The 57,223-nt window shown below is 58.2% G+C and carries 55 protein-coding genes (1 of these 55 cut by a window edge); 37 read left to right on the forward strand and 18 right to left on the reverse strand.

All coding sequences use genetic code 11. From position 1 onward, the window contains the following. Nucleotides 1-18: 18 nt before the first annotated feature. A complete protein-coding gene (locus ACIROY_RS00005) occupies nt 19-669 on the forward strand; it encodes a CoA transferase subunit B (RefSeq protein ID WP_402338818.1) in 651 nt (216 codons plus the stop codon). 94 nt (nt 670-763) lie between these two features. Beyond that, the gene (locus ACIROY_RS00010; protein ID WP_402272404.1) at nt 764-1,216 is read left to right on the forward strand and encodes a MaoC family dehydratase; all 453 of its coding nucleotides are present in this window, start codon (nt 764-766) and stop codon (nt 1,214-1,216) included. Between the two features lie 10 nt (nt 1,217-1,226). Here the strand turns inward: ACIROY_RS00010 and ACIROY_RS00015 are convergent, their stop codons facing one another. The 9 genes from ACIROY_RS00015 to ACIROY_RS00055 form a co-directional block, all read right to left on the reverse strand. After that, nucleotides 1,227-1,793 carry a cupin domain-containing protein gene (locus ACIROY_RS00015; RefSeq protein WP_402338820.1) on the reverse strand — a complete coding sequence of 189 codons (567 nt, stop codon included), beginning with the start codon at nt 1,791-1,793 and terminating at the stop codon, nt 1,227-1,229. Further along, complete coding sequence (locus ACIROY_RS00020; protein ID WP_402338822.1) at nt 1,790-2,533, reverse strand: NAD-dependent epimerase/dehydratase family protein; 744 nt, start codon at nt 2,531-2,533, stop codon at nt 1,790-1,792. The genes ACIROY_RS00015 and ACIROY_RS00020 overlap by 4 nt, the downstream gene beginning before the upstream one ends. Nucleotides 2,534-2,708: 175 nt before the next feature. Further along, the gene (locus ACIROY_RS00025) at nt 2,709-3,401 is read right to left on the reverse strand and encodes a glutathione binding-like protein (protein ID WP_402272397.1); all 693 of its coding nucleotides are present in this window, start codon (nt 3,399-3,401) and stop codon (nt 2,709-2,711) included. Nucleotides 3,402-3,552: 151 nt separating this feature from the next. Further along, a complete protein-coding gene (locus ACIROY_RS00030) occupies nt 3,553-4,722 on the reverse strand; it encodes a GNAT family N-acetyltransferase (protein WP_402338823.1) in 1,170 nt (389 codons plus the stop codon). A gap of 125 nt (nt 4,723-4,847) precedes the next feature. Then, entirely contained in the window at nt 4,848-5,555 is a 708-nt protein-coding gene (locus tag ACIROY_RS00035) for an enoyl-CoA hydratase-related protein (protein WP_402272394.1), read from the reverse strand. Nucleotides 5,556-5,583: 28 nt separating this feature from the next. Then, on the reverse strand, nt 5,584-6,744 hold the full coding sequence (locus ACIROY_RS00040) for a pyridoxal phosphate-dependent aminotransferase (RefSeq protein WP_402272392.1): 1,161 nt from the start codon (nt 6,742-6,744) through the stop codon (nt 5,584-5,586). Between the two features lie 115 nt (nt 6,745-6,859). After that, nucleotides 6,860-7,381, reverse strand: a complete 522-nt coding sequence (locus ACIROY_RS00045; RefSeq protein WP_402338825.1) for a putative toxin-antitoxin system toxin component, PIN family — start codon at nt 7,379-7,381, stop codon at nt 6,860-6,862. Further along, nucleotides 7,371-7,658, reverse strand: coding sequence for a hypothetical protein (locus ACIROY_RS00050; protein ID WP_402272387.1), 288 nt, complete (start codon nt 7,656-7,658; stop codon nt 7,371-7,373). The genes ACIROY_RS00045 and ACIROY_RS00050 overlap by 11 nt, the downstream gene beginning before the upstream one ends. 287 nt (nt 7,659-7,945) lie before the next feature. Beyond that, a complete protein-coding gene (locus ACIROY_RS00055; protein WP_402338827.1) occupies nt 7,946-9,661 on the reverse strand; it encodes a methyl-accepting chemotaxis protein in 1,716 nt (571 codons plus the stop codon). 330 nt (nt 9,662-9,991) lie between these two features. On the opposite strand from ACIROY_RS00055, the gene yaaA reads away from it, so the two are divergent. After that, on the forward strand, nt 9,992-10,768 hold the full coding sequence (gene yaaA / locus ACIROY_RS00060; RefSeq protein ID WP_402338829.1) for a peroxide stress protein YaaA: 777 nt from the start codon (nt 9,992-9,994) through the stop codon (nt 10,766-10,768). Nucleotides 10,769-10,838: 70 nt separating this feature from the next. Here the strand turns inward: yaaA and ACIROY_RS00065 are convergent, their stop codons facing one another. Together ACIROY_RS00065 and ACIROY_RS00070 are read right to left on the reverse strand one after the other, a co-directional pair. Beyond that, entirely contained in the window at nt 10,839-12,473 is a 1,635-nt protein-coding gene (locus ACIROY_RS00065; protein ID WP_402338831.1) for a methyl-accepting chemotaxis protein, read from the reverse strand. A gap of 238 nt (nt 12,474-12,711) precedes the next feature. Further along, nucleotides 12,712-13,512 (reverse strand): outer membrane protein assembly factor BamD, encoded by an 801-nt coding sequence (locus tag ACIROY_RS00070; RefSeq protein ID WP_402338833.1) that lies wholly within the window; start codon nt 13,510-13,512, stop codon nt 12,712-12,714. Nucleotides 13,513-13,575: 63 nt separating this feature from the next. Between ACIROY_RS00070 and ACIROY_RS00075 the strand changes: the two genes are divergently transcribed. Continuing rightward, the gene (locus ACIROY_RS00075; RefSeq protein WP_402272379.1) at nt 13,576-14,634 is read left to right on the forward strand and encodes an RluA family pseudouridine synthase; all 1,059 of its coding nucleotides are present in this window, start codon (nt 13,576-13,578) and stop codon (nt 14,632-14,634) included. Between the two features lie 5 nt (nt 14,635-14,639). Continuing rightward, complete coding sequence (gene pgeF, locus ACIROY_RS00080; protein WP_402338834.1) at nt 14,640-15,389, forward strand: peptidoglycan editing factor PgeF; 750 nt, start codon at nt 14,640-14,642, stop codon at nt 15,387-15,389. A gap of 20 nt (nt 15,390-15,409) precedes the next feature. On the opposite strand, the gene ACIROY_RS00085 is transcribed toward pgeF, so the two are convergent. After that, the gene (locus tag ACIROY_RS00085; protein ID WP_402338836.1) at nt 15,410-16,321 is read right to left on the reverse strand and encodes a LysR family transcriptional regulator; all 912 of its coding nucleotides are present in this window, start codon (nt 16,319-16,321) and stop codon (nt 15,410-15,412) included. Between the two features lie 137 nt (nt 16,322-16,458). Here ACIROY_RS00085 and ACIROY_RS00090 point away from each other — a divergent pair, with 137 nt between their 5' ends. Both ACIROY_RS00090 and ACIROY_RS00095 read left to right on the forward strand, forming a co-directional pair. Continuing rightward, a complete protein-coding gene (locus ACIROY_RS00090) occupies nt 16,459-17,226 on the forward strand; it encodes a sulfite exporter TauE/SafE family protein (RefSeq protein ID WP_402338838.1) in 768 nt (255 codons plus the stop codon). Next, nucleotides 17,223-17,474 (forward strand): hypothetical protein, encoded by a 252-nt coding sequence (locus ACIROY_RS00095; RefSeq protein WP_402338840.1) that lies wholly within the window; start codon nt 17,223-17,225, stop codon nt 17,472-17,474. Before ACIROY_RS00090 ends, ACIROY_RS00095 begins: the two co-directional genes overlap by 4 nt. Before the next feature lie 100 nt (nt 17,475-17,574). Here ACIROY_RS00095 and ACIROY_RS00100 read toward each other — a convergent pair whose 3' ends face one another. Continuing rightward, complete coding sequence (locus tag ACIROY_RS00100; RefSeq protein WP_402338842.1) at nt 17,575-17,820, reverse strand: hypothetical protein; 246 nt, start codon at nt 17,818-17,820, stop codon at nt 17,575-17,577. 66 nt (nt 17,821-17,886) lie between these two features. Between ACIROY_RS00100 and ACIROY_RS00105 the strand changes: the two genes are divergently transcribed. The 15 genes from ACIROY_RS00105 (at nt 17,887) to ACIROY_RS00175 (ending at nt 32,661) form a co-directional block, all read left to right on the forward strand. Continuing rightward, a complete protein-coding gene (locus ACIROY_RS00105) occupies nt 17,887-19,626 on the forward strand; it encodes a PHA/PHB synthase family protein (protein WP_402338844.1) in 1,740 nt (579 codons plus the stop codon). 188 nt (nt 19,627-19,814) lie between these two features. Continuing rightward, nucleotides 19,815-20,555: a 3-ketoacyl-ACP reductase gene (locus ACIROY_RS00110; RefSeq protein ID WP_402272364.1), complete on the forward strand. Its 741-nt coding sequence runs from the start codon at nt 19,815-19,817 to the stop codon at nt 20,553-20,555. A gap of 172 nt (nt 20,556-20,727) precedes the next feature. Next, on the forward strand, nt 20,728-21,285 hold the full coding sequence (gene phaR, locus ACIROY_RS00115; protein ID WP_402272361.1) for a polyhydroxyalkanoate synthesis repressor PhaR: 558 nt from the start codon (nt 20,728-20,730) through the stop codon (nt 21,283-21,285). A 108-nt stretch (nt 21,286-21,393) separates the two neighbouring features. Continuing rightward, a complete protein-coding gene (gene rimO, locus ACIROY_RS00120; RefSeq protein ID WP_402272359.1) occupies nt 21,394-22,770 on the forward strand; it encodes a 30S ribosomal protein S12 methylthiotransferase RimO in 1,377 nt (458 codons plus the stop codon). Next, on the forward strand, nt 22,767-23,222 hold the full coding sequence (locus ACIROY_RS00125) for a hypothetical protein (RefSeq protein ID WP_402338846.1): 456 nt from the start codon (nt 22,767-22,769) through the stop codon (nt 23,220-23,222). Before rimO ends, ACIROY_RS00125 begins: the two co-directional genes overlap by 4 nt. 73 nt (nt 23,223-23,295) lie before the next feature. Continuing rightward, nucleotides 23,296-24,474, forward strand: coding sequence for a cystathionine beta-lyase (locus ACIROY_RS00130; protein WP_402338848.1), 1,179 nt, complete (start codon nt 23,296-23,298; stop codon nt 24,472-24,474). A 471-nt stretch (nt 24,475-24,945) separates the two neighbouring features. Continuing rightward, a complete protein-coding gene (gene flhD / locus ACIROY_RS00135) occupies nt 24,946-25,263 on the forward strand; it encodes a flagellar transcriptional regulator FlhD (protein ID WP_007876449.1) in 318 nt (105 codons plus the stop codon). A 127-nt stretch (nt 25,264-25,390) separates the two neighbouring features. Continuing rightward, nucleotides 25,391-25,993 carry a flagellar transcriptional regulator FlhC gene (gene flhC, locus ACIROY_RS00140; RefSeq protein ID WP_402272352.1) on the forward strand — a complete coding sequence of 201 codons (603 nt, stop codon included), beginning with the start codon at nt 25,391-25,393 and terminating at the stop codon, nt 25,991-25,993. Between the two features lie 65 nt (nt 25,994-26,058). Beyond that, the gene (locus tag ACIROY_RS00145; protein WP_402338850.1) at nt 26,059-26,835 is read left to right on the forward strand and encodes a class I SAM-dependent methyltransferase; all 777 of its coding nucleotides are present in this window, start codon (nt 26,059-26,061) and stop codon (nt 26,833-26,835) included. Between the two features lie 175 nt (nt 26,836-27,010). Then, on the forward strand, nt 27,011-27,871 hold the full coding sequence (motA, locus tag ACIROY_RS00150) for a flagellar motor stator protein MotA (protein WP_050477258.1): 861 nt from the start codon (nt 27,011-27,013) through the stop codon (nt 27,869-27,871). Between the two features lie 33 nt (nt 27,872-27,904). After that, entirely contained in the window at nt 27,905-28,834 is a 930-nt protein-coding gene (gene motB, locus ACIROY_RS00155; protein ID WP_402272347.1) for a flagellar motor protein MotB, read from the forward strand. Nucleotides 28,835-28,877: 43 nt separating this feature from the next. Then, on the forward strand, nt 28,878-29,432 hold the full coding sequence (locus ACIROY_RS00160) for a chemotaxis protein (protein WP_402272345.1): 555 nt from the start codon (nt 28,878-28,880) through the stop codon (nt 29,430-29,432). A gap of 150 nt (nt 29,433-29,582) precedes the next feature. Continuing rightward, nucleotides 29,583-29,948: a response regulator gene (locus ACIROY_RS00165; protein WP_183378214.1), complete on the forward strand. Its 366-nt coding sequence runs from the start codon at nt 29,583-29,585 to the stop codon at nt 29,946-29,948. A 55-nt stretch (nt 29,949-30,003) separates the two neighbouring features. Beyond that, complete coding sequence (gene cheA, locus ACIROY_RS00170) at nt 30,004-32,133, forward strand: chemotaxis protein CheA (RefSeq protein ID WP_402338851.1); 2,130 nt, start codon at nt 30,004-30,006, stop codon at nt 32,131-32,133. A gap of 21 nt (nt 32,134-32,154) precedes the next feature. Further along, nucleotides 32,155-32,661 carry a chemotaxis protein CheW gene (locus ACIROY_RS00175; RefSeq protein ID WP_016832990.1) on the forward strand — a complete coding sequence of 169 codons (507 nt, stop codon included), beginning with the start codon at nt 32,155-32,157 and terminating at the stop codon, nt 32,659-32,661. Nucleotides 32,662-32,816: 155 nt separating this feature from the next. On the opposite strand, the gene ACIROY_RS00180 is transcribed toward ACIROY_RS00175, so the two are convergent. The 5 genes from ACIROY_RS00180 to ACIROY_RS00200 all read right to left on the reverse strand — a co-directional run bounded on the left by ACIROY_RS00180 (nt 32,817) and on the right by ACIROY_RS00200 (nt 39,666). Then, complete coding sequence (locus ACIROY_RS00180; RefSeq protein WP_402272341.1) at nt 32,817-34,043, reverse strand: DUF2863 family protein; 1,227 nt, start codon at nt 34,041-34,043, stop codon at nt 32,817-32,819. A 179-nt stretch (nt 34,044-34,222) separates the two neighbouring features. Then, a complete protein-coding gene (acnA, locus tag ACIROY_RS00185; protein WP_402272338.1) occupies nt 34,223-36,916 on the reverse strand; it encodes an aconitate hydratase AcnA in 2,694 nt (897 codons plus the stop codon). Nucleotides 36,917-37,052: 136 nt separating this feature from the next. Further along, a complete protein-coding gene (locus ACIROY_RS00190; protein WP_402272336.1) occupies nt 37,053-37,571 on the reverse strand; it encodes a hypothetical protein in 519 nt (172 codons plus the stop codon). A 17-nt stretch (nt 37,572-37,588) separates the two neighbouring features. Next, nucleotides 37,589-38,608: an HpcH/HpaI aldolase/citrate lyase family protein gene (locus ACIROY_RS00195; protein ID WP_402338853.1), complete on the reverse strand. Its 1,020-nt coding sequence runs from the start codon at nt 38,606-38,608 to the stop codon at nt 37,589-37,591. 68 nt (nt 38,609-38,676) lie between these two features. Continuing rightward, nucleotides 38,677-39,666 carry a malate dehydrogenase gene (locus ACIROY_RS00200; RefSeq protein ID WP_050477250.1) on the reverse strand — a complete coding sequence of 330 codons (990 nt, stop codon included), beginning with the start codon at nt 39,664-39,666 and terminating at the stop codon, nt 38,677-38,679. A gap of 417 nt (nt 39,667-40,083) precedes the next feature. On the opposite strand from ACIROY_RS00200, the gene ACIROY_RS00205 reads away from it, so the two are divergent. From ACIROY_RS00205 to ACIROY_RS00275, 15 genes are all read left to right on the forward strand, one after another. Beyond that, nucleotides 40,084-40,869, forward strand: a complete 786-nt coding sequence (locus tag ACIROY_RS00205; protein WP_402338855.1) for a GntR family transcriptional regulator — start codon at nt 40,084-40,086, stop codon at nt 40,867-40,869. 142 nt (nt 40,870-41,011) lie between these two features. Next, nucleotides 41,012-41,422 (forward strand): succinate dehydrogenase, cytochrome b556 subunit, encoded by a 411-nt coding sequence (sdhC, locus tag ACIROY_RS00210; protein WP_116435631.1) that lies wholly within the window; start codon nt 41,012-41,014, stop codon nt 41,420-41,422. 2 nt (nt 41,423-41,424) lie between these two features. Beyond that, a complete protein-coding gene (gene sdhD, locus ACIROY_RS00215) occupies nt 41,425-41,790 on the forward strand; it encodes a succinate dehydrogenase, hydrophobic membrane anchor protein (protein WP_029363159.1) in 366 nt (121 codons plus the stop codon). Between the two features lie 2 nt (nt 41,791-41,792). After that, nucleotides 41,793-43,571 carry a succinate dehydrogenase flavoprotein subunit gene (sdhA, locus tag ACIROY_RS00220; protein ID WP_402272328.1) on the forward strand — a complete coding sequence of 593 codons (1,779 nt, stop codon included), beginning with the start codon at nt 41,793-41,795 and terminating at the stop codon, nt 43,569-43,571. 11 nt (nt 43,572-43,582) lie between these two features. Further along, nucleotides 43,583-44,293, forward strand: a complete 711-nt coding sequence (locus tag ACIROY_RS00225) for a succinate dehydrogenase iron-sulfur subunit (protein ID WP_016833000.1) — start codon at nt 43,583-43,585, stop codon at nt 44,291-44,293. A gap of 149 nt (nt 44,294-44,442) precedes the next feature. Beyond that, nucleotides 44,443-44,712, forward strand: a complete 270-nt coding sequence (locus ACIROY_RS00230; RefSeq protein WP_402272325.1) for a succinate dehydrogenase assembly factor 2 — start codon at nt 44,443-44,445, stop codon at nt 44,710-44,712. A gap of 199 nt (nt 44,713-44,911) precedes the next feature. Then, nucleotides 44,912-46,216 (forward strand): citrate synthase, encoded by a 1,305-nt coding sequence (gene gltA, locus ACIROY_RS00235; RefSeq protein ID WP_116435633.1) that lies wholly within the window; start codon nt 44,912-44,914, stop codon nt 46,214-46,216. A 319-nt stretch (nt 46,217-46,535) separates the two neighbouring features. Beyond that, nucleotides 46,536-49,400, forward strand: coding sequence for a 2-oxoglutarate dehydrogenase E1 component (locus tag ACIROY_RS00240; protein ID WP_265213028.1), 2,865 nt, complete (start codon nt 46,536-46,538; stop codon nt 49,398-49,400). A gap of 77 nt (nt 49,401-49,477) precedes the next feature. Next, a complete protein-coding gene (odhB, locus tag ACIROY_RS00245) occupies nt 49,478-50,725 on the forward strand; it encodes a 2-oxoglutarate dehydrogenase complex dihydrolipoyllysine-residue succinyltransferase (RefSeq protein ID WP_402338856.1) in 1,248 nt (415 codons plus the stop codon). A gap of 143 nt (nt 50,726-50,868) precedes the next feature. After that, nucleotides 50,869-52,296: a dihydrolipoyl dehydrogenase gene (gene lpdA / locus ACIROY_RS00250; RefSeq protein ID WP_402272320.1), complete on the forward strand. Its 1,428-nt coding sequence runs from the start codon at nt 50,869-50,871 to the stop codon at nt 52,294-52,296. A gap of 149 nt (nt 52,297-52,445) precedes the next feature. After that, entirely contained in the window at nt 52,446-53,543 is a 1,098-nt protein-coding gene (gene zapE / locus ACIROY_RS00255; RefSeq protein ID WP_402338858.1) for a cell division protein ZapE, read from the forward strand. Between the two features lie 17 nt (nt 53,544-53,560). Then, a complete protein-coding gene (locus ACIROY_RS00260; RefSeq protein WP_402338860.1) occupies nt 53,561-54,340 on the forward strand; it encodes a hypothetical protein in 780 nt (259 codons plus the stop codon). A gap of 165 nt (nt 54,341-54,505) precedes the next feature. Next, complete coding sequence (locus ACIROY_RS00265) at nt 54,506-54,712, forward strand: YdcH family protein (protein ID WP_081768826.1); 207 nt, start codon at nt 54,506-54,508, stop codon at nt 54,710-54,712. Between the two features lie 150 nt (nt 54,713-54,862). Next, nucleotides 54,863-56,887 (forward strand): ATP-dependent DNA helicase, encoded by a 2,025-nt coding sequence (locus ACIROY_RS00270; protein ID WP_402272313.1) that lies wholly within the window; start codon nt 54,863-54,865, stop codon nt 56,885-56,887. A gap of 2 nt (nt 56,888-56,889) precedes the next feature. Beyond that, on the forward strand, nt 56,890-57,223 hold the start of the coding sequence (locus ACIROY_RS00275; protein WP_402338862.1) for a flagellar brake protein. 617 nt of this gene lie beyond the right edge of the window; the window shows 334 of its 951 coding nt (coding positions 1-334); it begins with the start codon at nt 56,890-56,892; its stop codon lies beyond the right edge, outside the window.

Consider the following 57,223-nt stretch of genomic DNA (forward strand, 5'->3'; position numbering starts at 1 on the left):
AAATAAGGAGAAATAATCATGGCATGGACCAGAGACGAAATGGCTGCACGCGCAGCCAAGGAATTGCAGGACGGTTTTTACGTCAACCTCGGCATCGGCTTGCCGACCCTGGTGGCGAACCACGTTCCCAAGGATATTGAAGTCTGGCTGCAATCGGAAAACGGCCTGCTCGGCATCGGCCCGTTCCCGACCGAAGACAAGGTCGACGCCGACCTGATCAACGCCGGCAAGCAAACCGTGACGACCATTCCCGGCTCGTCGTTCTTCGCCTCGGCGGATTCTTTCGGCATGATCCGCGGCGGCAAGATCAACATCGCCATTTTGGGTGCGATGCAGGTCTCGCAGCAGGGCGACCTGGCCAACTGGATGATCCCGGGCAAGATGGTCAAGGGCATGGGCGGCGCGATGGATCTGGTGGCCGGTGTCGGTCGTGTGGTGGTGCTGATGGAGCACGTGGCCAAGGGCAAGGACGGCAGCATCTCGCAAAAGATCCTGAAGCAATGCAATCTGCCGCTGACCGGCGTGGGTGTGGTCAATCGCATCATCACCGATCTGGGTGTCATTGACGTGACGCCGGGCGGCCTGAAGCTGATCGAGCTGGCCACGGGCGTGACCAAGGAAGACGTGATCGCCGCCACTGAAGCCGAACTCGACGTCAGCGCGGTATAACGAAAGAGGAAGCAAAGACGGCGCCGGTTGAGCAATCATCCGGCGCTTTTTTACGATCCATCATCAATCAGACAACGAATCATCAAGGACAGGTATGCGCGAGATTGCGAGCATTGAAGCACTGCATGAACTGGCCGGCCAGGAAGTGGCGGTCAGCGACTGGATCGAAGTCACTCAAGAACAGGTCAATCTGTTCGCCGACGCCACCGGCGATCATCAGTGGATCCACGTCGACGTCGAGCGCAGCAAGCGCGAATTGCCGTTCGGCGGCACGGTCGCGCACGGTTTCCTGACGTTGGGGCTGCTGCCGAAAATCATGGGTCAGAGCATTTCCATGGGCAACGTCAAGATGCTGCTCAACTATGGCCTCAACCGCGTGCGCTTCCCGTCGCCGCTGCCGGTCGGCAGCAAGGTGCGCGGACGCATCGTGCTGCAGTCGGTGGAAGAGATTCCCGGCGGCGCGCAAGTGGTGTGGGAAATCACCATGGAACGCGAAGACGCCGACAAGCCGGTGTGCGTTGCCGAGTTCATCGTGCGCCGCTACTGATCGCAGCGAGTCAGTTCTTCAACGCTGGTTCGGGAATCACCAGCGGGCCGCAATTGCTGTCGGTCACGAAGATCGCCAGCAGTTGCGCCGGTTTGGCCGGATCGGGATTGCCGGCCATCGCGTGCAGCGCGTACGGCGCCTCCATCCAGGTCTGGCCCTTCTGATAATTGACGACGGGTCCGCCTTCCATCTGCGAACGCACGGTTCCTTCTATCACGATCGCCGTCACGGATCCCGGATGCCGATGCGGCGCGGAATAGGCTAGCGGCGGAAAATCCACCATCATCGTCGTGATCGATTTGCCGGGTGCGTTGGGCAGCGGTTCGCAGGAAATCACTTTGACGCTGGTCGCCGCGGCCGTCCCGGGAGTTGTCACACCGCCACCACCGGTCGCTGCCAGTGGTGCACTGGAAAACGGCAGGACATCCGCGCCGGCGCCGATGCAGATATCGGCGATCCAGCGGCCGGCAGCTTGGGGAACCGGCGATTGCGTCATCAGCAATGCGCCGACGGCGCCGAGCAAGACGAGGCGATAGCCATGGCGGCGCGTTGGCAGAGAAGGCAGCGGCAAGTTCACGATTGGACACCATACGGTGAGCGGAAGGCAGGATTCCATTCGAGCACACGGCGCGCTTTCTGATTGCTTGCCTCGGTGTTGTCTTCCGTGATGTTGAACACGCCGGACGCATTGCTTTGCAGGGCCAGCAACGCAGCCTGCGCGGCGGCGGCGACATGGACCGGGCTGGAGCCTTGCGGTTCGGCCGACCAGGTGCCGGGACCGTAGAGTTGGCCATAGCGCAGCACGGTTCCCTTCAATCCGGCCGTTTGCAAGACTTGTGCTTCCAGCGTCACTACGCCGCCGACGCTGACACGGCGCAGTCCTTCCGCATCAACGTCCAGCGGATGTTCTTCCCGATAGGGTTTGTCGCCGGGGGCGTAGGCCCAGGCGATGCTTTGCGCGATCAGGCGCGTGGCGCCGGAGGCCAGCGCGGCGGCGATCAGGTTGCGGGTGCCTTCAGCGCGGATGCGGGCGTTCCCTGCGGCAGCTTGCGCCATTGCCTGCGGATCGGGCAGGCGGGGCAGGTCGGTCAGTTGATGAATCACCACGGACGGCGCGATGCGGATCAATTCCGACTTGAGAGCGTCGGCGTCGAATACGTCGATCATCACGGGAATCGCGCCCAGTTCGCGCAAGGCATTGGCGCGGGCCTGGCGACGCGTGCCGCCGTGGACGGTGTAACCCGCGTCGCGCAACAAAGGGATCAGCACGGTGCCGATGGCGCCGGTCGCACCGGCCAGGAATATCGTTTCGCTCATCATCTTTCCTTGTGATAGATGTCACAAGTGTATGAGTGCGGTCGTCCGGTAAAAAGGGCCAAAAACGTCTGAAAGAACTGGGCCAAGATCGGGCGCACAACGATGAAGCGGGAGAGGCGGAGGAGTAGGGAATGCCGGGCAGTGCGAGAGACTGCCCGGCGGGGCAACGGATCGATCAGCGCTTCTTGTATTGCGAATTGCCGAACAGGATGTCGCGCGCCTTGTCGTCGGTCAGCGCCTTGCGTTTGTCGGCCAGCACGGTGACGCCGCGTTGCACGGCTGGACGTTCGCTGATGGCGTCGAACCAGCGTTGCACGTTGGGGTAGTCGCTCAATTCGATGCCTTGGTTCTTCCACGAGCGGGTCCAGGGGAAGCTGGCGATGTCGGCGATGGTGTATTCGTCGCCGGCCAGGTAGGCGGTCTTGGACAATTGCTTGTCGAGCACGCCATACAGGCGCTTGGCTTCATTGGAGTAGCGATTGACGGCGTACTCGATCTTTTCCGGCGCATAGATGCGGAAATGGTGGGCCTGGCCGAGCATGGGGCCGAGGCCGCCCATCTGGAACATCACCCATTGCAGCACATTGTATTTTTCACGGTCGGTGGAACCGAGCAGCTTGCCGGTTTTGCCGGCCAGGTAAATCAGGATCGCGCCCGATTCGAACAGCGAAATCGGTTTGCCGTCGGGACCGTCCGAATCGAGGATCGCGGGGATTTTGTTGTTCGGCGAAATCTTCAGAAACTCATCGGTGAACTGATCGCCGGCGCCGATATCGATGGCGTGTGCGCGATAGTCCAGGCCGAGTTCTTCCAACATGATGTGGACCTTGTGGCCGTTGGGTGTGGCCCAGCTGTATACGTCAATCATGGTCTTCCTTATGAGGCGAAATGGTGATGAAAAACAATCGTAAACGGAGAGCGGTTCTCCTCTGAAGTCGTCAGGAGAAGTGCCGGGCTAGTGTAGCCCAAGCGTTGCAAACGCGCAGGGGGAGAGGCATTTTTACGGCCGTTCCGGAGAACTACTTTTTGCGCGAAAAACGCTGCAGAAGCGGGTAGCTGCGCAGCCTGGTGTAAGCACGGAACAGCACGACGGAGCGGGCGCGCGGCGAGATCTGGATGGCGTTGTGGAGGATTTTTTCCTGCGGTTGCCAGCGCAGCTTGGACTGATCGCGTCCGGTCGACAAATTGACGCCGCTGAAACCTTGCGCGATGGCCCAGCGCATGGTTTCAATTACCAGCGTGGTCATGAGGCTGTAGGAGCGCCAGCGCGGATCGTAGCCTGAATAATAAAGATACAGCTGGTCGCCCATGGCGAAGCCAATGCGCGTGGCGGCAACCTTGCCGTCGATGCGCAAGCGGAACACGCGCAGCCGGTTTTCGCGCGCCAGCATCATGGCGTGATCCGAGAGAAAGCTGCGGCTCTTGCGATCGCGGAAGGCGTCGGCATGCGGCACACCTTCAGCGCTGCGCGCACGCAAGGCGTGCAGGCGATAGAAATCGGCCAGCGCCGGCGCCACATCGACAGGCCGTTCGACTACTTCGAAGGTGTGTTGCAAGCCGTCGCGACGCAGCGAGTTGAAACATTTACGGATCGCTTCCTTCATGTTGCGCGACAGGCTGGCTTTGAGGGTATCCCAGTCGGGCGGCAAGGTCCGGTAGCACATTACGCGCGCTTTCGGCTGATCAATGCCGGCAGAGGATAGTTGCTGCGCCTGCTGCGGCGACAGTCCTTGCCATTCGATCCAGTCCCACAAATGCCGGTGCGCGAGCAGATAGGCTTGCAGCGTGGCGAGCACGGCGTCGCTGTCGTCGGGGTGGCAGATCAGGCCACGGACTTCGGTAATGTTGGGATCAGCGCCGAAGAATTGCAGCACCTTGACGCCAAATGCGCCGAGGCCGGGACGCACGCTGATCATCATCGGCGCCACCGCCACCAGCTTGCCGTGAGCGTCGCGCAGTGCGAAGGCGTGCAGGCGGTCGTGGATAAGCAGGCGGCGGGCGCGCAGATGACGCCACCAGTGGAGGTTCCAGTCGGGTTCTGCAAACGGATGCTGCAGCGGCAGGGTGGCGCACAAGGCATTCCATTCGGGCGTCAGCGCCGCCAGCTCGGTGTCGGTGTGTATGGTCGTGAGCGTGCGCGCCGTCGTGGCGATGTCGTTGCGACGTGTGTCCGTTTGGTTGCCTTGCATGTTCTCCTGACCCGATGAAGACAATGCAGCCATAGCGAAAGAAGGATGGGAGGAATTACGGGCAGTCACACTGCGCTTCCACCCTGGTTGCAGGTACTGCTATTGCTGTTGCTATCGCGGTCGGATCAGATTGCGCCGGGACGCTTGGTTAGCAACGCATGTCTTTCCAGCGAGAAATATTCCGCCAGTGTAGTGCCGGAAGCGCTGGCGAGCAATATTTTGAGTTGTTCAAACGCAGCCGGTGTCGTTGCGGCCAACTGTTCGCCCCATGCCAGCGCCTTGTCCAGCGCGTCGCCGTCGGAGGTCAGGCGGTTAACGATGCCGGCGGCATGCAGTCGCGCGGCCGGTAACGGAGCGGCGTCCAGCAGGATCTCGGCCACCCATTGCGGCGGCAGGGTTTTGGGCAGGAACCAGCCGGCGCCGCCGACCGCCCAGGTGCCGACCTGCGAGGGTGAAATGCCGAATGCGGCATTCTGTCCCGCCACGATCAGGTCACAGCCCAGCGCCAGCGAAAAGCCGGCGTCGAGCGCAGCGCCTTCGACTGCGGCAATCACCGGCTTGGGAAAGCTGCGCAGCATCTCGATGAGGTTCTGCAGGGCTTCCAGGGCCGCGATCTGCGTCGCCAGATCCTTGCCAGCTTCAACGCCGCCGCAGAAGTCTTGCTCGGCGCCGGTCAGCACCAGCGTGCGCACGGAGTCGTCTCGCTCGGCCTTTGACAGCGTCTCGATCGCCGCCGCCAGGACATTGCTGTCCACGGCGTTGCGCTGGCCGGGATTGGCGAAGGTGAGGATCAGGGTGGCGTCGTTGCGGCTTGCTTTGAGTTCGGCTGTCATGGATGGGCGTTGTTATTGTTGCGACGGTTTACAGCTTGGCCAGGCGATCCAGCGCCAGGCGCAGCGTCTCGTCCTTCTTGGCGAAACAGAAGCGCACGATGCCGGATTCCTTGGGCGTGTTGTAGAACGCCGAGACGGGAATCGCGGCGACGCCGATTTCCGTGGTCAGCCATTTGGAGAATTCCGCCTCCGACAAATCCGAGATCGCGCCGTACTCGACGCACTGGAAGTAAGTGCCGTCCGACGGCAGCAGCTTGAAGCGGGTGTTCTTCAGGCCGTCGCGGAACAGGTCGCGCTTGCGCTGGTAGAAGGCAGGCAGTTCGACGTAAGGCGCCGGATTCTTCATGTACTCGGCGATGCCGTATTGCACCGGCGTGTTGACGGTGAAGACGTTGAACTGGTGCACCTTGCGGAACTCGGCGGTCAGCGCGGCGGGTGCGGCGACGAAACCGATCTTCCAGCCGGTGACGTGGTAAGTCTTGCCGAAGCTGGAGTTGATGAAGGTGCGCGGCGCCAGCTCCGGATGGCGGCACAGCGATTCATGCGCCTGGCCGTCGTAGACCATGTGCTCGTAGACTTCGTCGGACAGGATCAGGATGTCGGTGCCGCGCACGATGTCGGCCAGCGCATTGATGTCGGTCTTCTTGAGAATGGAACCGGTCGGGTTGTGCGGCGTGTTGACCATGATCAGGCGCGTCTTGCTGGTGACGGCGGCGGCGACCTTGTCCCACGGCACGCTGTAGCCGTCGCTGCTGACCGTCATCTGGACGAACACCGGGATGCCGCCGGCCAGCTCGATCGCAGGTACATAGCAGTCGTAGGCCGGTTCGATCACGATCACTTCGTCGCCGGCATGCACGGCGCACAGGATCGAGGTCAGGATGCCTTGCGTGGCGCCGGCGGTGACGGTGATTTCGTTCAGCGCGTCATAGGTGTGGCCGTGCAGCGTCTTGATCTTTTGCGCAATCGCCTCGCGCAACAGCGGCACGCCGGCCATCGGCGGGTATTGATTCAGGCCGGTTTTCATGGCGTTCGTGACGGCGTCGACCAGGGCCGGATCGCAATCGAAATCGGGAAATCCCTGGCCCAGATTGACCGCGCCTTTTTCGCTTGCAAGCGCAGACATGACGGTGAAAATGGTGGTGCCGACGCGGGGCAGTTTGGAGACGAGATTGGCTGGCTGGCTCATGGAAATGAATCTGGAAGAAAGCGGAAAGAAAGCATTTTAGCCGGATTTCCGGCGGCGGCACTGGCTTGGTGCAAATCGACGGCGACGATGCGTCAGCCCGGCGGTTGGCGTGGCGCTATGTCGCGATTTCTTCCGCCATGGCGGCATGCCAGCCTTGCGGCGTCATGATGGCGAACATGTTTTTGCGCGCTGTCTTTTTGGCTAGTTTGAGCAAGGCCTTGTCTTTGGTGATTAGCACGCCGGCTTGCGATTGGAGTGCCAGCTCGAGGAATTTCTGGTCGTCCGGATCAGTGCAGACCGGCAGGCCGAACGTATTGACGGCGGCAGTGGGCAGGCAGGTGATCAGGTCATCGAACGCGGCGCGGACGGTCGGCTTGTCTTCTTCCGTGAGCGGCAGGTGCGGGTAGTTCAGCACCACCAGCCATTCCATGCGGCAGTCTTCGCGCGTGACGGCTTCGACACGGCGTTCACGCATGGCTTGCAACAACAACGCCCAGCGCGGATCGCGGAAGACGAACAGGTCCAGGCAGACGTTGGTATCGAGAACAATTCGAACGATAGGGCGCGGACTGACGGCAGCAGCAATGGCAACGGCAGACGGTGCGCCGCTGGAGGAGGTGATGGCGCTAATTGTCAAAACCGCGGGCTTTCCTGGTGGCGTCCGCAGGTGCGTCGCCGAGGTTGCCACCGCTTTCGACGACGTCGTAACCCTGGTCGGTGAGGCGCCAGAATTGATGGATGTCGACCGCGACAAGGCCGCGATCATGCAGCAGCCGCAGATGATGCTGGATCAGCTCGGGCGGGGTGTTCTGCGTGGTGAGATTGGTTTGAATCTTCTCAATGTCGCCGTAGCTGGTGCCAAAGGTGGACAGTGTGGTGAGGATATCAGTCATCAGAGCTTTGTCGCGTTTCATATCTCCTCCTGGTAGGTGTCGAATCGTGCAGGGGCGGTCCCGTCCTTGGCGTCGCCGGCAGCAGTTGCTGTTGTCGCGGCCGGGCATGGACGATGTCGTCATCCTGCGTTGTTCCATACCCCAGATACTAATCCATGTAGGCCTTATCTGCTCGTCGGGCAATGTTGGTCGCGCAGCTTTTTTGCCTCGTGTTGTACAGCTTGCAAGTTGGCCGCGACGGCAAAAAAAGCCGCGTCGTCATGACGCGGCGATGCCGGCGGTTACTCGTGTTCGCGTGACGGCGCGGTTCAGAACTGCTCCCATGAGTTGCCGTCATCGGCGGTGTTCTGCTTGATCTGGCGCGGCGCCGGAGCGGAGGTTTTTTGCAGGGGCAGCCGGGCGGATGCCGCCGGCCTGGAAATCACCGGGGGCGCCCGGCGTGCGGGAGCTGCGGCGGGAACGACTCGGGCTTGCGCGCTATCGAGCTTGAAAACACTGACTACTTCGGCAAGTTTCGCAGCCTGGTCTTGCAGCGATTGTGCGGCAGCAGCAGCTTCTTCGACCAGCGCGGCGTTTTGCTGGGTGACTTCGTCCATCTGCGTGATGGCCTGGTTGACTTCTTCGATGCCGGCGCTTTGTTCCTGGCTGGCGGCGGTGATTTCGCCGACGATGTCGGTGACGCGTTTGACGCTGCTGACCACTTCGGTCATGGTTGCGCCGGCTTGCGCGACGAGCTTGCTGCCGGTGTCGACTTTTTCAACCGAGTCGTCGATGAGCGCCTTGATCTCCTTGGCCGCCGAGGCAGAGCGCTGCGCCAGGCTGCGCACTTCGCTGGCCACGACTGCAAAGCCGCGACCTTGCTCGCCGGCGCGTGCGGCTTCCACGGCAGCGTTGAGCGCCAGGATATTGGTCTGGAACGCAATCCCGTCAATAACGCTGATGATGTCGACGATTTTCTTTGATGAGTCGTTGATCGAACCCATGGTGTCGACCACTTGTTCCACCACGCTGCCGCCCTGGATCGCCACTTCCGATGCCGACACCGCCAATTGATTTGCCTGGCGCGCGTTGTCGGCGTTTTGCTTGACGGTCGAGGTGAGTTCTTCCATGGACGAGGCGGTTTCTTCCAGCGAGCTTGCCTGCTGTTCGGTACGGCTGGACAGGTCGAGATTGCCGACCGCGATTTCGTTGGACGCGGTGGCGATGGTGTCGGTGCCCTGGCGCACCTGGCTGACGATCTTGAGCAGGCTGTCGTTCATGGCCTTGAGCGAGGACATCAACTGTCCGGTTTCATCCTTGCTGGACGGCCGGATGTCGGCGGTCAGGTCGCCGTCGGCGACGCGCTGCGCCACATTGACCGCAAGGCGCAGCGGGTTGGAGACGATGCGCGCGACCCACACCGCCATCAGCATGCCGAGCACGATGCAGGCCGCCAGCATGGCGACGATCATGATGCGTGAAGAGTTGTAGGTGGTTTCGGCCGATGTGTCCGCGAGGTCGGCGCCTTCCTGGTTGGCGGCGACGAGCTTGTCGGCATTGGCGAACATCGCCAGGTAGATCGGCGTGGCTTCCTTCATGATGACTTCGCGCGCTTCCTCATTCTTGTTCTGGCGCGAGAGATCGAGGATCTTCTTTTGCAACGCCAGGAAGGCATCGAAGTTTTTCACCAGCTGGGGATAGACGGCTTTTTCGATGTCAGTGTCGATCAGCTTTTCGTAGTCGGCGAGTTTCTTCTTCATGGCTGGCACCATGTCGTCGAGCAGCTTTTCATTGGCGACGAAATCAGCTTCGGTGGAAGAAAGGACATGTTGAAGCTGGACCGAGCGGATGCGCACCAGAAGGACTTTCAATTCAAGCGAGGTCCTGACGCTGGGCAGCCAGTTGGTGGCGATGTCGGTCGATGCCTGGTTGACCTTGCCGAGCTGGACGATGGCGAAAGCGCCGAGCGCGCTGGTCAACGCCAGCACAAGGATGAAGGAAATCAGCAGCTTTTTGGAAATTTGCAAATCATAGAACCATTTCATAGAGCCTCCCTGTCGGTGGATGTGACGGCCGATGTCGATCGTGCCGCGGCAATGCATCTTCACTGCTTGTTCTCGGTGCAAATTCCGTATCCATGGGGGCTTGGATTGTTCTCGTTGGATGCCCCATACCGCGTATGACATGAACGTCCATTCTATGAAGAAGTTCAGGGCGCGGGAAAATTTACTTTTTGGTTTGGCGTATTAGCAACACCCCGCAGAGAGGGCGCAACGCGTACTTGTCTGTGCGTCAATGAATGCCAAGGAATGGCCCGTCCCCAGACGGGTGCCGGCGCTTTCGGTATGATGTCGAAAAAATTAACAGGACCCTCTATGCTGATTGTTTTATCGCCCGCCAAATCCCTCGACTACGACACACCCGCAACGACCGACATCCACACCAAGCCCGATTTTGTTGCACGTTCCGCAGAACTGATTGAAGTCCTGAAACAGAAGTCGCCGGCGCAGATCGCCACGCTGATGGGAATTTCGGACCAGCTGGCGACCCTCAATGCGGATCGTTTCGCTTCGTGGTCGCGCAAGTTCACCAGCAAGAACAGCAAGCAGGCCGTGCTTGCCTTCAACGGCGACGTCTATGAAGGCCTTGATGCGGCTTCACTTTCCGCCAGGCAACTGGATTACGTGCAGTCGCATGTGCGCATCCTGTCCGGCCTGTACGGCGCGCTGCGTCCGCTGGATCTGATGCAGCCGTATCGCCTGGAAATGGGCACCAGGCTGCCGAATCCGCATGGCAAGGATTTGTACGCGTTCTGGGGCGAAGACGTCACCAAGGCGCTCAACGGCGAGCTGGCGGGGCACAAGTCCAAAGTGCTGGTGAACCTGGCGTCGGAAGAGTATTTCAAGGTGGTCAAGCCCAAGGTGCTTGAGGCCAAGGTGATTTCGCCGGTGTTCGAAGACTGGAAGGGCGGCAAGTACAAGATCATTTCCTTCTACGCCAAGCGCGCGCGCGGACTGATGGCGCGCTATGCGGCACTGAAGGGCGTGAACCAGCCGGAGAAACTCAAGAACTTCGATCTCGACGGTTATGCGTTCGATGAGTCCGTCTCCAGCGAAACTTCATGGGTGTTCCGCCGGCGTGTGGAAGCGTAACTTTTCGTTCTGACGAAAATATTTCCGATTTGCAAAGGGGGAGGCGCCTCTCCAGCGCGTGACGGTGCCGTTAAACCATTGGCAAGCGCTCGCGACGCATTATCGCCAGTCGCGGTGCTTGCGACGTTTGCGTTGTTGTGCTTGCCGAGGTGTCGGCCATGTTGAGTCTGAACACGCCGACCACTTGCGCGAGTTTGGCGGCCTGATCTTGCAGTGATTGGGCGGCGGCTGCCGCTTGTTCCACCAAGGCTGCATTTTGCTGTGTCACCTCATCCATTTGCAGGATGCTTTGATTCACTTGTTCGATACGAGTGCTTTGCGTCTGACTCGAACTGGAGATTTCACCGACGATATCGGTCACGCGTTTCACGCTGCTGACGATGTTGCGCATGGTCGCCCCGGCATGCTCCACCAGCTTGCTGCCGGTATCGACCTTGGTCACCGAATCGTCGATCAGCGATTTGATATCTTTGGCCGCACTGGCCGAACGTTGAGCCAGGCTGCGGACTTCCGACGCCACCACGGCAAAACCCCGACCTTGTTCCCCCGCGCGCGCTGCTTCGACTGCAGCATTCAATGCCAGGATATTGGTCTGGAATGCGATGCCGTCGATGACACCGATAATGTCGGAGATTTTCTTTGACGAAGTATTGATGGACTGCATGGTCTCGACTACCTGAGTCACCACTTCGCCTCCCTCCGTGGCGATTTTTGCTGCCGATACGGCCAGTTGATTGGCATGATTCGCACTATCGGCATTCTGCTTGACTGCGATGGTCAAGTCGTTGACTGAGGATGACGTTTCCTGCAAGGAGGAGGCCTGCTGCTCGGTGCGGGAAGACAGGTCCAGGTTGCCGGTGGCAATCTGAGTCGAGGCGGTCGCAATGCAGTCCGTGCCCAGCCTCACCTCGTTGACGATTTTGGAAAGACTGTCGGTCATTGCCTTGAGCGCTAGCATCAATTGTCCGGTCTCGTCCTTGCTGACTGGATTGATTGATGTCGTCAGATCGCCGTCGGCGACACGCTGGGCGACCATGACAGCTTGTTGCAAGGGTTTGACTACCAGCCGGGATACCCATATCGCCATCGCGATCCCTAGGCATGTCGAGGCCAGGAGCAAGCTGAGAATCAGGATGCGCGACGACTGGAACGTATCATGTGCCACCTCATCCGCCTCTTTGCTTCCGCTCAGGTTGACGGAGGCGAGGGTGTCGGCATCGCCCAGGATACGAAAATAGAGGGGGGTGAACTCTGCCATGTGAAGCGCGTGCGCCTCGGCCGTTTTGTTCAAGCGCGATATCGCCAGCACTTTTTTCTGGACTGAAAGTATCTCGTTGAACTCACGCGCGAGCTTGGCGATGATGGCTTTTTCGACGTCCGTGTTTGCCAGCGGCCCAAAATCAATGATCTTTTGCCTGATTACACGGTTTTGTTGCTCGAGTTCTTTTTCGTTCTGAACGAATTCTTGCTCCTTGGACGACAGGATGTGCTGGAGCTGGATGGCGCGTACGCGCGACAGGGCGACTTTGAGATCCAGGGCGACCGAAATGCTGGGCAGCCAGTTGGTGGCAATTTCGACGGAAGCTTGATTGACCTTGGCCAGCTGTAAAACCGAAAAGGCACCAAGCGAGCAGGTCAGGCTGAGGATGATGCAAAAGGAAATGAGTAATTTCCGCGAAATTCGCAAATTGTAGAACCATGCCATGATGCGTCTCCAGAAGGTCTGCATTGATGCAGTGCAACGCTGTGCTGCGGGCACAACGGGGTGGCCTTCGGAGAAGCGAGGAGAATGTTGCGACGACGTTTGATGATGACGTTCTGTTATCAAGCATATGTTGGTCGCCGTTTTTTTTCTACTTAAATAACGTTACGAGCCAAAGAAACAGGGGCGTTGACGTAAAAAAACCTCGCATGGCGAGGTTTTTCTCATTGACGCAGGTGGCTTACCAGATCTTCCACCAAGGCTTGTCCTTGGCCTTGGGGCCGCCTGTGTAGTAAGAGCTGTTCGGGTAAGTTGCCTGAATCACGCGCTCGGTGTCGTCGCGCAGTTGTTTCTGGCCCATCGCTTCGTACGCACGCATCATGATGAACAGGGCCTCTTCGACGGCCGGTGCATCCGGATATTCCTTCACCGCAGCCTGGGCGCGGTTGACGGCGGATACATAGGCGCCGCGGCGGAGGTAGTAGTTGGCAACGTGGACGTCGTATTGCGCCATCGAATTGACCAGGTATTTCATGCGCAGCAGGGCGTCCGGGGTGTAAGTGCTGTCCGGGAAACGCTCGGCCAGCAACTTGAACGAATCGAAGGCATCGCGTACGGCCTTGGGATCGCGCTCGGTATTGTCCTGGTCGGTGAAGGTGTCGAAGATGCTGGTGCGATCATTGAAATTGATCAGCCCGCGCAGGTAGTACATGTAGTCGACATTGGGATGATTCGGGTGCAGCTTGATGAAACGGTCAACCGCCGCCAGGCCTTGCGGCTGGTCGTTCAGACGGTAGTACGCGTAGGCGATATCCATCTGCGCCTGTTGCGCATAGGTCCCGAACGGATAACGCGATTCGAGCTTTTCAAAATACTTGATCGACTTCTCGTAACCGCCTGCGGTCAGCTCGTCCTTGGCTTCCGAGTATAATTTGGACGCAGACCAGCCAATCGTCTCGTCTTTTTGTTCCGGTAGCAAGCCACAAGCCGACAATGAAAGGATGAATGCGACGGTAAGCAACTTCAATAAGATTTTTTGCATGACGTATGAGCAGTTTGAGCGGGTGCAAAGAAACAAGAAATTTCAATCCACTGATTATAGCTGATGTCACGTACCACTCCCCCTAAGGTTGTTAAAGCATTTGCAACCGAACCTGTTGAAATACCCGAGGGAGATGATTCGCTCGATGAAGTCGTCGAGGAATTTACCGATGGTGCAGAACCCATAACCCTGAAACTGACCGACGACGCTTGCGGCGTCCGGCTCGACAAAGTCTTGTCGGGACTGGTGCCGCAATATTCGCGCAGCCGCATCCAGCAATGGATAGAAGGTGGTCACGTAACAGTCGACGGCAATCCCGCCCGCACCAAAATGACGGTGTTGGGCGACGAACTGGTCATCATCACGCCCCAGGCCGCGCCGGAAGACAACGCCTTCCAGCCTGAGCCGATGGACTTGCGTATTGTCTACGAAGACAAGGCCATCATGGTGATCGACAAACCGGCGGGACTGGTGGTCCATCCGGCCGCCGGCAACTGGTCGGGCACGCTTCTTAACGGTTTATTACATCACTGCCCGGCGCTGGCCGGTGTACCGCGCGCGGGCATCGTCCATCGCCTGGACAAGGACACCAGCGGCCTCATGGTGGTGGCCAAGACGCTGGCGGCGCAGACCGACCTGGTGCGCCAGTTGCAGGCACGCACCGTCAAGCGCCAATACCTGGCGCTGGTGTGGGGCATGCCGCAGTTGTCCGGAACGATCGATGCGGCGATGGCGCGCCATCCGCGCGACCGCATCAAGATGGCGGTGTCTGAAAGCATGACGGCCAAGCCGGCGGTCACGCACTATCGCCGCGCTGCCGTGGGAGCGCTCGATGGCCGCGCCGTCAGTCTGATGCGTTGCCAGCTGGAAACCGGGCGCACGCATCAGATTCGCGTCCATATGCAATCTCTCGGTTTCGCCTTGGTTGGCGACGCCTTGTACGGCAAGTCGCACCTGATGCCGTTTTTCCCGCGCCAGGCCTTGCAGGCCTGGAAGCTGGGTCTGATCCATCCGGCCACCGGCAAGCAGGTGGAATGGGAAGTCGGCTTGCCGGCGGATTTCACCGAATTGCTGGAACGCGCCGGCATCGACGTGAAAGTCCTTGCTGCGCTCGAGGACTAGCCCGCATGGAACTGCTGATTCCCGACTGGATCGGTATCCCCGCCAACGTCGGCGCCTTGTCGACAATGCGCGGCGGCGGCGTCAGCCGTGGGCCGTATGACGACGGACACGGCGGCGGCGGTCTGAATCTGGGCGCGCATGTACAGGACGAGCCTGCGAACGTGCAGCGTAATCGCAGCTTGCTGCGAAGTATCCTGCCTGCCGAACCATTCTGGCTGACCCAGGTGCACGGCGTCAACGTCGCTGATGCAGCCAAGGTGCTGGGTACGCCTGACGCCGACGCTTGCATTGCCAGTGAGCCCGGAGCGGTGTGCGTCATGATGACCGCGGATTGCCTGCCGGTATTGTTGTGCGATGCTGCCGGCAGCGTGGTCGGCGCCGCACATGCGGGCTGGCGCGGATTGGCCGGCGGCGTGCTGGAAAACACCGTGTCCGCCATGCGCGACCGCGGTGCCGATGAAATCAATGCCTGGCTGGGGCCGGCGATCGGTCCGCAGCAATTTGAAGTCGGCCAGGACGTGCTGGATGCATTTGCCGCGCACGACGCCGCAAGCCGCTCGGCCTTCGTGGCTATCGCTGGACGCGAAGGCAAATATTTCGCGGATATCTACCAGCTGGCGCGTCAGCGACTGGCGCAGGTCGGCGTGCAACGGGTTGCGGGCGGCGGCTTCTGTACCGTCAGCGACAAGCGATTCTATTCTTATCGGCGTGACAAACAGACCGGTCGTATGGCGTCCCTGATCTGGCTCAGGTAGCCCGCGCCGGCCGGTGTCGGCTATTTCAATTCGGGAAATTCGGGCAATTCAATCAATTGTTCCAGTAACTGCCGGGTGTGTCCCGGCAACTCCTCGTGGCTTCTCACGCATATCAGCAACTGTCGTTTCGCCCATGCATCGCTGAGCGGTATGCAATTGATCTCCATGGTTTTCTTGCAGCGCAGAGCCGCTGTTTCGGGAATCACGGCGATGCCCACTTCGCGTTCCACCATCCGGCAGATGCCGTCAAAGCTGCGCAGCCTGACGCGATATTGCAGGCGTTTGCCGGCCCGCAGGGCGTGACCGGCCAGATGTTCCTGCAGCGCGCTGCCATTGCTCAATCCAATGAAATTCTTATCCATGAGTTCCGCGAACTGCAACGCCTTGCGGCGCGTCAAGGCGTGTTTGCGCGGCAGCACTGCGACCAGCCGGTCCTGCCGAAAGGGGATGGTCTGCAACGGGCCGGTCGGCACTGAATCGGCGACGATGCCGATGTCGGCGACGCCGTCGACGATGGCCTGCACGATTTCGTGGCTGAGTCGTTCTTCAAGATCAATGTCGATATACGGGTTGTGCGACAGGAATGTCCCCAGCGCATCCGGCAGGAATTCGCTGATGGCGGCGGTATTGCCGAGCAGGCGGATGTGGCCTTTGAGGCCGTGCGCATACTCGCTGAGCTCGTCGCGCATCCGGTCCATTTGCTGGTGTACGGTGCGGGCGTGATGCAGCAGGGCGCGTCCGGCTTCGGTCAGTTGCACGCCGCGTCGTTCACGCAGCAGCAAGGCTACGCCGAGTGCGTCTTCCATGCTGCGGATGCGCGCGCTGGCAGACGCCAGCGCGAGATGCGAACGGTCGGCGCCGGCGGTAATGCTACCGGTTTCCGCGACATGCAGAAATAGCCGCAAGTCGCTCAGGTCAAGACGTGTGCTCATGATGACGGATCTACAGGGGGAATTGGCGGGTCAGCCTTCGGCGGCACCGAAGGCTGACTCAGTGTATTCCAGATTTTCTCGCATGACGATAGCTGGCAGACTTGGCGCATTGTTGATTGAATTGAGAGGGAGCCGCCGTGCCGACCAGCTTGTCTTTTGATGTCGCCCATTTCGCGTTACTGTCGGCCGTTACCGCCATCTTTCTGCTGGCGGGTTTCGTCAAAGGCGTGGTCGGGCTCGGCCTGCCTACCGTAGCCGTAGGCTTGTTGGGTTTGTTCATGCCGCCGTTGCAGGCGGCGGCACTTCTGATCGTGCCTTCGCTGGTGACCAATGTCTGGCAATTGCTGGCAGGGGGACGCTTCATGTGGCTGTTGCGCCGGCTGTGGTTGATGTTGCTGGGGATCTTTGCCGGTACACTGCTCGGCGTGAATTTTTTGGCGATCGATACAGGCGGGCGCGCGACCGCTTTTCTCGGCGTGGCGCTGGTCGTGTATGCCGTGTTGGGACTGGCAGCCGTGAAGTTTTCGGTCAGTGCCGCCAGGGAAAAATATCTGTCGCCGTTGATCGGTCTGGCCACCGGACTGGTCACCGCTGCGACAGCGGTATTCGTGATTCCTGCGGTGCCGTATTTGCAGGCGCTCAACGTGGAAAAAGACGAACTCATCCAGGCGCTGGGTTTGTCGTTCACGGTGTCGACGATTGCGATGGCCGCCGGACTTGCGCAGGGCGGCGCGCTGCAGATGGAAGGCGCGGCGATTTCGTTGATGGCGCTGGCGCCGGCGCTGGGCGGTATGTTCATCGGGCAGTGGTTGCGCGGGAAGATTTCGGCAGTCTTGTTTCGCCGCTGCTTCTTTATCGGTTTGCTGCTGTTGGGACTGCACCTGAGTTCACATCTGTGGCGATGAAGGGGCTGCGGTTCGACATCGAAACACGCGCGCGCGGTCTGCGCATTTACGCCAGGCTGGAACATGACATCATCGGTGCGCTCGACGTGGAAGATGGTGAGGTGTATAAGAACGGCCGGACCAATGCGATCGTCATCTACGTTGTGCCGCGCTGGCGCGGTAATGGCATCGAGGAGTCTCTGCGAGCGCACCTCGCGCGGCACCTCTTGGAAGCGCCATGCAGTTCCGCACCGCTCCCGGATGCGTGAGCACGGTTTTCAACTTTCGTAATTCTTCTATTGGCGGTTTGACGCCGCTGTGTAATTCTCGCCCCTCATGCCGACATGAGGGCGCATCTTTCATCGTCTGTCAGGGCTCGTTTTTCTGATGTGGCGCTGCCTCGTTTGGCGGCCTTTGTTCTGCCTCATGCAGCGCTTTCGATTTTTCCCGGATTTGACGATTCCGCTTGCGCTGCGGTGTACCCATCAGGTATAAAACAATTGTCAAGGGAAATACGCCGTACAGGAAAAACGTCATGATTCCTGCCGTAACGGACTGTTCGGTAATCGACATCATGAAGACGACATATAACCATGCGATTGCGACGATGTACATTGTGGTTTCTGGTTTTACAGACTGAGCGACAAACCGTAACAATACGCGAAAATTGTAGAAGCGAGCATGAATACGCAGAACCCGCAGAGCGTCCCTCCCGTTGTTTCAGCATGGCTAAGCCAGTTATCTGATCCCAAGACGTGGCAATCGTGGCAGACATGGCAATCGCCCGCTGTCGGCCAGTTTGACGTGCAGTCGATCCAGAAGCAGCTCGGCGCCCTCGGCGCCTCGCTTGATCCTGCCGACGTCGTCCGATTGCAGCAAGACTATGCCGACCAGTTCGCGAACCTGTGGAAGACCGCTGCAAATTCCCAGATTCCCGCCGTCACCGACCGCCGCATGTCTGCGCCGGCATGGCAGTCAAATCCTTTTTTTGCCTTTCATGCTGCGGCCTACCAGCTCAATGCGCGCTTTCTGACTTCCATGGTCGACGCGGTCCAATCGACCGATAAGGTCAAGCAGAAACTTCGTTTTGCAGTGCAGCAAATGATCGATGCATTGTCGCCAGCGAACTTCCTTGCGACCAATCCCGAAGCGCAGCAAAAAATCATCGACACGCATGGTGAAAGCTTGACGCGCGGGATTGCGCAACTGTTCACGGACCTGCAAAAAGGCCGGGTCTCGCAAACCGATGAAACCGCCTTTGAAGTCGGCAAGGATGTCGCCACCACAGCAGGTTCTGTGGTGTTCGAGAACGAATTGTTTCAGCTCATCCAATACGCGCCGCTGACCAAAACGGTGCATGCGCGTCCGTTGCTGATCGTGCCTCCTTGCATCAACAAGTTTTACATTCTCGATTTGCAGCCGCAGAACTCGCTGGTGCGCTATGCGGTGGAGCAGGGTAATACGGTCTTCCTGGTTTCCTGGCGCAATGCCGATGCCTCAATGGAGACCGCGACCTGGGATCAATACGTCGACGACGCAGTGGTGAGCGCGATTCATGTTGCGCAGGAGATTTCCGGGCAAGACAAGATCAACGCGCTGGGTTTTTGCGTCGGCGGCACCATCCTGTCGTGCGCGCTGGCGGTGCTCGCCGCGCGTGGCGAAGAACCGGTGGCCAGTCTGACGCTGCTGACGGCGTTCCTGAATTTCCTCGACACCGGCGCGATCGATGTGTATATCGACGACGTCCAGATCGGCATGCGCGAGCAGATGATCGGCAAGAGCGGATTGATGGCGGGGCGCGATTTCGCCTCGGCGTTTTCGAGTCTGCGCCCGAACGATCTGCTGTGGAACTACGTCGAATCAAACTATCTCAAGGGCGAAACGCCGCAGGCATTCGATTTGCTGTACTGGAATGCCGACAGCACCAATTTGCCGGGGCCGATGTTCTGCTATTACCTGCGCCACATGTATCTGGAAAACGCGCTCAAGGAACCGGGCAAGCTGACCATCGCCGGTGAAAAGATCGATCTATACAAGCTCAGCATGCCTGCGTTCATTTACGCTTCGCGCGAGGACCACATCGTGCCATGGGCGTCGGCCTATGCGTCGACCGCGATCCTCAACGCCAAAAAGCCGGCAAACAATCGTTTCGTGCTGGGGGCTTCAGGACACATCGCAGGCGTGATCAACCCGCCGGCGAAAAAGAAACGCAGCTACTGGACCAACGACAAGATCGGGACTGATCCCGAAGCATGGTTTGCCGGCGCAGTGGAACATCCCGGCAGCTGGTGGACGGAATGGTCGGACTTCCTTTCCACGCATGCCGGCAAGCAGGTTGCCGCGCCGAAGAAGGCGGGCAATACGAAATACAAAGCGATTGAACCGGCGCCGGGCAGGTACGTCAAAGTCAGGGCCGAATAGGATCCGCGGAGATCAACATGCAGTAAAGCAGCAAGCAATTCAAAGCAGCAAGCAACAAGAGGCAGCAAGCAACAAGAAGCAAGAACGGGATGCGGTTTCATAAAGATGTCTGCATGCACGGCAACGTGGAATAGCAGTCATCGTCATCCCCGGAACTTATCCACCCGACACAAATAGGAGGCAGGACCATGGTAAAACGTATCGCATATGTGACCGGCGGCATGGGGGGCATCGGTACCCCAATTTGCGCGCGTCTGGCCAAAGACGGCTACACGGTAGTCGCCGGTTGCGGCCCCAATTCTGCCCGTAAAGACAAATGGCTGGCTTCCATGCGCGAGCAGGGATTCGACGTCCATGCGTCCGAAGGCAACGTCGCCGACTGGGAATCGACCAAGGCAGCGTTTGACAAAGTCAGGGCGGAAATCGGCGAGGTCGACGTGTTGGTCAACAATGCGGGCATCACCCGCGATGGTCAGTTCCGCAAGATGAGCAAGTCCGACTGGGACGCCGTCATCGACACCAATCTGAATTCCCTGTTCAACGTGACCAAGCAGGTCATCGAGGGCATGGTGGACCGCGGCTGGGGACGCATCATCAATATTTCGTCCGTCAACGGTCAGAAGGGCCAGTTCGGCCAGACCAATTATTCGACAGCGAAGGCCGGCATTCATGGTTTTACCATGGCGCTGGCGCAGGAAGTCGCCACCAAGGGCGTGACGGTCAACACCGTGTCGCCCGGCTATGTCGGCACCGACATGGTGCGTGCGATTCGTCCCGAAGTGCTGGAGAAAATCGTTGCCGGCATCCCGGTCAAGCGTCTGGCGGAGCCGGAAGAAATCGCCTCCATCATCGCCTGGATTGCTTCGAATGAAGGTGGTTACGCCACCGGGTCCGACTTTTCGCTGAACGGCGGCTTGCACATGGGTTAAACATCGGTCGGGGAATCGGGATGCATTTCCGGTTTTTCGACGCGTATTTACGGGAAACTGCGTACTTGTATGCAAGCGTGGTTTCCCGCCTATAATGCGTTACGCCAGCGGACCGACTTCAATCTAAAAATACAGGTCCGCTTATATAGCTGAAAACAGACTGGAATTTCAGATGACAAGTGCAAAAAAATCAGGCGAGCGTTTAATTAAAAAATATCCAAATCGCCGCCTGTACGATACACAAACAAGTTCTTACATTACGTTGACCGACGTGAAGCAGCTGGTCCTCGACGACGAGGAATTCGCTGTCGTCGACGCCAAGAACGGCGACGATCTGACGCGCAGCATTCTGCTGCAAATCATCCTGGAAGAAGAGTCGCATGGTGCGCCGATGTTCTCCAGTGCGGCGCTGTCGCAGATCATTCGCTACTACGGTCATGCCATGCAGGGCATGATGGGCTCCTACCTGGAAAAAAACATCCAGGCGTTTATTGACATTCAGAACAAGCTGACGGAAAACTCCAAGGGTTTCTATGAAGGCAAGCCGTTCAGCCCGGAAATGTGGGCGCAGTTCATGAATGTGCAGGGGCCGATGATGCAAGGCATGATGAGCAACTACATCGAACAGAGCAAGAGCCTGTTCGTCCAGATGCAGGAGCAGATGCAGAGCCAGACCAAGAACATGTTCGGGACTTTCCCGTTCGTTCCGACTGATCCAACCAAGAAGTAGTCATTCTGTCAAGGCGGGTGTGCCGTTTTACGGCCGCCCCGCCTGCCAAAGGGTACAATAGCGGCTTCGTCCTGAACTCCGTTTTTTTACCTTTTTAGTCCATCCGTCATGTCCAATGCTTCTCCCGTCGTACCCCAGGTAGCCCCCAAGGTCGGCTTCGTTTCACTCGGCTGCCCCAAGGCACTGGTGGACTCCGAACAAATCCTCACGCAGTTGCGCGCAGAAGGCTACGATACCGCCAAGTCCTATGACGGCGCCGATCTGGTCATCGTCAATACCTGCGGCTTCATCGACGCCGCCGTGCAAGAGTCGTTGGATGCGATCGGTGAGGCGCTGAGTGAAAACGGCAGAGTCATCGTCACCGGCTGTCTCGGCGCCAAAAAAGACGGCGACGGCGACGACCTGATCCAGAAAATCCATCCCAAGGTACTCGAAGTCACCGGCCCGCACGCCGTCGGCGAAGTCATGCAGGCGGTTCACAAGCATTTGCCCAAGCCGCATGCTCCCTTCCTGGACCTGGTGCCGGCGCAAGGCGTGAAGCTCACGCCCAAGCATTTTGCTTACCTGAAGATTTCCGAAGGTTGCAATCATCGCTGCAGCTTCTGCATTATCCCTTCAATGCGCGGCGACCTGGTGTCCCGCCCGATTGCGGACATCATGCTGGAAGCCGAGAACCTGTTCAACGCCGGCGTCAAGGAGTTGCTGGTCATTTCGCAGGACACCAGCGCTTATGGCGTCGACGTCAAATTCCGCACGGGATTCTGGAACGGCAAGCCGGTCAAGACCCACATGACGCAACTGGTCGAAGCGCTCGGCGAACTGGCCAGCCGCTACGGCGCTTGGGTACGCTTGCATTACGTCTATCCGTACCCGCACGTTGACCAGATCATCCCGTTCATGGCGCAGGGCCATGTGTTGCCATACCTGGACGTGCCTCTGCAGCACGCCCATCCCGACGTCCTCAAGCGCATGAAGCGTCCGGCCAGCGGTGAGAAGAATATCGAACGCATCCAGGCCTGGCGCAAGATGTGCCCGGACCTGACCATCCGCTCGACCTTCATCGCCGGTTTCCCCGGTGAAACCGAAGCCGAATTTGAATACCTGCTCGACTTCCTCAAGGAAGCCGAAATCGACCGTCTGGGTTGCTTTGCCTATTCCCCTGTGGAAGGCGCGACCGCGAATCTGCTCGACAACCCGGTGCCGGAAGAAGTTCGTGAAGAACGCCGGGGGCGCGTCATGCAACTGCAGGAAGAGATTTCCAAAAAGCGTCTTCAAGCGAAAGTCGGAAAGACCTTGCGCGTACTGATTGACGAGGTGGATCGCAGCGGCGGCATCGGACGCTCCTCTGCCGATGCGCCTGAAATCGACGGCGTGGTCTATGTCAAACCACCGTTCGAGCCGCATAAAAAGCTTGTGGTGGGTGAGTTCGTCGATGTCGTTGTCACCGCTGCCGATGCACACGATTTGTGGGCGGCGGCGCAATGATGGCAGGCGTTTCAAGGTTGCTGCTGGTGTTTGCGTTGTCCGGTGTCACCGTTTGCATTCAGGCACAGCAAGTTGTAGCCGGTGCAGCTGCAACCACGGCAACGGCGCCAGTAGCGTCAACTGCTGCGGCGCCAGGTAGCCTGCAGGACATGTTGAGCAAGCCGGTAGTGTTGCGCGGCACACTCGGTGGTGACCGGATCCAGCTCAGCATGAAACCGAAGGCGGATGAAGACGGCTTGGAAGGTAATTATTTTGTTTTTGGCCAAGGTGCGCAGATACTGTTGGCCGGTGAAGTCGATCAGAACGACCTGATGATGGAAGAGTCCCATAACGGCAAGGACGTGTCCGGCCAGTGGGAGGGCAGCTTCAAGAACGGTCTGCTCAGCGGGACCTGGTCCACGCTCGACGGCTCCGTCACCAAACCGTTTTCCCTGAAGGTCGGCGCACCCTGAACGCCTGGGGCACGAGCAGGATGATTCCTGGCGGCGCGGCGTCTCTCCAACAAGAATTCATTCGAGGTTATTCGTGGCAGAAAAATACACCCCTCAGACCAGCCTGATTCACAGCGAGTACACCGCGCCGGACAATTTTGGCGCATTGCCGGTGGCCATCAACCACGCGTCCACCGTGCTGTTTCCCAATGTCGCAGCGATGCGGGCGCGCAACTGGAAAGAGAAAAGCGGCTACACCTACGGGCTGCACGGCACACCGACCACGTTCACACTGGAAGCGCGTCTCGCCGAGATCGAAGGCGGTCGTCATTGTCGCGTCGTTCCCAGCGGTCTTGCCGCAATTGCCCTGGTTAACTTCGCCTTGCTCAAGAGCGGCGACGACGTGCTGTTGCCTGATAACGTCTATGGCCCGAACCGCGATCAGGTGGTCTGGCTGGAGCGTGACTTCGGCATTACGGCACGGTTTTACGATCCCCTGATCGGCGCCGGCATCGCCGGGTTGATCCAGGACAACACCCGCCTGATCTGGACCGAAGCGCCGGGATCGGTATCCATGGAAGTGTCCGACGTGCCGGCCATTTGCGGGGCAGCGCATGCTCGCGGTGTGCCAGTGGCGATGGACAATACCTGGTCGGCCGGCCTGGCGTTTCGTGCTTTCGATCATGGTGTTGACGTCGTCATGCAGGCGTTGACCAAATATCAATCCGGAGGTTCGGACGTCCTCATGGGCGCGGTGATCACGCGCGACGACGAGATCAACCACAAGATGGAACTGGCGCATATGCGGCTGGGTTTCGGCGTGGGCATGGACGATGTCTATATGGTGCTGCGCAGCTTGCCCTCGATGCGATTGCGTTTCAATGCGCACGACGGCGCCGCGCGCAATGTGGCCGCATGGCTCCAGCAGCGGCCCGAGATTATCAAGGTCTTGCATCCGGCATTGCCGGGCTGCCCAGGGCATGAAATCTGGCAGCGTGATTTCACCGGTGCAGGCGGCTTGTTTTCGGTGATTTTTGATGAGCGATTCACCGAGGCACAAATCGACCGTTTCGTTGACGGGCTGAGACTGTTCAAGATCGGCTTCAGTTGGGGCGGCGCTCACAGTCTGTGCGTACCCTATCGCATGCAGACCATGCGCCAGACCTGGACGGAGAAGGGCGGGCTGGTCCGCTTCAATATCGGACTGGAGTCGGCGGAAGATTTGATCGCCGACATCGCGCAAAGCTTGGACGCAATACATGCTGCCAAGTAGGTTTTTGTCGCCCTGATATCAAAGCCGCCGAATTTCTTTTTGAAGGTAAGTATTTGTAAAAGTTAAGGAGTTTTCTCGACGGTTCTTGTTGCAAAGTCTGAAAATTGAAGTTATTTCGGTTTTTCGTAGTCGTTTGGCGACAACAAAGTAGGAAAGCAGGATGATTTTGAATAGTAGAAAATATTGATAAAAATTCAATTTCCCTCTTGATTTCCTCGTGGAAATTTTTTAAAAAATGAAATTTTTATTGTGCTTTAAACCCAATGTGGCTGCGGGTTTTGGAAAAAAATCTTGAATTTTGTAGAAACTTTGCGGTGTTTTTGTAAGACAAAATCCTATGTGTCTCTTAGGTCGGAACCGACGAAAAATACCGACATCCACTAATTTCCTGCCTTTCAACACCCCCTCAGAATCAGCCTTACCGGTAAGAAAAAGTAACCGGGTGTAAATTGATTTTGAGCTGGGGGTTAAATGAATACCAATGACATGATGGCTGAAATTCGTGACGCAAATCTGAGTTATTTGATGTTGGCTCAGCAAATGATCCGATCCGACAAGGCTACCGCCATATTTCGTCTTGGTATCAGCGACGAAATAGCAGACATGATTCAAGGTCTGAGCAACGCACAAATTTTGAAACTTGCCGGCACCAACATGATGTTGACGCGATTCCGCTTCGACGATGGTGCAATCCTCGGCATGCTGACCAATTACAACAAAGACAAGGGTCTGGCCCAATCGCACGCAGCGATTCTGATGGCTTGTCAGCCGGTCGAACAAATTTCCTGACGCTGTAATCATCCTCCGTGGTATGTTTGGGTTGACTCGGTCAACCCGGGAGAACGATTCGACGTTAAGCGTCGGTCAGGTTGGCAAAGAAGTTTAGTTGTAATTAAAAAATATCGGGGGTGTGTTCATGGCTAAGAAAAGCGTGATTACTGAATCGCAAGAGATTCAATTGGCCATAGAGTTGATCAATCTGGGGGCGCGTCTTCAATTGCTGGAGTCCGAAACCTCGTTGTCGCGCGAGCGTCTGCTCAAGCTCTACAAGGAACTGAAGGGTGTCTCGCCGCCGAAGGGCATGCTGCCGTTCTCCACAGACTGGTTTATCACCTGGCAGCCGAACATTCATTCCTCGCTGTTCATCAATATTCATAAATACCTGGTCGAGTACGCCAAGATTTCCGGCATTGAAGCCGTGATGAAGGCCTACAAGCTGTATCTCGAGCAGGCCGGCCAAGTGGCCGACGGCGACGAGTCCGTCCTGTCGCTGACACGTGCCTGGACGCTGGTGCGCTTTTTCGAAAGCAAGATGCTGATGACCACGCCGTGCAGCAAATGCCGCGGTCATTTTGTTGTGCATCGCCTGGATCTGCATCAGGATTACCTGTGCGGCTTGTGCCACATGCCATCCCGCGCCGGTAAAACCAAGAAGGCCAAGGACGCGATTGCCGCCCCGGCCATCGCTGCAGCAGCAGCGGCAGCGCTTGAAGCGTCGTTGGTAGCCGCCATCGCCTGATACGAATAAATCTGAATACTGTCGCGTTACAATAATCGGCTTTTGATGCAGGCTTGGAGGCCGAGATGACATTGGGGCAGCGCAGACCCGTTCTGCAGGCACCTGCAATACAAGCGTTGTTCATTCTTTGTGCTGCATTGGTTCTGGCATTGTTGGCCGGACAGGCCGTCGAACTGCTGTTCGACGTTGCCATCTCTCCCGTTCCTTTTGCTTTTCTGCATGGCGCTCTGGCCGCCGGTATTGCTTATCTGCGCCGCATGGCGTCCTGGTGGGCTCCGATCCTGTTTTTCTTTCCGCCGGCCGCCGTGCTGGTGAATTCCTTCCATTTGCCGCCGGCGCTGTTCCTCGCGGTATTCCTCTTTCTATTGCTGCTGTTCTGGTCGACCTTTCGCAGCCAGGTGCCGTTCTATCCGTCCGGGCAGTCAACCTGGGATGCGGTGGCGGCTTTGCTGCCGGCCGACAAGCCTCTGCGCGTGATCGATATCGGCAGCGGACTGGGCGGCGCCGTACTCTATCTGTCAAGATTGCGTAGCGATAGTCGTTTCATCGGTATCGAGCTGGCGCCGTTACCATGGTTGGTGAGTCAGGTACGCGCCTTGCTTACTCGTAGCCGCGGCGCGTTCGTGCGCGGCGACTATACGCGCCTGGATTTTCGCGACTACGATGCGATTTTCGCTTATCTGTCGCCGGCGGCGATGACGGCCTTGTGGCAAAAGGCGCGGGCTGAAATGCGTCCGGGAACGCTGTTGCTGAGCTATGAATTCGTGATTGAGGGCGTGCAACCGGATATCGTCGTGCATCCGAAAGAAAATGGGCCGGCTTTGTATGGTTGGCGTATGTGAAACAAAAAAGAGCTGTGTTACATTCTCCGCACGTTATCAAGTTTTTATCTTTGGTGTCGTAATTGAAAATGAAAGCCCGCTTTCGGTCATGTATTCCATCGTTTGGTTGATGGGATTGCATGTAACCTGACTGCAGGTAAAAAACACTGAACGCCACTGGGACGGGAGTAGGCACTTGTTAGTCATAATTGGATATGTAATCGTCATGGCGTCCGTCTTCGGCGGATTTGCAATGGCAGGGGGGCATCTCGGGGCGTTGTTTCAGCCAATCGAGTTGCTGATGATCGGCGGAGCAGCGGGGGGCGCTTTCCTTGTCGGTAACAACAACAAGGCCATCAAGGCCACGATAAAGGCATTGCCGACTGTTTTCAAAGGCTCGACCTATACCAAGGCTCTGTATATGGAGCTGATGTCGCTGCTGTTTGAAATCCTGACCAAGTCGCGCAAGGAAGGCTTGATGTCGATCGAAGGCGACATCGAGGAACCTGAGTCTAGCCCGATTTTCAGCAAATATCCCGGTGTTCTGGCCGACCATCACTTGATCGAGTTCATGACCGATTACCTGCGCCTCATGGTGTCGGGGAATATGGATGCGTTCCAGATCGAAAACCTGATGGACAACGAAATTGAAACCCATCACCACGAAGGCGAAATTCCGGTGCATTGCATCGCCAAGCTCGGCGACGGCATGCCGGCGTTCGGTATTGTTGCGGCGGTGATGGGCGTGGTGCATACGATGGAATCGGTGGGTATCCCGCCGTCCGAACTGGGTATGCTGATCGCGCATGCGCTGGTCGGTACCTTCCTCGGTATTCTGTTGGCGTACGGTTTTGTGGGGCCGCTGTCGAGCTTGCTGGAGCAAAAGCTGCACGAGTCGACCAAGATCTATCAATGCGTCAAAGTCACTCTGCTCGCCAGCCTGAACGGTTACGCACCTGCCCTGTCGATCGAATTCGGTCGCAAGGTCCTGTTCTCGACGGAACGTCCGTCCTTCCTGGAACTGGAAGAACACGTCAAACAGGCAAAAAGCAAGTAACCCGATATGACCAGTCATCAGCAGGAGTAAGGCATGGCCGACGAAGGGCTACGTCCCATTATTGTAAAACGCATCAAGAAGGGCGGCGGCGGACATCACGGCGGCGCCTGGAAGATCGCCTACGCCGACTTCGTGACGGCGATGATGGCGTTCTTCCTGCTGATGTGGCTGTTGGGATCGACCGCCAAGGGCGATCTCAATGGTATCGCGGAATATTTCAAGACTCCCCTCAAAGTGGCGATGGCCGGCGGCTCCGGCAGCGGCGACGCAAATACCGTGCTGCCCGGCGGCGGCAAGGATTTGACCCGTCAGGAAGGGCAGTTGCGCAAGGGTGAAAACGATGTCACCAACAAGCGCAGCGTGCGCGCCGCCCAGGCCGAGTTGGAGAAGGCCGAACGCGCCCGTCTGGATGAGTTGAAAAAACGCATCGAGACCGCCATCGACAGCAGCCCGACCTTGAAGCAATTCAAGAATCAACTGCTGATCGATATCACATCCGAAGGCTTGCGCATTCAGATCGTGGACGAAAAGAACCGCCCGATGTTTGCGCTGGCCAGCGCCCAGTTGCAGCCCTATACGCGTGAAATCCTGCGCGAGATCGGCAAGACGCTCAACGACGTGCCGAACAAGATCAGCCTGTCCGGACACACGGACGCCACTCCGTATTCGAGCGGTGAAAAGGGTTACAGTAATTGGGAGTTGTCCGCCGATCGCGCCAATGCGTCGCGTCGCGAATTGATTTCCGGCGGCATGGATGAATCGAAAGTATTGCGCGTGGTGGGCCTGTCGTCCGCCGTGCTGCTGGACAAGGAAGATCCTTTCAACCCGATCAATCGCCGCATCAGTATCATCGTGATGAACAAGAAGGCGGAAGAGCTGGTGCAGAATGGTGGATCATCTTCACTGGATGTGTCGTCGGAAGCTGAAGTAAAAGACGGTCTGAGCGAACCGGCCAAGAATTAACTGGATTTTAAACACCCGGCCCAATTGAAAAGGAGGGCTTCGAATGTCGACACCCAAAATGCTGCAGGAGCTTAAGCGCTTGCTGCTCGATACGGCTAGCGGTGGAAGCAGGCAACTGACTGAAGTCGAGACGGATCTGGTCCAGACCAACATCCTGCTCGGCGAAGCGATCGAGAAGCTGGGATCCAGCTTCATGGAGTTGCACACCGCTGTCCTCGCGCAGCAAAAGGAACTTGAAGTGGTCATGGCCGGCAACGGCACATTGTCCGCCGAGGATATTGCTCGCCTCAAGGTCATGCAGGATGACATTACGGTGCACGTCAATGCTGCCGTGACGGGCTTGCAGTTCCAGGACATGACCAGCCAGTTGCTGGAGCGTATTGTCCGCCGCGTCATCGGCTTGCGCGATGCGCTGGGTGTGCTCAGTGCGAACAGTTTTGAAATTACTCCCGATTCCGCGCAATCGGTGGAGATGCTCGAGGTCCTGCTCAAGAACACGGTGGAGTCGATGGAAGAGCGCCTGACCGCGCTTGAAAACGGTTTGTGGAAAACCGTCCGGCAAACGCGGATGGAAAGCGGCGACATCGAATTGTTTTAAGCGAAGCCGCCTCAATATGCAGATTCGGCGAGGCTCTTCGGTGATCTGAAGATGGACTGAATCAGTCGCACGATAGTAATTTTTTGATAATGGATGCGGCATAATGAGTTTGAACAACTCACAGCCGCAAATGAAGAACAGGGAGTAATGATGTCTAAAACAATTCTTGCGGTAGACGACTCGGGGTCATTGCGCCAGATGGTGGTGTTCAGCCTGAAAGCAGCCGGCTATCAAGTCACCGAAGCGGTGGACGGGCAAGATGCGCTGGACAAGGCGAAGTTGCAGACTTTCGACCTGGTGCTGACCGATCAGAACATGCCGCGCATGGATGGTCTGACCCTGATCCGTTCCCTGCGTGGGCTGACGAGTTATCAGCGCGTGCCTATTTTGATGCTGACCACCGAGTTCAGCGACGAAATGAAGGCAAAGGGCAAGGCTGCCGGCGCCAATGGCTGGCTGGTGAAGCCGTTCGATCCGCAGCGTCTGACCGAAGTAGTTAAAAAAGTCATTGGCTAGTGTCAATAATCAACGATAAAAGACAGACCTACAGCATCCATGACGGAGCCCAATCATGACCATTGATATGAGCCAGTTTTTCCAGGTGTTTTTCGACGAGGCGGAGGAAGGCCTCGCCGAAATGGAAAAGCTCCTGCTGGCCGTTAATGTGTCGGATCCCGACGACGAAGATCTGAACGCGATCTTCCGCGCCGCGCATTCCATCAAAGGCGGTTCGGCCACATTCGGCCTGAACGACATTACCGAAGTGACCCACGTGCTGGAGTCGCTGCTAGACCGCATCCGCCAGCATGAAATGGCGTTGACGAGTCAGCACGTCGACGCTTTCCTGGCCGCTAAAGACGTTATCAAATCCATGCTGGACGGCCATCGCCATGGCGCGACCGTTGATCTGAATGCGGCCGCCGATGTGCGCAAGCTGTTGCAGTCGCTGTCTGAAGGCGCCGGCAAGAAAGTCAAGAGCTCGGCGCCGCTGGTCGGCCCCGGAGGCGTGAGCCGCTATCGCATTGAGTTGCCCAAGTTGGCCGAGCGCGACATCGAGGCCTTGCAACAGGAACTCGGCCTGCTCGGAAAGATTGAAAAAGCCGATGCTGAAGACGGTCACAGCGTGTTCATTCTGGATACTGCCAAGGGCGCCGACAGCATCGTCGAAATCTGTTCCTTCCTGGTGAACACGGATGATCTGAAGATTTCGCAGGCGGTCGCCGGACGTTCCAAGGAAGAGGAGCAGGGCTACGGTTTCTTCGCACCGTTCGTACCGCAGGATGCCACCGATGAAGAGCGCGGCTATGGCTTCTTCGCGCCATTCGTGCCGGTGAATGCAACGGATAAAGAACGCGGCTATGGTTTCTTTGAACCGTTCGTGCCGCAAGGCGAGATCGAACAAGCCAAGCAGGCGGCAGAAGCCGCAGCGCACGCCGACGACGAGCCGCCAGCCCTGACGGTGACCGAAGGCGGCGAAAAGAAAGCCAAGGGCGAGAAGCCTGCGGCCGTGCATGAATCGCAGTCGATCCGTGTCGGCATCGAAAAAGTCGATCAGTTGATCAACCTGGTGGGTGAGTTGGTGATCACGCAGGCCATGATTGAGCAGCGCACCGGCTCACTGGATCCGATGCTGTATGAACATCTGCTCAACAGCGTCAGCCAGCTGACCCGCAATACGCGCGACTTGCAGGAATCGGTCATGTCGATCCGCATGATGCCGATGGATTACGTGTTCTCGCGTTTCCCGCGCATGGTGCGCGATCTGGCCGCCAAACTCGGCAAGCGTGTCGAATTCGTTACCCATGGCGCCGCGACGGAACTGGACAAGGGCCTGATCGAGCGCATTGTTGATCCGCTTACCCATCTGGTGCGCAACAGTGTCGATCACGGCATCGAAATTCCCGAGACGCGTCTGGCGGCAGGCAAGGCCGATTACGGCACGCTATCGCTGTCGGCCGAACACCAGGGCGGCAACATCATCATTGAAGTCACCGACGACGGCGGCGGTCTCAATCGCGACAAGATTCTGGCCAAGGCCAAGCAGCAAGGCATGGCGGTGTCCGACAGCCTTAGCGACGGAGATGTCTGGCAATTGATTTTCGAGCCGGGCTTCTCGACTGCGGAGCAGGTCACCGATGTGTCCGGCCGCGGCGTCGGCATGGACGTCGTCAAGCGCAACATCCTGGCCATGGGCGGTGCGGTCGATATTCGCTCCAGCAAGGGTTTCGGCACGACGATTTCGATTTCGCTGCCGCTGACGCTGGCGATCCTCGACGGGATGTCGATCCGGATCGGTCACGAGATTTATATCCTGCCGCTCGGCTATGTGGTCGAGTCGCTGCAACCGGCGACGCAGGACGTCAAGGAAATCAGCGGGCAAGGCAAGGTCATCAAAGTTCGTGGTGAATATCTGCCGCTGATTCCGCTGTATCAAATTTTCAATATCGAGCCGACATTCACCGATCCGTCGCAGGGACTGGTGGTAATCCTGGAATCGGATGGCAAGAAAGCTGCATTGTTCGTCGATGATCTGATCGGCCAGCAGCAAATTGTTGTCAAGAACCTGGAATCCAATTATCGTAAGGTTGCAGGGATTTCTGGTGCTACTATTCTGGGTGACGGAGGCGTAGCCTTGATTATCGACGTTGCCGCTTTGTTACGATCAAGCCGGCAATTGAGCGACGAATCTGTATTTTCCTGATTTTTTATAAGGGCCATTATCATGTCTGACACCATTTCGAAAAATATTTCCGGCTTCGGCGAGAAATCCGACAGCGCCGGGAATGAGTTCCTGGCCTTCACGCTCGGCAAGGAAGAATACGGCATCGACATCCTGAAAGTTCAGGAAATCCGCGGCTACGAAGCCGTGACCCGTATCGCCAATTCGCCGGAATTCATCAAGGGCGTCGTCAATCTGCGCGGCATCATTGTCCCGATCGTCGACATGCGCATCAAGTTCCAGCTCGGCGAACCGACTTACGATCAATTCACCGTCGTGATCATCCTGAACATTTCCGGTCGCGTGGTCGGCATGGTTGTGGACAGCGTGTCCGATGTGATCACCTTGTCGCCTGAGCAAATCAAGCCGGCGCCGGAAATGGGCACGACTTTCGACTCCGACTACCTGATTGGCCTGGGTACCCTGGATGAGCGCATGCTGATTCTGGTCGACATCGATAAGCTGATGTCCAGCGCCGACATGGGGCTGATCGAGAAGCTGGCCGCTTAAGCCGCTTCACGCACCAAGTCCGGGAACGGGCGCCTGCCGCATGGCTCTGCGGCAGGCGCCCGTTTTCTTTTTTGGATTGTGATAGTAGCGGTGGACGCGAGTGCCGGCAAGCTGGCAAGCATTCTGGACACTTGCCGGCAGGCTGAAAACGCGGCTTAGTGGAAGTGTTCAGTCGATGCCGGTACGTCTTCCGGCATTTCGGCATGCACCAAATCACCATCGGGCGCCGGGAACAACGGCGTACCGCAATCGTCGCAGAACTCCATCGTATAGCGTTCCTCGTGCAGCTTGATCTGCACGATGCCGCACTCGCGCAATACAGCGAGGATCTGTTCCATCGGCGTGAGCGCACTGTCCGGCGCAGACAGGTCACGCACTTCATCGCCATCTTCCTGTTCGTACAGCGGCCACACGATGCCGTATACAACGCCGTCATCGTTGCCGAGGCTGAAGCCGACGCGGTACTCGTCTATCTGGCCGTTGATGTTCTCGCAAAAACTGCCGATGTTGGCGTGCAGCTCAGACGAAGCCAGACCCAGCGTCTGGGTCAGGTAATGATCGGCGGCGCGAATGGCGGCGGGGCGGATGCGTTTATCCGCTTCGCGGCAAGCGAAGTAATACGGCTGCGGTAGAAGCAGCTCAACGTTGCAGCCCGGCAGGAAGCGGGTCAGCAGCGGCGTCGCCTGGGTGGTCCAGGCCTTGAATGCGGTTTCCCTCTCGTGCACGACCGAGCCATGTTCATCCATCTGCCAGCGAAAAATCGGCGCGCCGGTCGGTACGGCGACTGCGGCGATCAGATAACGTGTATCGGCCAGGAAGGGCGCGGTCGGCGTTTGTTCCAGCGACAGCTGCGGCGTACTCTGCTTGAGCGCGGACTGACCCATGCGCTGCGCCAGTGCGAAGACATCGGCATGGTGGCGCGGCAGCTGTTCAATCGCGTACAAGGCCGGCGCCAGCGCCAGATGCACGTTGTCGGCCAGCACGTGGGCATGGAGGTGGGCGAACAAACCGTTGCGCACGTCGGTGGGCAGGTTGCCGGAAGCGATGCTGAAACGCGTCCAGGCCAGCACCGGCAGCGCCAGCAACTGCACGCTGTAGACCTTGCCGTCGTAATCGAGTGCGCAGGCTTCGCTGTTGGCTTCGACCGCTTCCACCAAGACGTCGTAGCCGTCCAAGTCGGATTTGAACAGGTGATCGAGGGCGGCGTCGATCATGCCCTGGTGATTGCTTTTCAGCTGCTTGTGCAATTGCAGATCGAGGGTGCGTTCCCAGGCTCGTTCTTCGAGACGACTGGTGGAGCCGGCGACCGCTTGTGATGAATTGACCAGGCGCTGGCTTTCAGCGGACAACCTGGAGGACGAACGTTTGGCGGGGCGGCGCATGATGAAATATTGACAATCAAATGATGAGAATGTCTATTGTAGTTGATTCGACATCGGCCCGGGTATTGCTGACCGGCATGTCGACTCGTCAACATCGTCATATGTGCCACACAGCTTGCCTTGCTGCGCGCATAAAAAAACGCCGGTCGAAACCGGCGTTTTTTATTGCGGGAGGCTGATCAAGCTGCCAGCAGTTGGCGCAGAACGAACGGCAGGATGCCGCCGTGCTTGTAGTAGTCCACTTCGATCGGCGTATCGATGCGCAGCAGCAGTTTGACTTCCTTGGTTTCACCGTTCTTGCGATGGATCACCAGGGTAGCTTCTTGCTGTGGCTTGATTTCGCCTTCCAGGCCCTTCAGGTCGAACGTTTCTTCGCCTGTGATGCCCAGAGTCTGAACGCTGTCGCTGCCGATGAATTGCAGCGGCAGCACGCCCATGCCGACCAGGTTCGAGCGGTGGATACGTTCGAAGGAGCGAGTGATCACCGCCTTCACGCCCAGCAGTTGGGTGCCCTTGGCAGCCCAGTCGCGCGAGGAGCCTGTACCGTACTCTTCACCACCGAACACCATGGTTGGCACGCCGTCGTTGACGTACTTCATGGCTGCATCATAGATCGCCATTTGTTCGCCGGTCGGTTGGTGAACAGTCACGCCGCCTTCAACGCCTGGTACCATCAGGTTCTTGATACGTACATTGGCGAACGTGCCGCGCATCATGATTTCATGGTTGCCGCGGCGCGAGCCGTACGAGTTGAAGTCTGCCTTCAACACACCGTTGGCTTGCAGCCACTTGCCTGCCGGGCTGGAGTCCTTGATCGAACCGGCCGGGGAGATGTGGTCGGTCGTGATCGAGTCGCCGAATACGCCCAGCGCGCGTGCGCCGGTGATGCCGGTTGCTGCTGCTGTCGGCACTTCGGTGAAGTTTTCGAAGAACGGTGGTTCTGCGATGTAAGTCGACGTCGGCCAGTTGTAGACCTGACCGGCAGCCACGCCCTTGATGGCTTCCCACAGCTTGCCTGGAGCACCCTTGACGTCGGCGTAGTTCTCTTTGAACACCTTGGCGTTCATGGCGAACTTCAACAGCTTTTCGATTTCTTGCGAAGTCGGCCAGATGTCGCCCAGGAAGATTTCCTTGCCGCCCTTGCCCTTGCCGACCGGCTGTGTCATCAGGTCGACGTTCATGTTGCCGGCGATGGCGTAAGCCACGACCAGCGGAGGCGAGGCCAGGAAGTTCGAGCGGATGTTCGCGTGGATACGCGCTTCGAAGTTACGGTTGCCGGACAGCACGGCGGAAGCCACGATGTCGTTCTTGACGATCGCTTCGTTCATTGCCGGTGTCAGGTCGCCGGCGTTGCCGATGCAAGTGGTGCAACCGTAAGCAGTCACGCCAAAGCCCAGTTTTTCCAGGTAGCCCAACAGGCCGGCCGCTTCCAGGTACTTGGTCACGACACGCGATCCAGGGGCCAGCGACGTCTTGATGTGCGGAGCAACCTTCAGGCCGGCTTCAACAGCCTTCTTGGCCAGCAGGCCTGCTGCCAGCAGCACGCTTGGGTTCGATGTGTTGGTGCACGATGTGATCGCAGCGATCAGCACGTCGCCGTTCTTGACATCGACGCCGTCGGCGTTGGTGTAGGTCTTCGTCAGATCTTCGATCTTCTTGTTGAAGCCGTTTTCCGCGACAGGCTTGGCAAACAGGTCAGCGAAAGTCGACTTGACGTTGCCGATTTCGATACGGTCTTGCGGACGCTTAGGACCAGCCAGCGACGGTGCCACGGTGCCCAGATCCAGCGACACTTCGTTGGTGTAATCGATGTCGCCTGCCTTTGGAACGCCGAACAGGTTCTGTGCCTTGAAGTAGGATTCGAACGCGTCGATTTCCGCCTTGGTGCGGCCGGTGCCCTTGAAGTAGTCGATGGTTGCTTCGTCGACCGGGAAGAAGCCCATGGTGGCGCCGTATTCAGGCGCCATGTTGGCGATGGTGGCGCGGTCGGTCAGCGACAGCGACTTGGTGCCTTCGCCGAAGAATTCGACGAACTTGCCCACAACCTTGGTCTTGCGCAGCAGTTCGGTGATGGTCAGAACCAGATCGGTTGCGGTGCAGCCTTCGCGCAGCGCGCCGGTCAGGTTCACGCCGACCACGTCTGGTGTCAGGAAGTACACCGGTTGGCCCAGCATGCCGGCTTCCGCCTCGATGCCGCCGACGCCCCAGCCGACTACGCCGATGCCGTTGATCATGGTGGTGTGCGAGTCAGTACCGACCAGCGTGTCAGGGTAGTAGACACCGGTCTTGTTGTGCACGCCGCGTGCGAGGTATTCCAGATTGACCTGGTGGACGATACCGAAGCCCGGAGGCACGACGCCAAAGGTGTCGAATGCCTGCATGCCCCATTTCATGAACTGGTAGCGCTCGTTGTTGCGCTCGAACTCCAGCTTCATGTTCAGGTCGAGCGCTTTCTTTTCGCGGTAGTGATCGATCTGTACCGAGTGGTCGACAACCAGATCCACCGGAACCAGCGGTTCAATGTTCTTCGGGTTCTTGCCCAGCTTCTTGGCGACGTTACGCATCGCGGCCAAGTCGGCCAGCAGAGGAACGCCGGTGAAGTCCTGCAGCACCACGCGTGCAACCACGAACGGGATTTCATCGACGCGGGCGCCCTTGGCGCTCCAGCTTGCCAATTGCTTGACGTGCTCTTCAGTCACCTTCTGACCGTCGCAGTTACGCAGGACGGATTCCAGCACGATACGGATCGACACTGGCAGACGGGAGATGTTGATCCCGAGTTTCTTTTCCAGGGCGGGCAGTGAGTAGAACTTGCCTTTCTTGGAACCGGAAATGCTGAATTCCTTTAGGGTGTTCAATGTGTTGCGGGACATGGCCTCTTCTCCTTAGATTACGGATGGTGTAAATACTTTGTTAGCGCTACGAAGTTTGGTTTCGTTGCAAATACGGGACTGCTTTGCTGCTCAATTCGTGCTGAATTCGTGTTGAATCCTGTTACTCGTTTGCTGCTTAGCTTTTCGGGGCTGCCGGCGCTTCTGCAGTTGCCGGTTCTACGTTCTTGCATTCGTTCGCCAGCTGTTGACCCTTCTTGGAGTCCAGCAGGATGCCCTTGGCCGGGATGCCGATCCAAACCAGGCCGACCTTGCGGTTTTCGAAGCGGTTGGCGCCGGTGGTGGTGGTCACGCGGGTCAGGCGGTTGATGCGCTTGTTCCAGCGGATGGCGATGTGCTTGTCATCGTCGTCGTTCTTGTAGATGGTCAGCTTGTTGCCCATTTCGCAGTTGAAGTCGGCCGACTTGGTGCCGCCGATTTCCGGCTCGTTTTCGTCATCTTCCGCGTCCGAAGAGAGCGCCATTTTTTCAGCAGGCTTGGCGGCTACGGAAGCAGCTTTGGGATGCGCTTCTTTTTTCTTGGTTGGCTTTTTCTTGGTGGCGGTTGCTGCAGGCGCACCGGTCTCGGCGAATGCAGACGGCATGCCGACGGCGAAGAGGGCGCTTGCGAGGGTCAGGGCGGTCAGATATTTTTTCATCGTGCGTCAGTTAATGTTCAATGTTGCAGGGTGGTTGAAATCGGTGCAGCGGTCGTGCCGGTTTCTGCAAACCAGGCTGCGACTTCCACAGGCAAAACAGCGCCGCCGGCATGGCCGCGCTGCAGGATACTCCAGTAATAACGGTAGCTTGCACGGTCATGCAGTGTGCCGCCGTGCTGTATCGGGCCCCATTGCACGTCCCTGGCTTTAAGCAGGATTTGTGCCGCTTCGCCGATTTCGTCGTCGGCGGGGGAGAGTGTTTGCACGATCGCCTTGATCTGGTTCGGATGGATGCTCCACATCCGGGTATAGCCGAATTCTTGCGCCGCGCGGCCGGCGTCGCCGGTGACTATCGCCGCATCCTGGATCTCGGTGGTGACGTTATGCGACGGCACTTTGCCGTGCGCGTGGCAGGCGGCGGAAATTTCCAGTTTGGCGCGCGCCACCAGCGGGTGCGTGAACTGGCCGGGCGAGCGCATCGCCGCAGCCGGGATGGCGCCATAGTGCGCCGACACAAAATCCATCACGCCGAAGGACAGCGATTCAACCTGCGGCAACGCTGCGATCTGGTGCACGTCTTCCAGGGCGCCGTGAGTCTCGATCAGCACGTGCAGCGGCGGCGTGCGGCGGCCGGCTTCGCTGGTGTAGCGGGAGATGGTGGCGATGGCGCGTTGCACATCGGCCAGACCGTCTGCCTTGGGCAGCATCAGGTAAGCCAGTTGCGGCGCAGCGGTAGCGCAGATCGTCGCAACGTCTTGTTCGAAAAAGGGGCTGGTCACGTCATGCACGCGGGCGCCGATGCGGCCAAAGCGATTGTCATCGCCGGCGATCAAGGCGCCAACCAGTTGTGCGTGCTCGGCTTCGTTGCCGGCGCTGGCGCCGTCTTCGCAGTCGAGGGTGATATCAAAAACCGGGCCGAGTTCTTGTTGCAGGGCGATCGACTTGCGCATCAGCTTTTCGGAGCCGGCGTAATGGTCGCAGACCGGTAGAGAGACCGGTTGTCGGGTGCCTGGGAACAAGACCTGGGTGGGATGCATTGCTGCTGAATTCCGAATGTATGCAAAATTTACGCGGCGGCTGTGAGAGCCCGCCGCGCGCTGGTCAATTAGCCGACCAGGTGTTTGACGCCTTCGCGCTCTTCCGACAATTCCTTGAGCGTGATGTTGATGCGCTCTTGCGAGAATTCGTCGATTTCGAGACCTTGGACGATCTTGTATTCGCCGTTCTCGGTTGTGACCGGGAAGCCGAACATGGTGCCTTCAGGGATGCCGTAGGAACCGTCCGATGGAACACCCATGGTGGTCCACTTGCCGTTGGTGCCCAGGATCCAGTCATGCACGTGATCGATCGCTGCGTTGGCTGCCGATGCTGCCGAAGACAGGCCGCGCGCTTCGATGATCGCTGCGCCGCGCTTGCCGACTGTCGGCAGGAAGGTGTCCTTGTTCCAGACCTGATCGTTGATCAGATCCTTGACGGCCTTGCCGTCTGCCGTCGCGAAACGGTAGTCGGCGTACATGGTTGGCGAGTGGTTGCCCCAGACGCACAGTTTTTCGATGGCCGAAACCGGTTGGCCGATCTTGGCCGCAACTTGCGACAGCGCGCGATTGTGGTCCAGGCGCAGCATGGCGGTGAAGTTCTTGGCCGGCAGATTTGGTGCCGACTTCATGGCGATGTAAGCGTTGGTGTTGGCTGGGTTGCCGACGACCAGAACCTTGACGTCGCGCGAAGCAACTGCGTCCAGCGCCTTGCCTTGCACGGTGAAGATTTGTGCGTTGGCTTCCAGCAGGTCCTTGCGTTCCATGCCTGGGCCACGTGGGCGGGCGCCAACCAGCAGGGCGATGTCGGCATCCTTGAATGCGGTCATCGGGTCGCTGTGCGCGGTCACGCCGGCCAGCAACGGGAATGCACAGTCATCGATTTCCATGATGACGCCCTTCAGGGCTTTTTGTGCTTTTTCGTCTGGGATTTCCAGCAATTGCAGGATCACTGGCTGGTCTTTGCCGAGCAGGTCGCCGTTAGCAATGCGGAAGAGGAGGGAGTAACCGATTTGACCGGCGGCGCCAGTGACGGCAACACGCTTGGGGGCTTTAGCCATGTGAATCTCCAAAGTGGTGATAGAAAGCGTTCAATACTGCCGGAGTCGGGAGGCGCTCGCAAAACATGCCGCAAACGCGCTGAAACAAGTCCTGGAAGTGCTTCCCAACTCCTCGCCGGTCTCGGTAAGACACCGGCAATTACTTCGTATTCTTTCAAGAGACTGTAATCATACCGTCGAAAGCGCAGGCAGTCAGTTGTTTTGCCGTTTCGATGGCGAACCGATGCGGGGTAAATTGCGCGGACCTGCAAAGTGCGACACAAGTGCGGTCCAAAAAACGGTTCGTCTCTGAATATGCCCGCGAGTGTAGGCCTGCCGTTGTGGTCTGTCAATCGCTATCTTATGTCTTATATAAGACATCTTATTAAATACTTTTTGCTGGACGCAAGCAGGGTTTTTGTGGTCCAATTTGGGATTATGAGCTCCAGCCTGCCCAATCTGAACAACAGCGACTCGCAAAGCGTGGGCACCAGTGTTGCCGGAGCAGCTCCTACCTTCAGTCCCCTCTATCAGCAAATCAAGGCTTTGATCACACAGCGTCTGGAATCAGGCGAGTGGAAGCCGGGCGAACTGATCCCCAGCGAAGTCGAACTCGGCAACCGTTTCAAGGTGAGCCAAGGGACCGTGCGCAAGGCGATCGACGAACTGGCTGCTGAAAACCTGGTGGTGCGGCGGCAAGGGAAGGGTACGTTTGTTGCCACCCATCATGAAACGCATGCGCAATTTCGTTTCCTGCGACTGACCGCCGATACGGACGGTCCGCAACGCGCCGAGAACAAGATCATCGAAGTCAAGCGCGTGCGCGCGCCGGCCGAAGTGGCGCGTCAGCTCGACATCAAGTCGGGCGACTCCGTGATCTTCATCAAACGGGTAAAATCATTTAACGGCGTTCCGACCATACTTGAAGAAATCTGGTTGCCCGGCCTTATTTTCAAAGGGCTGACCGCGGAACGTCTGATGGAATACAAAGGGCCGCTGTACGGCCTGTTTGAAACCGAATTCGGGACACGCATGATTCGCGCTGAAGAGCAGATTCGTGCCGTGGGGGCGGATCCGGAGTCTGCGGAATTGCTGGGGGTTCCGCCCCAAACGCCTTTGTTGAGTGTGGACCGCGCTTCCTTTACCTATGGCGACAAGCCGGTGGAGATGCGACGCGGCTTGTATTTGACGTTGAATCATCACTACCAGAGCGAGCTGAATTAAACCTGCAGGGGATGTCCTTTGCTCGCATCCGTTCGTCGACTTTGAAATGCCTAATTTGCTGCGAAGCAGAATAAGTGTTGGTGAAGGTTCATGAAATCGGCGAAAATTGCGGGATTGTTTTAAATCTGAGGAGAACCTTGTTATGTCTGAAGCCGCTAAACCACCACGGCCACAATTTCGTAACATTAATATTACCCAAATTGCTGGCTACCGTATGCCGCTGGCTGCGCTGGTGTCGATCATGCACCGTGTCAGTGGTCTGTTCCTGTTCCTGATGCTGCCGTTCATCCTGTATTTGCTGGATAACAGTCTGCTCTCCGAAGGCACCTTCGAGTACCTGAAGGGCTTTGCCTCCAACTGGTTCGTCAAGCTTGTCGTCCTCGCCCTGTCCTGGGCATACCTTCATCACTTCTGTGCCGGCATCCGTCACCTGATCATGGACAACCACATCGGTCTGGACAAGGATAGCGCGCGCAAATCGTCGGCCGGGGTGTTGGTCGTCAGCATCGCACTGATGATCGTGGTGGCGTTGAAACTGTTCGGAGCATTCTAAAAATGGCAAACAATAATATTGGATCAAAGCGCCTCGTCGTGGGCGCTCATTACGGCATGCGCGACTGGCTGGCGCAACGCGCCACCGCCGTCGTCATGGCGTTGTACACCGTCGTTCTGCTGGTGTGCTTCCTGACTTCCAGCGGTTTTTCTTACGACGGCTGGGCGGCGATGTTCTCGCATCAGTGGTTCAAGATGGCGACGTTCGCAGCCTTCATGGCCTTGTTCTACCACGCCTGGATTGGCGTGCGTGATATCTGGATGGATTACGTCAAGCCGGTCGCTGTGCGCCTGGTCTTGCAAGTTGCCACGATCCTGTGGCTGGTTGTGTGCGCCGGATGGGCGGCACAGATTTTGTGGAGAGTGTAATCGTGGCAGCTATCAAATCCACAATTCCTACACGCCGCTTTGATGCGGTTATTGTCGGCGCCGGCGGATCCGGCATGCGCGCTTCGTTGCAACTGGCTGAAGCCGGTCTGAACGTCGCGGTTCTGTCCAAAGTTTTCCCGACCCGCTCGCACACGGTCGCTGCCCAAGGCGGCATCGGTGCATCGCTGGGCAATATGTCGGAAGACAACTGGTACTGGCACATGTTCGACACCGTCAAGGGTTCGGACTACCTGGGTGACCAGGACGCCATCGAATTCATGTGCCGCGAAGCACCGAAGGCCGTCTACGAGCTGGAGCACTTCGGCATGCCGTTCGACCGCAATGCCGATGGCACCATTTATCAGCGTCCGTTCGGCGGTCACTCGGCCAACTTCGGTGAAAAACCGGTGGCGCGCGCCTGTGCTGCAGCCGACCGTACCGGTCACGCGTTGTTGCACACGCTGTATCAGCGCAACGTCCGCGCCAAGACGCACTTCTTCGTTGAATGGATGGCGATCGATCTGATTCGCGACAACGAAGGCGACGTGATCGGCGTGGTTGCACTGGAAATGGAAACCGGCGAAATCATGATGCTGCACGCCAAGACCACGCTGTTTGCAACCGGCGGCGCAGGCCGTATCTGGGCTGCATCCACCAACGCCTTCATCAATACCGGCGACGGCATGGGTATGGCGGCGCGCGCAGGCCTGCCTTTGCAAGACATGGAATTCTGGCAGTTCCACCCGACTGGCGTGGCCGGTGCGGGCGTGCTGATTACAGAAGGCGTGCGCGGCGAAGGCGGCATCCTGATCAACAGCAATGGCGAACGTTTCATGGAGCGCTATGCGCCGACGCTGAAGGATCTGGCACCGCGCGACTTCGTTTCGCGTTCGATGGACCAGGAAATCAAGGAAGGCCGTGGTGTCGGTCAGCACAAGGATCACGTCCTGCTGGATCTGCGTCACATCGGCGCCGACACGATTCAAAAGCGTCTGCCGTCGATTCTGGAAATCGCGCACAAGTTTGCCAACGTTGATGCGACCAAGGAACCGATTCCTGTCGTGCCGACCATTCACTATCAGATGGGCGGTATTCCGACCAACGTGTATGGCCAGGTCGTTGCGCCGAAGAATGGTTCGTACAAGGAAGTGGTGCAGGGCATGTACGCCATCGGCGAATGCGCCTGCGTATCGGTACACGGCGCCAACCGTCTGGGTACTAACTCGCTGCTGGATCTGGTGGTGTTCGGCCGTGCCGCCGGCAATCACATCGTTGAAAGCCGCCTGCAGGATCGCAGCCACAAGCCTATTCCATCGGATGCAACCGATCGCGTCATGGAACGTGTCGCACGTCTGGAAACCAGCACCGGTTCCGAGCGCGTGCAGGACGTTGCCAACGCAATCCGCGCCACGATGCAGCACTACTGTGGCGTGTTCCGTACCGACGAATTGCTGAACGAAGGCCGTGCCAAGATCATGGAGCTGGATGAGCGTCGCAAGCACGTCTCGTTCAAGGACAAGTCCAAGGTCTTCAACACTGCACGCGTCGAAGCGCTTGAGCTGGACAATCTGATTGAAACAGCCAAGGCAACCATTACTTCCGCAGCAGCCCGCAAAGAATCGCGTGGTGCGCACGCTCACCGCGACTATGAAAAGCGCGATGACGTCGAATGGCTGAAGCATACGCTGTGGTTTTCCGAGGGGAATCGTCTCGACTACAAGCCAGTCAACATGCAACCGTTGACGGTCGAGACATTTAAACCTAAAGCACGTACTTTCTAAAAGGTCAGAACATGACACGTACTCTGAAATTCAAGATCTACCGCTACGATCCGGACAAGGACGAAAAGCCGTACATGCAAGACCTGACCGTCGAGCTGAAGCCAACCGACAAGATGCTGCTGGACGCTCTGCAACGCATCAAGTCCGACGTTGACGATTCGCTGGCGCTGCGCCGTTCGTGCCGTGAAGGCGTGTGCGGTTCCGACGCGATGAACATCAACGGCAAGAATGGTCTGGCCTGCACCACCAACCTGAACGAACTGAGCGAGCCTATCGTTCTGAAGCCGCTGCCAGGTTTGCCGGTGATTCGCGACCTGATCGTCGACATGACCAACTTCTTCAAGCAATACGACTCGATCAAGCCTTACCTGATCAACGACAGCATTCCTCCTGAAAAAGAGCGTCTGCAATCGCCTGAACAGCGTGAAGAACTGGACGGCGTGTATGAGTGCATCCTGTGCGCATGCTGCTCGACATCGTGCCCGTCGTTCTGGTGGAATCCGGACAAGTTCGTTGGTCCTGCCGGCCTGCTGCAGGCTTACCGTTTCATCGCGGACAGCCGCGACGAAGCGACCGGCCAGCGCCTGGACGATCTGGAAGATCCGTATCGCCTGTTCCGTTGCCGTTCCATCATGAACTGCGTTGATGTCTGCCCGAAGGGTCTGAACCCGAACGCGGCCATCGGCAAGATCAAGGAACTGATGGTTCGTCGCGCCGTATAAGCAGTTTGCAGCAAGCGGGCGGGAGGCGACTCCCGCCCGTGGTTTTATCCATGTTTCATGAATGTTTCACCAATGATTGCCTTCCGCGCCGGTTTGCCAGTGTGGCCGGAAGAATGACATCAGCACCGATTAAGAAGTGATTTGAATCCATGTCCCAAAGCCATCAAGACGATCCCGCCAAACGTGCACGCTTGCGTTGGCGCGCCCGTCGCGGATTGCTGGAAAACGATCTCATCCTGACGCGTTTTCTCGACGCGCATGAAGAGAGCATGACCGACGACGAAGTCGATGCGTTTTCCCGGCTGATGGATCTTGGCGACAACGACCTGATGGACTTGCTCCTTGTGCGCAAGGAGCCTGAAGCGGCCGTGGACTTGCCCCAGGTCCACGCCTTGCTCAAAAAATTGCGTAACGCCTGAACGTTCCACGGCGTTCTGGCAAGATTGGTTCAAAAGCGGCCGGCGTTGTATTAGAGGCTGTTGCAAAGTGAAGTTGGCGGTATCCTGCGTCGTGCATTAACGACGGGCGCAAATGCTGAGTTCCTTTTGCAACAGGCTCTAAAGCGGTTGATTTGCGATTTTTGATTAACGATTCATCATCACAGCTGAAGGAAGAACTATGCCCACCTCAGATATCAAAGCGACCCTGTCGTTCTCGGATGGCACGCCATCCCTGGATTTTCCCGTCTACAAGGGCACCATTGGTCCGGATGTCATCGACATCCGCAAACTGTACGGCGCCACCGGCAAGTTCACTTATGACCCGGGCTTCATGTCGACAGCGGCATGTAATTCGTCGATCACTTACATCGATGGAGACAAGGGCGAGCTGCTATACCGCGGTTATCCGATCGAGCAACTGGCGGTCAACTGCGACTTCCTAGAAACTTGCTACCTGCTGCTGCACGGCGAACTGCCGACTGCAACGCAAAAGGAAGAGTTCGTCGAAACAGTGACCCAGCACACCATGGTTCACGAGCAAATGAATTTCTTCTTCCGCGGTTTCCGTCGCGATGCTCACCCGATGGCCGTGCTGACCGGTTCGGTCGGCGCCTTGTCGGCGTTCTACCATGACTCGCTGGATATCAGCAATCCGGTGCACCGCGACGTTTCCGCGATCCGCATGATCGCCAAGCTGCCGACGCTGGTCGCCATGGCGTACAAGTACAACATCGGTCAACCGTTCGTGTATCCACGCAACGACCTGTCGTACAGCGCCAACTTCATGCGCATGATGTTCGCGAATCCGTGCGAAGAGTACAAGGTCAACGAAGTGCTGGTGCGCGCGCTGGACCGCATCCTGATCCTGCACGCAGACCACGAGCAAAACGCATCGACATCGACCGTTCGTCTGGCCGGTTCGTCGGGCGCGAATCCGTTCGCATGTATCGCAGCCGGCATCGCCTGCCTGTGGGGTCCTGCTCACGGCGGCGCCAACGAAGCTGCATTGACCATGCTGGAAGGCATCGGTTCGGTCGACAACATCCCTGAGTTCATCAAGCAAGTGAAGGACAAGAATTCCGGCGTCAAGCTGATGGGCTTCGGTCACCGCGTCTACAAGAACTACGACCCACGCGCCAAGCTGATGCGTGAAACCTGCTACGAAGTCCTGAATGAACTGGGCCTGCACGATGACCCATTGTTCAAGCTGGCCATGGAGCTGGAAAAGATCGCGCTGGAAGACGACTACTTCGTGTCGCGCAAGCTGTACCCGAACGTCGACTTCTACTCCGGTATCGTTCAGCGCGCGCTGGGCATTCCGACATCGATGTTCACCTGCATCTTTGCAATGGCGCGTACCGTGGGCTGGATTGCTCAATGGAACGAAATGATCTCCGATCCGGAACAAAAGATCGGTCGTCCGCGCCAATTGTTCGTCGGCTCCGCGAAACGCGACGTTTCGCCCATCGACAAGCGCGGCTGATAGCGCTTTGGTGGCCGTCCGGCAAGGCCGGTCATCAAGCTGTCATGATCTCGTTGCGGCTTCTTGCGTAAAGCGGAAGGCTTGCCTTCCGCCAGCGCAACAAATGGCACAAATAAAAAAGCGAATCTCAAGGATTCGCTTTTTTATTGGAAATAAGGATATATAATTCTGCCTATGCTGGCTGGATAACTCAAAAAGTTCAGGTAGACATGGTCCTTCCCCACAACTTGATGTGCAATCCGCTAACCGGTCAGGCCGTGTCGCGGAAGGTTAGATTAACCCGCTAATCTCGCGAAACGCGAAGAAAGGTGAGCCAGATATGACTCAGCTCTACGAGCAATATAATCTCAACTCCTACCTCTTTGGTGGGAATGCGCCGTACTTGGAAGAACTGTACGAGGCGTACCTCAATAACCCCGGATCCGTGCCAGACAATTGGCGTGCCTATTTCGACGCGGTGCAACATGTGCCTGCAGTTGATGGCTCCAATCGTCCTGACGTCGCCCATGCACCGGTGATCGCTTCGTTCGCCGAGCGCGCCAAGCAAGGTCCGATCCGCACCGTGGTCGCTTCGGCTGATACCGAAATGGGCCGCAAGCGCGTCGCTGCAACCCAACTGATCGCCGGTTACCGCGACCTGGGTTCCCGCTTCGCCAACCTGGATCCGCTGCAACGCCAGGAACGCCCAAGCATCCCTGAACTCGAGCCGACTTTCTACGGCTTCAGCGATTCCGACATGGACATCGTGTTCAACATCAGCAACACCTATTTCGGCGGTGAAACCGCATCGCTGCGCGACCTGCTGCAATCGCTGCGCGATACCTACTGCCGTTCGATCGGCGCCGAATTCACCTATATCAGCGATCCGGCTGAAGTACGCTGGATCCAGGAACGCCTGGAACCGACTCGCGCGCTGCCGCAGTTCTCGGCTGAAAAGAAAAAGCACATCCTCGACCGCCTGACCGCGGCCGAAGGCCTGGAGCGCTACCTCCACACGAAGTACGTCGGCCAGAAGCGTTTCTCGCTGGAAGGCGGCGAAAGCTTCATCGCGTCCTTGGATGAAACCATCCAGCGCGCAGGTGAAAAGGGCGTGCAGGAAATCGTTATCGGCATGGCCCACCGCGGCCGTCTGAACGTGCTGGTCAACATCCTGGGCAAGACGCCTCAGGAACTGTTCTCGGAGTTCGAAGGCCATCACGCCGACGACCTGCCGGCCGGCGACGTCAAGTACCACCAAGGCTTCTCTTCCGACATCAGCACCCCGGGCGGCCCGGTCCACCTGTCGCTGGCGTTCAACCCGTCCCACCTGGAAATCGTCAACCCTGTGGTTGAAGGTTCGGTCAAGGCGCGTATGGATCGCCGCGGCGACAAGGACGGCTCGCAAGTGCTGCCGATTCTGGTCCACGGCGATGCAGCTTTCGCCGGCCAGGGCGTCGTGATGGAAACGCTGAATCTGGCGCAGACGCGCGGCTACGGCACCGGCGGTACCGTGCATATCGTGATCAACAACCAGATCGGTTTCACCACGTCGGATCCACGTGACTCCCGTTCGACGCTGTACTGCTCGGACGTGGTCAAGATGATCGAAGCGCCTGTGCTGCACGTCAACGGCGACGATCCTGAAGCCGTCGTGTTCGCGACGCAAATCGCGGTCGACTACCGCATGCAGTTCAAGAAGGACATCGTTGTCGACATCATCTGCTTCCGCAAGCTGGGTCACAACGAGCAAGATACACCGGCGCTGACACAGCCGCTGATGTACAAAAAGATCGCGCAACATCCGGGCACACGCAAGCTGTATGCTGAAAAGCTGGCTGCGCAAGGCACTATCCCTGCCGATGGCGGCGACGTCATGGTCAAGGCTTTCCGCGATGCGATGGACAGCGGCAAGCACACTGTCGATCCGGTCATCACCAACTTCAAGAGCAAGTACGCCGTCGACTGGCTGCCGTTCCTGAACCGTAAGTGGACCGACGCTGCCGACACCGCAGTCCCGCTGGCGGAACTGAAGCGCCTGGCGACACGCATCACCACCATCCCAGAAGGCTTCAAGGCGCACGCGCTGGTCGAGAAGGTCATCAACGACCGTGCTGCAATGGGTCGTGGCGATCTGAACCTGGACTGGGGCATGGGCGAACATCTGGCCTACGCTTCGCTGGTCGCATCCGGCTACGCCATTCGCCTGACCGGTCAGGATGCCGGCCGTGGTACCTTCGTCCACCGTCACGCCGTTCTGCATGATCAAAACCGTGAACGTTGGGATGCAGGCACCTACATTCCTCTGCAAAACGTCGCAGAAAACCAGGCGCCATACACCGTGATCGACTCGGTTCTGTCCGAAGAAGCGGTGCTGGGCTTTGAATACGGTTACTCGACAGCCGAGCCGAATACACTGACCATCTGGGAAGCCCAGTTCGGCGACTTCGCCAATGGCGCGCAAGTCGTGATGGACCAATTCATCAGCTCCGGTGAAGTGAAGTGGGGCCGCGCTTCGGGCCTGGTGCAAATGCTGCCGCACGGCTACGAAGGCCAGGGTCCTGAGCACTCATCCGCGCGTCTCGAGCGTTACCTGCAACTGTGTGCCGACAACAACATGCAAGTTGTTCAGCCGACCACCGCCGCGCAGATTTTCCACTTGCTGCGTCGTCAGATGATCCGCTTGTTCCGCAAGCCGCTGATCATCCTCACGCCGAAGTCGCTGTTGCGTAACAAGGATGCCGGTTCGCCGCTGTCCGACCTGGCCAAGGGTTCGTTCCAGACTGTCATTCCGGAACTGGACGACAAGCTCGACGCCAAGAAGGTCAAGCGCATCATCGCTTGCTCGGGCAAGGTCTACTACGATCTGGTCAACGCACGCAAGGAACGCGGTCAGACCGACACGGCAATCATCCGCGTCGAACAACTGTACCCGTTCCCGCACAAGGCCTTCGCCGCTGCGCTCAAGCAATTCCCGAACTTCCAGGAATTGGTCTGGACGCAAGACGAGCCGCAGAACCAGGGCGCATGGCTGCAAATCCAGCACAACATCTTTGAAAATCTGACTGACGGTCAAAAGCTTGCTTACGCAGGTCGTCCAGCCAGCGCATCTCCAGCGGTCGGTTACTACGACAAGCACTATGCGCAACAAAAGGCGCTGATCGACACCGCGTTTTCGAAGCTCAAGGGCTTTGTCCTGACTAAGTAATCAGATCTTGCACGGCGCGCATTGCGAGGGCGATGCGCGCTGATGTTTTATTGAATAACCCGAATCGGAGAAGTTACATGGCACAAATCGAAGTAAAAGTCCCGCAATTATCAGAATCCGTTGCAGAAGCCACGCTGCTGCAATGGCATAAAAAAGTGGGCGAAGCCGTCGCACGCGACGAAAACCTGATCGACGTCGAAACCGACAAGGTCGTGCTGGAATTGCCGGCGCCGGAAGCCGGCGTCATCACCCAGATCATCAAGGCCGACGGTTCGACCGTGGTCGCCGGTGAAGTCATCGCGATCCTGGACACCGACGCGTCCGCGCAAGTGAGCCCGCTGGAAGTCAAGGCTGCTCCTGCACCGCAAAACACCAATGAACCGACACCGGTCGCAGCGCCTGAACTGCTGAACAAGTCTGACGTCGCCATGCCTGCCGCCGCCAAGATCCTGGCCGACAACAACCTGTCGACATCGCAAGTGTCGGGCACAGGCAAGGATGGTCGCGTCACCAAGGGCGACGTGCTGGCTTCCCTGGCAACACCGAAGGCCGCTGCTCCTGCAGCAGCTGCCGCCAAGCCGGCGCTGCAACAAGTTTCTGCCCCAGGCAAGCCAAGCCTGGAAAACCGTCCGGAAGAGCGCGTGCCGATGAGCCGTCTGCGCGCACGCGTGGCCGAGCGTCTGCTGCAATCGCAAGCAACCAACGCCATCCTGACCACGTTCAACGAAATCAACATGCAACCTGTCTTGGACCTGCGTTCCAAGTACAAGGACAAGTTCGAAAAAGAACATGGCGTCAAGCTGGGCTTCATGTCCTTCTTCGTCAAGGCAGTGGTCCACGCACTGAAGAAGTACCCGATCGTCAATGCATCGGTTGACGGCAACGACATCGTCTACCACGGTTACTTCGACATCGGCGTTGCAGTCGGTTCGCCACGCGGTCTGGTGGTTCCGGTCCTGCGCGACGCGGATCAACTGTCGATCGCCGACATCGAAAAGAAGATCGGCGAATTCGGTCAGAAGGCCAAGGACGGCAAGCTGTCGATCGAAGAAATGACCGGCGGCACCTTCACCGTGTCCAACGGCGGCACCTTCGGTTCGATGCTGTCGACACCGATCATCAACCCGCCACAATCGGCGATTCTGGGCATTCACGCCACCAAGGATCGCGCCGTGGTTGAAAACGGTCAGATCGTGATTCGTCCGATGAACTACTTTGCACTGTCCTACGACCACCGCATCATCGACGGCCGCGAAGCCGTCCTGAGCCTGGTCGCCATCAAGGAAGCACTGGAAGACCCAGCACGCCTGTTGTTGGATCTCTAATCATCAGGACCTGAAAAAGGCGCAGGGAAGACAGAGAAACCGGATCATCGTCCCTCTGTTGTCTCGGCGCCTTTTTTCTCTTTTGCATTCGTGCCGGACTGTGAGCAGTCTGCGCACATTCAAAAACGCACTAGGATAAAACTATGAGCAAGAATTTTGACGTGGTCGTCATCGGCGGCGGCCCTGGCGGCTACATCGCTGCAATCCGCGCAGCACAACTGGGCTTCAACACCGCCTGCATCGACGAATGGAAAAACGAAAAGGGCGGTCCTGCACCAGGCGGCACCTGCACCAACGTTGGTTGCATCCCATCGAAGGCGCTGCTGCAATCGTCCGAGCACTATGAGCATGCCGGTCATGCGTTCAAGGATCACGGTATCGACGTCAAGGGCCTGAGCCTGAACCTGCCGCAAATGCTGGGTCGCAAGAACACCGTCGTCAAGCAGAACAACGACGGCATCCTGTACCTGTTCAAGAAGAACAAGGTCACCTTCTTCCACGGTCGCGGCAGCTTCGTCAAGGGCGACGCCAACGGCTACGAAATCAAGGTGGCCGGCGCCACTGAAGAATCCATCACCGCCAAGCAAGTCATCGTCGCCACCGGTTCCAATGCACGTGCATTGCCGGGCGCTCCATTTGACGAAGAACTGATCCTGTCGAACACCGGCGCACTGGCCATCACCGAAGTGCCGAAGAAGCTGGGCGTCATCGGCGCCGGCGTCATCGGTCTGGAAATGGGCTCGGTCTGGCGTCGTCTGGGTGCGGAAGTCACCGTGCTGGAAGCGCTGCCGACTTTCCTCGGCGCAGTCGATGAACAGATCGCCAAGGAAGCGCAAAAGCTGCTGGCCAAGCAAGGCCTGACAGTGAGCCTGGGCGTCAAGATCGGCGACATCAAAGCGGGCAAGAAGGACGTCAGCGTCGACTACACAGACGACAAGGGCAATGCGCAAAAGGCCGTGTTCGACAAGCTGATCATCTCGATCGGCCGCACCCCGAACACCACCGGCCTGAATGCTGAAGCCATCGGCCTGAAGCTCGACGAACGCGGCTTCATCGCCGTCGACGGCGACTGCAAGACCAACCTGCCGAATGTGTGGGCAGTGGGCGACGTGGTACGCGGCCCGATGCTGGCGCACAAGGCCGAAGAAGAGGGCGTTGCCGTTGCCGAGCGTATCGCCGGTCAACACGGTCACGTCAACTTCAATACCATCCCTTGGGTCATCTACACCTCGCCGGAAATCGCATGGGTCGGCAAGACCGAACAGCAACTGAAGGCCGACGGCATTGCGTACAAGGCCGGCACCTTCCCGTTCCTGGCCAATGGCCGCGCACGTGCGCTGGGCGATACCTCAGGTATGGTCAAGTTCCTGGCGGATGCCAAGACTGACGAAATCCTCGGCGTCCACATCGTCGGTCCGATGGCTTCGGAACTGATTTCCGAAGCCGTGGTGGCGATGGAATTCCGTGCTTCCGCCGAAGACATCGCACGCATCTGCCACGCTCACCCATCGTTGTCCGAAGCAACGAAGGAAGCCGCACTGGCAGTCGACAAGCGCGCGCTGAACTTCTGATGAAACGAGTTTGCCATTACCGGTAAACTCCGATCATCTCCGATGGGCGAGCCTGGCTCGCCCATTTTGTTTTAGGCTGCAGTATTTAGGCTGCAATGAATCGTCCGTCTCCGGCATCCGGAGGCAGCGCAATAAAATAAAGATCAACCATGGATGTCCGCGAATTCTACGATCATGCGCTAAGCGAGCGTGGCTTCAAATCCGACGAGGCGCAGCAGCGTGCTATCGATCGCCTGCAGCGTGCCTATGAAGAATGGGTGGCGTTCAAATCGCAACGCTCCAGCACCTTCAAGCGCCTGATCAATCGTCCTGACGTACCGCGTGGCGTGTACATGTGGGGGGGGGTGGGACGTGGTAAATCCTTCCTGATGGACAGCTTCTATTCGGTGGTGCCGGTGGTGCGCAAGACGCGCGTCCACTTCCACGAATTCATGCGCGACGTGCATCGCCAGCTGGACGAGCTGAAGGGCATCGCCAATCCGCTTGACGAGGTCGCCAAGCGCATCGCCAAGAAATACCGCCTGATCTGCTTCGATGAATTCCACGTTTCCGACATCGCCGATGCGATGATTCTGTACAACCTGCTCGGCGGCCTGTTCGATAACGGCGTGTCCTTCGTCATGACCTCGAATTACAAGCCGGACACGCTGTATCCGGACGGCCTGCATCGCGACCGCATGCTACCGACCATCCAGCTGCTCAACAGCAAACTCGACGTCATGAACATCGATGCCGGCGTCGACTATCGCAAGCGTGCGCTGGAACAGGTCAGGATTTATCACACGCCGCTCAATGCCGCCACCGACAGCGAGTTGCGCGAGGCGTTTGCCGCCGTTGCCGAAACCGCCGACGAAGATACGCGCGTGCATATCGAGGCGCGAGAAATCCGCGCCTTGCGGCGCGCCGGCAGCGCCATCTGGTTTGATTTCGCCACCTTGTGCGGCGGCCCGCGTTCGCAGAACGACTATCTTGAAATCGCCAGCCGCTTCCAGACCGTGATCCTGTCGGGCATTCCGCGCATGTCGGCAGCGATGTCGTCGGAAGCGCGCCGCTTCACCTGGCTCATCGACGTGTTCTATGACCACAAGGTCAAGCTCATCATGTCGGCCGAAGTCGAGCCGGAAGAACTCTATACGGAAGGCATGCTGGCAAATGAATTTCACCGTACGGTTTCACGTATCATTGAGATGCAATCGCGCGAGTACATGGATTCCGAACGCCGTCTTGCTGCGGACAAGCTTGCCTGATTATGGATAAGGGTTACATGCAATCATTTCTTCAAAAAAACTGCCGCGCTCCGGCCGCCATGCTGATGTTGGCCGTCGCCGGACTGACGCTGCCGTCGGTTGTGGCCGCTGAGCCTGCGCCTTACGGGACGCCCGGCAAGCCGGCGTTCAACGAACGCTATCCGTCGGGTTCGATCCGTTCGACCGATGAAGCCGACGAGATCCTGGCGGACGCCGATAAGGAACGCCTCATCATCGAGGACCAGTACATCGCCGAACAGCGCGACTGCTACAAGAAGTTTTTCGTGGCGATTTGCCTGGACGGCGCCAAGGAGCGCAATCGCGTCGCCGGCAAGCAGGTGCGTGATGTCGAAGTCGAAGCCAACGCATACAAGCGCCAGGCCAAGGCCGATGATCGCGACAAGTCGCTGGCCGAGCAGCGCGTCAAGGACGAACAGGACTCGGCGCGTCGTGCCGCTGATCAGAAGGACCGCGACGCCGCTGCCGCGCGCAAGGTGCAGGAGAGCGCCGCCAAGCAGCAGCAAGTCAAGGAACGCGAGCAGCAGAGCGCAGGCAAGGAAGATGCGCGCGTGAAGGCGCATGAGGCGCAGCTTCAGCAGAAACAAGCTGCTGACGCCGCCAAGGCGCCGCAACGCGAGGCCAATGAAAAGGCCTACCAGGAAAAGGTCAAGGCGGCCGAAGTGCACCGCAAGGAAGTTGAGGCCAACAAGGCTCAGAAGGACCGCGAGCGTGCTGCCAAGCAACAGCAGGCGCCTGCCTCCGGACCAAGCGTCGCGGATCCGAATCAACCCAAGTAGTCCGGCTGCGGCCGCTTGCTTTGCAGTGAGTGTCGCGGTCAACAACGATTGTTGACCTGCGGCAGGTGGATTACACTGTATGCAGTTCTTTTTTGGTAGCGGTGGCGCGCAATCCTCAATCTGCGACCCCTGCAACCTCCAGCCGTTTTTGCTACAGAAGCCGACATGACAATGACGCACCGCGAAGATATACAGCGCCGTATTATCGAACTGGAAGTAGAGCACCGCGATCTCGACGCCGTGATCGACCTGCTTTCACGCGAAGTGCGTCATGAGGAATTACAATTGCGTCGTTTGAAGAAGCGCAAGCTGCAATTGAAGGACCATATCATGTTGCTTAAAATGCAATTGATCCCCGATATTCCGGCCTGAATCCGACGCGCATTTCGCAATTTTTGGCCGATTTCATTCGCAGCCCCCATTTCCGTTGTCATGACCTTGCCGCGACGGCAACGTCGTTGGCGACAGCATGGCGGCCGACATTTTTCGGTTCAGGTTTAACCTCTTTACAGGCATGAGTCAGTGAGTTCCATCGAAGATACCGCCGCATCCGTCCCGCAAGGTATCCATGATGCCGAGGTTGAGCGCCTGTTCGGCGCCGACGGTCCGCTGGGCGGGCAGGTCGGCAGCTATCGTCCGCGCCACGCCCAGACCGAAATGGCGAAGGCCATCGCTGAAGCGATTGCCGGCCAGAGCACCCTGATCGCCGAGGCCGGCACCGGCACCGGCAAGACCTTCGCGTACCTGGTTCCGGCGCTGCTGTGGGGCGGCAAGGTGATCGTCTCCACCGGCACCAAGAACTTGCAGGACCAGCTTTACCTGCGTGACATCCCGACGGTGCGCAAGGCCTTGAGCGCGCCCGTCTCGGTGGCGCTGCTGAAGGGGCGTTCCAACTACGTTTGCCATTTCCATCTCGAGCGTACGTTGCAGAACGGCCGCATGACTTCGCGCGACGATGTCGGCTACCTGCGCGAGATTTCGCGCTTCATGAAGACCACTTCCTCGGGCGACAAGGCCGAATTGTCCAAGGTGCCGGAAAACGCGCTGATCTGGAACCTTGTGACGTCCACCCGCGACACCTGCTTCGGCGCCGAATGCCAGTACTACCAGGACTGCTTCGTCATGAAGGCGCGCAAGGAAGCGCAGCAGGCCGACGTCGTCGTGGTCAATCACCATCTGTTCTTCGCCGACGTTGCACTCAAGGACACCGGCGTGGCCGAGTTGCTGCCGACCGCGAATACCGTGATTTTCGACGAGGCGCATCAGTTGCCGGAAACCGCGACCATGTTCTTCGGCGACACCGTGTCGACCTCGCAGATACTGGAACTGTGCCGCGACGTGCTGGCCGAAGGCCTGTCGCATGCGCGTGACGGCGCCGACTGGGCCAAGGTGGTGGCGCCGGTCGAGAAGGCGGCGCGCGACCTGCGGCTGGCTTTCCCGGAAGACATCGTGCGCCTGGCGGTCAACCAGATCGCTCCGTCCAGCGTGTTCTTCCCGGCGCTGGAAACCTTGCGCGACAACATGGACGACATGACCGCCGTGCTGGAAAAACAAGCCGAGCGCGCTGAAACGATCGAGCAATGCCGGACCCGTGCAATTGAATTGTCGTACCAGCTTGAAAAATGGAACGGTGCGCAAGACAAGGCCGCCGGCGAAGATGGACAGACCTACGTGTTGTGGGTAGAGGCATTCACCTCTTCACTGCAATTGCATCGTACGCCGCTGTCGATCGCACCAATTTTCAACAAGCAGCGCGAAGGCGTGCCGCGCACGTGGATCTTCACCTCGGCGACGCTGGCGGTAAAAAACGATTTCCATCACTACACCTCGCAGATGGGGCTATGGGACGAGCCGGCAAAATCCTGGCCGAGCCCGTTCGATTATGAACAGCAGGGCTTGCTCTATGTGCCGAACAACCTGCCGCAGCCGAATTCCTACGAATACACCGACGCCGTGATTGACGCCGCGCTGCCGGCCATCATCGCCGCCGGCGGCCGCACTTTCCTGCTGTGCACCACGATCCGTGCGGTCAATCGCGCCGCAGAGCGCCTGCGTGAAGAGTTCGAACAGCGCGGCCTGCCGTTTCCACTGATGGTGCAGGGCGAAGCCGGCCGTACCGAATTGCTGGATCGTTTCCGCGCTTCCGGCAACGGCGTGCTGATCGGCAGCCAAAGTTTCTGGGAAGGCGTCGACGTGCGCGGCGATGCCTTGTCTCTGGTGATCATCGACAAGTTGCCATTTTCCCCGCCTGACGATCCGGTACTGGCGGCACGTATCGCCGAGCTGGAAAAGAAGGGCCTCAACGGCTTCGTGCATCATCAATTGCCGGCGGCGATCATCAACCTGAAGCAGGGCGCCGGTCGCCTGATCCGCGACGAGACTGATCGCGGCGTGCTGATGATCTGCGATCCGCGGCTGATCTCCAAGGGTTACGGCCGCCGTATCTGGCAAAGCCTGCCGCCGTTCAAGCGCACCCGTGAAATCGGCATGGTGGAAGATTTCTTTGCACGTCGTGCTGCCATGGCTGCGGCAGCCGAGGAAAACTGAGAATGGCAGGGCTGCGCTCGTCATCCGCCTCGACTGCGCTGGTGCCAGTGCGCGCCAGCGAACTGGTCGTCGGGCAACCATCACCTTGGCCCATCTATAACGACATGGGTGATCTGCTGCTGGCGCGCGGCAGCATGATTGATACTCAAGGCCAGCTGGATGGGCTGCTGGAACACGGGTTATTCCGCAATGAAAAATGGGGCGACGAGCCGGACACCGATTCGGTGCCGTTGCCGAAGTCGCTCGATGTCCTGCAGAAGCGCCGCCGCTCCAAAGGACTGCGTCCACCGGCGCCGAGCCGCGGGCAGGAGAGCATTGTCGGCATGGATGAGGTGC

It is taken from the genome of Herbaspirillum sp. NPDC101396, from assembly GCF_044767365.1.
Lineage (GTDB): Bacteria > Pseudomonadota > Gammaproteobacteria > Burkholderiales > Burkholderiaceae_D > Herbaspirillum.

Excerpts from the sequence above, each read along its gene's own strand:
- ACIROY_RS00195 (WP_402338853.1), bottom strand. The coding sequence starts at position 38,608 with ATGCATCCCACCCAGGTCTTGTTCCCAGGCACCCGACAACCGGTCTCT.
- ACIROY_RS00240 (WP_265213028.1), top strand. The coding sequence starts at position 46,536 with ATGACTCAGCTCTACGAGCAATATAATCTCAACTCCTACCTCTTTGGT.
- lpdA (WP_402272320.1), top strand. The coding sequence starts at position 50,869 with ATGAGCAAGAATTTTGACGTGGTCGTCATCGGCGGCGGCCCTGGCGGC.
- ACIROY_RS00200 (WP_050477250.1), bottom strand. The coding sequence starts at position 39,666 with ATGGCTAAAGCCCCCAAGCGTGTTGCCGTCACTGGCGCCGCCGGTCAA.
- ACIROY_RS00005 (WP_402338818.1), top strand. The coding sequence starts at position 19 with ATGGCATGGACCAGAGACGAAATGGCTGCACGCGCAGCCAAGGAATTG.
- ACIROY_RS00075 (WP_402272379.1), top strand. The coding sequence starts at position 13,576 with ATGTCACGTACCACTCCCCCTAAGGTTGTTAAAGCATTTGCAACCGAA.
- ACIROY_RS00180 (WP_402272341.1), bottom strand. The coding sequence starts at position 34,043 with ATGCGCCGCCCCGCCAAACGTTCGTCCTCCAGGTTGTCCGCTGAAAGC.
- sdhC (WP_116435631.1), top strand. The coding sequence starts at position 41,012 with ATGTCTGAAGCCGCTAAACCACCACGGCCACAATTTCGTAACATTAAT.
- gltA (WP_116435633.1), top strand. The coding sequence starts at position 44,912 with ATGCCCACCTCAGATATCAAAGCGACCCTGTCGTTCTCGGATGGCACG.
- ACIROY_RS00230 (WP_402272325.1), top strand. The coding sequence starts at position 44,443 with ATGTCCCAAAGCCATCAAGACGATCCCGCCAAACGTGCACGCTTGCGT.
- ACIROY_RS00085 (WP_402338836.1), bottom strand. The coding sequence starts at position 16,321 with ATGAGCACACGTCTTGACCTGAGCGACTTGCGGCTATTTCTGCATGTC.
- ACIROY_RS00205 (WP_402338855.1), top strand. The coding sequence starts at position 40,084 with ATGAGCTCCAGCCTGCCCAATCTGAACAACAGCGACTCGCAAAGCGTG.
- ACIROY_RS00160 (WP_402272345.1), top strand. The coding sequence starts at position 28,878 with ATGTCGACACCCAAAATGCTGCAGGAGCTTAAGCGCTTGCTGCTCGAT.
- ACIROY_RS00175 (WP_016832990.1), top strand. The coding sequence starts at position 32,155 with ATGTCTGACACCATTTCGAAAAATATTTCCGGCTTCGGCGAGAAATCC.
- acnA (WP_402272338.1), bottom strand. The coding sequence starts at position 36,916 with ATGTCCCGCAACACATTGAACACCCTAAAGGAATTCAGCATTTCCGGT.
- zapE (WP_402338858.1), top strand. The coding sequence starts at position 52,446 with ATGGATGTCCGCGAATTCTACGATCATGCGCTAAGCGAGCGTGGCTTC.
- ACIROY_RS00145 (WP_402338850.1), top strand. The coding sequence starts at position 26,059 with ATGACATTGGGGCAGCGCAGACCCGTTCTGCAGGCACCTGCAATACAA.
- flhD (WP_007876449.1), top strand. The coding sequence starts at position 24,946 with ATGAATACCAATGACATGATGGCTGAAATTCGTGACGCAAATCTGAGT.
- ACIROY_RS00055 (WP_402338827.1), bottom strand. The coding sequence starts at position 9,661 with ATGAAATGGTTCTATGATTTGCAAATTTCCAAAAAGCTGCTGATTTCC.
- pgeF (WP_402338834.1), top strand. The coding sequence starts at position 14,640 with ATGGAACTGCTGATTCCCGACTGGATCGGTATCCCCGCCAACGTCGGC.
- ACIROY_RS00020 (WP_402338822.1), bottom strand. The coding sequence starts at position 2,533 with ATGAGCGAAACGATATTCCTGGCCGGTGCGACCGGCGCCATCGGCACC.
- sdhD (WP_029363159.1), top strand. The coding sequence starts at position 41,425 with ATGGCAAACAATAATATTGGATCAAAGCGCCTCGTCGTGGGCGCTCAT.
- ACIROY_RS00225 (WP_016833000.1), top strand. The coding sequence starts at position 43,583 with ATGACACGTACTCTGAAATTCAAGATCTACCGCTACGATCCGGACAAG.
- ACIROY_RS00040 (WP_402272392.1), bottom strand. The coding sequence starts at position 6,744 with ATGAGCCAGCCAGCCAATCTCGTCTCCAAACTGCCCCGCGTCGGCACC.
- ACIROY_RS00050 (WP_402272387.1), bottom strand. The coding sequence starts at position 7,658 with ATGAAACGCGACAAAGCTCTGATGACTGATATCCTCACCACACTGTCC.
- ACIROY_RS00065 (WP_402338831.1), bottom strand. The coding sequence starts at position 12,473 with ATGGCATGGTTCTACAATTTGCGAATTTCGCGGAAATTACTCATTTCC.
- ACIROY_RS00070 (WP_402338833.1), bottom strand. The coding sequence starts at position 13,512 with ATGCAAAAAATCTTATTGAAGTTGCTTACCGTCGCATTCATCCTTTCA.
- ACIROY_RS00260 (WP_402338860.1), top strand. The coding sequence starts at position 53,561 with ATGCAATCATTTCTTCAAAAAAACTGCCGCGCTCCGGCCGCCATGCTG.
- yaaA (WP_402338829.1), top strand. The coding sequence starts at position 9,992 with ATGCTGATTGTTTTATCGCCCGCCAAATCCCTCGACTACGACACACCC.
- ACIROY_RS00010 (WP_402272404.1), top strand. The coding sequence starts at position 764 with ATGCGCGAGATTGCGAGCATTGAAGCACTGCATGAACTGGCCGGCCAG.
- ACIROY_RS00190 (WP_402272336.1), bottom strand. The coding sequence starts at position 37,571 with ATGAAAAAATATCTGACCGCCCTGACCCTCGCAAGCGCCCTCTTCGCC.
- motB (WP_402272347.1), top strand. The coding sequence starts at position 27,905 with ATGGCCGACGAAGGGCTACGTCCCATTATTGTAAAACGCATCAAGAAG.
- ACIROY_RS00030 (WP_402338823.1), bottom strand. The coding sequence starts at position 4,722 with ATGCAAGGCAACCAAACGGACACACGTCGCAACGACATCGCCACGACG.
- phaR (WP_402272361.1), top strand. The coding sequence starts at position 20,728 with ATGACAAGTGCAAAAAAATCAGGCGAGCGTTTAATTAAAAAATATCCA.
- flhC (WP_402272352.1), top strand. The coding sequence starts at position 25,391 with ATGGCTAAGAAAAGCGTGATTACTGAATCGCAAGAGATTCAATTGGCC.
- ACIROY_RS00265 (WP_081768826.1), top strand. The coding sequence starts at position 54,506 with ATGACAATGACGCACCGCGAAGATATACAGCGCCGTATTATCGAACTG.
- odhB (WP_402338856.1), top strand. The coding sequence starts at position 49,478 with ATGGCACAAATCGAAGTAAAAGTCCCGCAATTATCAGAATCCGTTGCA.
- ACIROY_RS00125 (WP_402338846.1), top strand. The coding sequence starts at position 22,767 with ATGATGGCAGGCGTTTCAAGGTTGCTGCTGGTGTTTGCGTTGTCCGGT.
- ACIROY_RS00110 (WP_402272364.1), top strand. The coding sequence starts at position 19,815 with ATGGTAAAACGTATCGCATATGTGACCGGCGGCATGGGGGGCATCGGT.
- rimO (WP_402272359.1), top strand. The coding sequence starts at position 21,394 with ATGTCCAATGCTTCTCCCGTCGTACCCCAGGTAGCCCCCAAGGTCGGC.
- cheA (WP_402338851.1), top strand. The coding sequence starts at position 30,004 with ATGACCATTGATATGAGCCAGTTTTTCCAGGTGTTTTTCGACGAGGCG.
- ACIROY_RS00165 (WP_183378214.1), top strand. The coding sequence starts at position 29,583 with ATGTCTAAAACAATTCTTGCGGTAGACGACTCGGGGTCATTGCGCCAG.
- ACIROY_RS00100 (WP_402338842.1), bottom strand. The coding sequence starts at position 17,820 with ATGTACATCGTCGCAATCGCATGGTTATATGTCGTCTTCATGATGTCG.
- ACIROY_RS00105 (WP_402338844.1), top strand. The coding sequence starts at position 17,887 with ATGAATACGCAGAACCCGCAGAGCGTCCCTCCCGTTGTTTCAGCATGG.
- ACIROY_RS00025 (WP_402272397.1), bottom strand. The coding sequence starts at position 3,401 with ATGATTGACGTATACAGCTGGGCCACACCCAACGGCCACAAGGTCCAC.
- ACIROY_RS00095 (WP_402338840.1), top strand. The coding sequence starts at position 17,223 with ATGAAGGGGCTGCGGTTCGACATCGAAACACGCGCGCGCGGTCTGCGC.
- ACIROY_RS00035 (WP_402272394.1), bottom strand. The coding sequence starts at position 5,555 with ATGACAGCCGAACTCAAAGCAAGCCGCAACGACGCCACCCTGATCCTC.